Origin of the sequence: Methylobacterium brachiatum (assembly GCF_900113845.1) — a bacterium.
In the GTDB taxonomy this organism is placed as follows: domain Bacteria; phylum Pseudomonadota; class Alphaproteobacteria; order Rhizobiales; family Beijerinckiaceae; genus Methylobacterium; species Methylobacterium brachiatum.
Window position 1 is genome coordinate 1 of sequence record NZ_FOQW01000026.1, and the last position, 52034, is coordinate 52034.

Annotated in this window: 74 protein-coding genes (1 of these 74 running past the window's edge); 10 read left to right on the forward strand and 64 right to left on the reverse strand. The window is 67.9% G+C overall.

Features of this window, described 5'->3' with window-relative positions; translation table 11 throughout:
- Positions 1 to 215: 215 nt before the first annotated feature.
- Positions 216 to 677 (reverse strand): hypothetical protein, encoded by a 462-nt coding sequence (locus BMZ47_RS25350; protein ID WP_167369105.1) that lies wholly within the window; start codon positions 675 to 677, stop codon positions 216 to 218.
- 197 nt (positions 678 to 874) lie between these two features.
- Here BMZ47_RS25350 and BMZ47_RS25355 point away from each other — a divergent pair, with 197 nt between their 5' ends.
- The 3 genes from BMZ47_RS25355 (at position 875) to BMZ47_RS25365 (ending at position 1894) form a co-directional block, all read left to right on the forward strand.
- On the forward strand, positions 875 to 1132 hold the full coding sequence (locus tag BMZ47_RS25355) for a hypothetical protein (protein WP_091864886.1): 258 nt from the start codon (positions 875 to 877) through the stop codon (positions 1130 to 1132).
- Positions 1129 to 1317, forward strand: a complete 189-nt coding sequence (locus BMZ47_RS25360) for a hypothetical protein (RefSeq protein ID WP_244536939.1) — start codon at positions 1129 to 1131, stop codon at positions 1315 to 1317. The genes BMZ47_RS25355 and BMZ47_RS25360 overlap by 4 nt, the downstream gene beginning before the upstream one ends.
- A gap of 262 nt (positions 1318 to 1579) precedes the next feature.
- The gene (locus BMZ47_RS25365) at positions 1580 to 1894 is read left to right on the forward strand and encodes a hypothetical protein (RefSeq protein WP_091864888.1); all 315 of its coding nucleotides are present in this window, start codon (positions 1580 to 1582) and stop codon (positions 1892 to 1894) included.
- A gap of 408 nt (positions 1895 to 2302) precedes the next feature.
- Here BMZ47_RS25365 and BMZ47_RS25370 read toward each other — a convergent pair whose 3' ends face one another.
- The 63 genes from BMZ47_RS25370 to BMZ47_RS25660 form a co-directional block, all read right to left on the reverse strand.
- The gene (locus BMZ47_RS25370) at positions 2303 to 3697 is read right to left on the reverse strand and encodes a class I SAM-dependent methyltransferase (protein WP_091864890.1); all 1395 of its coding nucleotides are present in this window, start codon (positions 3695 to 3697) and stop codon (positions 2303 to 2305) included.
- A gap of 360 nt (positions 3698 to 4057) precedes the next feature.
- A complete protein-coding gene (locus BMZ47_RS25375) occupies positions 4058 to 4585 on the reverse strand; it encodes a hypothetical protein (RefSeq protein ID WP_139221062.1) in 528 nt (175 codons plus the stop codon).
- A gap of 44 nt (positions 4586 to 4629) precedes the next feature.
- On the reverse strand, positions 4630 to 4977 hold the full coding sequence (locus BMZ47_RS25380) for a hypothetical protein (RefSeq protein ID WP_050732329.1): 348 nt from the start codon (positions 4975 to 4977) through the stop codon (positions 4630 to 4632).
- Between the two features lie 17 nt (positions 4978 to 4994).
- Complete coding sequence (locus BMZ47_RS25385) at positions 4995 to 5537, reverse strand: 3TM-type holin (RefSeq protein WP_091864894.1); 543 nt, start codon at positions 5535 to 5537, stop codon at positions 4995 to 4997.
- A 3-nt stretch (positions 5538 to 5540) separates the two neighbouring features.
- Positions 5541 to 6407, reverse strand: coding sequence for an N-acetylmuramidase family protein (locus BMZ47_RS25390; protein WP_091864896.1), 867 nt, complete (start codon positions 6405 to 6407; stop codon positions 5541 to 5543).
- Between the two features lie 39 nt (positions 6408 to 6446).
- On the reverse strand, positions 6447 to 6602 hold the full coding sequence (locus tag BMZ47_RS28725) for a hypothetical protein (RefSeq protein WP_167369107.1): 156 nt from the start codon (positions 6600 to 6602) through the stop codon (positions 6447 to 6449).
- 22 nt (positions 6603 to 6624) lie between these two features.
- Entirely contained in the window at positions 6625 to 7140 is a 516-nt protein-coding gene (locus BMZ47_RS25395) for a hypothetical protein (RefSeq protein ID WP_091864898.1), read from the reverse strand.
- 7 nt (positions 7141 to 7147) lie between these two features.
- Positions 7148 to 8209 (reverse strand): hypothetical protein, encoded by a 1062-nt coding sequence (locus BMZ47_RS25400; RefSeq protein ID WP_091864900.1) that lies wholly within the window; start codon positions 8207 to 8209, stop codon positions 7148 to 7150.
- A gap of 4 nt (positions 8210 to 8213) precedes the next feature.
- On the reverse strand, positions 8214 to 8453 hold the full coding sequence (locus BMZ47_RS25405; RefSeq protein ID WP_091864902.1) for a hypothetical protein: 240 nt from the start codon (positions 8451 to 8453) through the stop codon (positions 8214 to 8216).
- Between the two features lie 6 nt (positions 8454 to 8459).
- Positions 8460 to 8969 (reverse strand): hypothetical protein, encoded by a 510-nt coding sequence (locus BMZ47_RS25410; RefSeq protein WP_091864904.1) that lies wholly within the window; start codon positions 8967 to 8969, stop codon positions 8460 to 8462.
- A 10-nt stretch (positions 8970 to 8979) separates the two neighbouring features.
- Positions 8980 to 9453: a hypothetical protein gene (locus BMZ47_RS25415; RefSeq protein ID WP_091864906.1), complete on the reverse strand. Its 474-nt coding sequence runs from the start codon at positions 9451 to 9453 to the stop codon at positions 8980 to 8982.
- The gene (locus BMZ47_RS25420; RefSeq protein ID WP_091864908.1) at positions 9450 to 9833 is read right to left on the reverse strand and encodes a hypothetical protein; all 384 of its coding nucleotides are present in this window, start codon (positions 9831 to 9833) and stop codon (positions 9450 to 9452) included. The genes BMZ47_RS25415 and BMZ47_RS25420 overlap by 4 nt, the downstream gene beginning before the upstream one ends.
- A gap of 36 nt (positions 9834 to 9869) precedes the next feature.
- Positions 9870 to 11534 (reverse strand): hypothetical protein, encoded by a 1665-nt coding sequence (locus tag BMZ47_RS25425; protein ID WP_091864910.1) that lies wholly within the window; start codon positions 11532 to 11534, stop codon positions 9870 to 9872.
- Entirely contained in the window at positions 11531 to 11926 is a 396-nt protein-coding gene (locus BMZ47_RS28255) for a hypothetical protein (RefSeq protein ID WP_139221063.1), read from the reverse strand. Before BMZ47_RS28255 ends, BMZ47_RS25425 begins: the two co-directional genes overlap by 4 nt.
- A gap of 9 nt (positions 11927 to 11935) precedes the next feature.
- Entirely contained in the window at positions 11936 to 12349 is a 414-nt protein-coding gene (locus tag BMZ47_RS25430; protein WP_091864912.1) for a hypothetical protein, read from the reverse strand.
- A gap of 9 nt (positions 12350 to 12358) precedes the next feature.
- Positions 12359 to 13330: a hypothetical protein gene (locus BMZ47_RS28260; protein ID WP_139221064.1), complete on the reverse strand. Its 972-nt coding sequence runs from the start codon at positions 13328 to 13330 to the stop codon at positions 12359 to 12361.
- The gene (locus tag BMZ47_RS25440) at positions 13323 to 14105 is read right to left on the reverse strand and encodes a YmfQ family protein (RefSeq protein ID WP_091864916.1); all 783 of its coding nucleotides are present in this window, start codon (positions 14103 to 14105) and stop codon (positions 13323 to 13325) included. Before BMZ47_RS25440 ends, BMZ47_RS28260 begins: the two co-directional genes overlap by 8 nt.
- A complete protein-coding gene (locus tag BMZ47_RS25445; protein WP_091864918.1) occupies positions 14105 to 15199 on the reverse strand; it encodes a baseplate J/gp47 family protein in 1095 nt (364 codons plus the stop codon). The genes BMZ47_RS25440 and BMZ47_RS25445 overlap by 1 nt, the downstream gene beginning before the upstream one ends.
- Positions 15200 to 15202: 3 nt before the next feature.
- A complete protein-coding gene (locus BMZ47_RS25450) occupies positions 15203 to 15691 on the reverse strand; it encodes a phage GP46 family protein (RefSeq protein ID WP_208601113.1) in 489 nt (162 codons plus the stop codon).
- 8 nt (positions 15692 to 15699) lie between these two features.
- Positions 15700 to 16899, reverse strand: coding sequence for a phage baseplate assembly protein domain-containing protein (locus tag BMZ47_RS25455; RefSeq protein WP_091864920.1), 1200 nt, complete (start codon positions 16897 to 16899; stop codon positions 15700 to 15702).
- Positions 16896 to 17996, reverse strand: a complete 1101-nt coding sequence (locus tag BMZ47_RS25460; protein WP_091864922.1) for a phage baseplate assembly protein — start codon at positions 17994 to 17996, stop codon at positions 16896 to 16898. Before BMZ47_RS25460 ends, BMZ47_RS25455 begins: the two co-directional genes overlap by 4 nt.
- 9 nt (positions 17997 to 18005) lie before the next feature.
- Positions 18006 to 18680 carry a hypothetical protein gene (locus BMZ47_RS25465; protein ID WP_091864924.1) on the reverse strand — a complete coding sequence of 225 codons (675 nt, stop codon included), beginning with the start codon at positions 18678 to 18680 and terminating at the stop codon, positions 18006 to 18008.
- Entirely contained in the window at positions 18681 to 19199 is a 519-nt protein-coding gene (locus tag BMZ47_RS25470) for a DNA circularization N-terminal domain-containing protein (RefSeq protein ID WP_091864926.1), read from the reverse strand.
- A gap of 343 nt (positions 19200 to 19542) precedes the next feature.
- On the reverse strand, positions 19543 to 22257 hold the full coding sequence (locus BMZ47_RS25480; RefSeq protein WP_091864930.1) for a phage tail tip lysozyme: 2715 nt from the start codon (positions 22255 to 22257) through the stop codon (positions 19543 to 19545).
- The gene (locus BMZ47_RS28265) at positions 22247 to 22438 is read right to left on the reverse strand and encodes a hypothetical protein (RefSeq protein ID WP_139221065.1); all 192 of its coding nucleotides are present in this window, start codon (positions 22436 to 22438) and stop codon (positions 22247 to 22249) included. The genes BMZ47_RS25480 and BMZ47_RS28265 overlap by 11 nt, the downstream gene beginning before the upstream one ends.
- Positions 22393 to 22800, reverse strand: coding sequence for a phage tail assembly protein (locus tag BMZ47_RS25485; RefSeq protein WP_091864932.1), 408 nt, complete (start codon positions 22798 to 22800; stop codon positions 22393 to 22395). Before BMZ47_RS25485 ends, BMZ47_RS28265 begins: the two co-directional genes overlap by 46 nt.
- Positions 22800 to 23159, reverse strand: a complete 360-nt coding sequence (locus BMZ47_RS25490) for a phage tail tube protein (RefSeq protein ID WP_091864934.1) — start codon at positions 23157 to 23159, stop codon at positions 22800 to 22802. Before BMZ47_RS25490 ends, BMZ47_RS25485 begins: the two co-directional genes overlap by 1 nt.
- 55 nt (positions 23160 to 23214) lie before the next feature.
- The gene (locus BMZ47_RS25495; RefSeq protein WP_091864936.1) at positions 23215 to 24729 is read right to left on the reverse strand and encodes a phage tail sheath C-terminal domain-containing protein; all 1515 of its coding nucleotides are present in this window, start codon (positions 24727 to 24729) and stop codon (positions 23215 to 23217) included.
- Positions 24730 to 24732: 3 nt separating this feature from the next.
- A complete protein-coding gene (locus BMZ47_RS25500; protein ID WP_091864938.1) occupies positions 24733 to 24981 on the reverse strand; it encodes a hypothetical protein in 249 nt (82 codons plus the stop codon).
- Positions 24978 to 25541 carry a hypothetical protein gene (locus tag BMZ47_RS25505; protein WP_091864940.1) on the reverse strand — a complete coding sequence of 188 codons (564 nt, stop codon included), beginning with the start codon at positions 25539 to 25541 and terminating at the stop codon, positions 24978 to 24980. The genes BMZ47_RS25500 and BMZ47_RS25505 overlap by 4 nt, the downstream gene beginning before the upstream one ends.
- On the reverse strand, positions 25538 to 25912 hold the full coding sequence (locus tag BMZ47_RS25510) for a head-tail joining protein (RefSeq protein ID WP_091864942.1): 375 nt from the start codon (positions 25910 to 25912) through the stop codon (positions 25538 to 25540). The genes BMZ47_RS25505 and BMZ47_RS25510 overlap by 4 nt, the downstream gene beginning before the upstream one ends.
- Positions 25913 to 25916: 4 nt before the next feature.
- Positions 25917 to 26243, reverse strand: coding sequence for a DUF2190 family protein (locus BMZ47_RS25515; RefSeq protein ID WP_091864944.1), 327 nt, complete (start codon positions 26241 to 26243; stop codon positions 25917 to 25919).
- Positions 26244 to 26337: 94 nt separating this feature from the next.
- A complete protein-coding gene (locus BMZ47_RS25520) occupies positions 26338 to 28509 on the reverse strand; it encodes a ClpP-like prohead protease/major capsid protein fusion protein (RefSeq protein ID WP_091864946.1) in 2172 nt (723 codons plus the stop codon).
- 14 nt (positions 28510 to 28523) lie between these two features.
- On the reverse strand, positions 28524 to 30062 hold the full coding sequence (locus tag BMZ47_RS25525; RefSeq protein WP_091864948.1) for a phage portal protein: 1539 nt from the start codon (positions 30060 to 30062) through the stop codon (positions 28524 to 28526).
- Positions 30063 to 30066: 4 nt separating this feature from the next.
- Positions 30067 to 30285 carry a phage head-tail joining protein gene (locus BMZ47_RS25530; RefSeq protein ID WP_091864950.1) on the reverse strand — a complete coding sequence of 73 codons (219 nt, stop codon included), beginning with the start codon at positions 30283 to 30285 and terminating at the stop codon, positions 30067 to 30069.
- 22 nt (positions 30286 to 30307) lie between these two features.
- Positions 30308 to 30811 carry a hypothetical protein gene (locus BMZ47_RS25535; protein WP_091864952.1) on the reverse strand — a complete coding sequence of 168 codons (504 nt, stop codon included), beginning with the start codon at positions 30809 to 30811 and terminating at the stop codon, positions 30308 to 30310.
- A gap of 2 nt (positions 30812 to 30813) precedes the next feature.
- Complete coding sequence (locus tag BMZ47_RS25540) at positions 30814 to 32952, reverse strand: phage terminase large subunit family protein (RefSeq protein WP_091864954.1); 2139 nt, start codon at positions 32950 to 32952, stop codon at positions 30814 to 30816.
- Complete coding sequence (locus tag BMZ47_RS25545; protein WP_091864956.1) at positions 32843 to 33376, reverse strand: DUF885 domain-containing protein; 534 nt, start codon at positions 33374 to 33376, stop codon at positions 32843 to 32845. Before BMZ47_RS25545 ends, BMZ47_RS25540 begins: the two co-directional genes overlap by 110 nt.
- Positions 33377 to 33531: 155 nt before the next feature.
- The gene (locus tag BMZ47_RS25550; RefSeq protein ID WP_091864958.1) at positions 33532 to 34137 is read right to left on the reverse strand and encodes a hypothetical protein; all 606 of its coding nucleotides are present in this window, start codon (positions 34135 to 34137) and stop codon (positions 33532 to 33534) included.
- 109 nt (positions 34138 to 34246) lie between these two features.
- Entirely contained in the window at positions 34247 to 34882 is a 636-nt protein-coding gene (gene nusG / locus BMZ47_RS25555; protein ID WP_091864960.1) for a transcription termination/antitermination protein NusG, read from the reverse strand.
- A gap of 69 nt (positions 34883 to 34951) precedes the next feature.
- Positions 34952 to 35983, reverse strand: a complete 1032-nt coding sequence (locus BMZ47_RS25560) for a DNA-methyltransferase (protein ID WP_091864962.1) — start codon at positions 35981 to 35983, stop codon at positions 34952 to 34954.
- Between the two features lie 368 nt (positions 35984 to 36351).
- The gene (locus tag BMZ47_RS25565) at positions 36352 to 38463 is read right to left on the reverse strand and encodes a bifunctional DNA primase/polymerase (protein WP_167369109.1); all 2112 of its coding nucleotides are present in this window, start codon (positions 38461 to 38463) and stop codon (positions 36352 to 36354) included.
- Between the two features lie 25 nt (positions 38464 to 38488).
- Entirely contained in the window at positions 38489 to 39517 is a 1029-nt protein-coding gene (locus BMZ47_RS25570) for a DNA polymerase (RefSeq protein ID WP_091864966.1), read from the reverse strand.
- A complete protein-coding gene (locus tag BMZ47_RS25575; RefSeq protein ID WP_091864968.1) occupies positions 39514 to 40062 on the reverse strand; it encodes a hypothetical protein in 549 nt (182 codons plus the stop codon). The genes BMZ47_RS25570 and BMZ47_RS25575 overlap by 4 nt, the downstream gene beginning before the upstream one ends.
- Positions 40055 to 40432, reverse strand: coding sequence for a hypothetical protein (locus BMZ47_RS25580; protein WP_091864971.1), 378 nt, complete (start codon positions 40430 to 40432; stop codon positions 40055 to 40057). Before BMZ47_RS25580 ends, BMZ47_RS25575 begins: the two co-directional genes overlap by 8 nt.
- A complete protein-coding gene (locus BMZ47_RS25585; protein ID WP_091864973.1) occupies positions 40432 to 41634 on the reverse strand; it encodes a hypothetical protein in 1203 nt (400 codons plus the stop codon). Before BMZ47_RS25585 ends, BMZ47_RS25580 begins: the two co-directional genes overlap by 1 nt.
- A complete protein-coding gene (locus BMZ47_RS28270; protein ID WP_139221066.1) occupies positions 41631 to 41870 on the reverse strand; it encodes a hypothetical protein in 240 nt (79 codons plus the stop codon). The genes BMZ47_RS25585 and BMZ47_RS28270 overlap by 4 nt, the downstream gene beginning before the upstream one ends.
- A 3-nt stretch (positions 41871 to 41873) precedes the next feature.
- Positions 41874 to 42137 carry a hypothetical protein gene (locus tag BMZ47_RS25590; RefSeq protein WP_091864975.1) on the reverse strand — a complete coding sequence of 88 codons (264 nt, stop codon included), beginning with the start codon at positions 42135 to 42137 and terminating at the stop codon, positions 41874 to 41876.
- Positions 42138 to 42139: 2 nt separating this feature from the next.
- The gene (locus tag BMZ47_RS25595) at positions 42140 to 42430 is read right to left on the reverse strand and encodes a hypothetical protein (protein WP_091864977.1); all 291 of its coding nucleotides are present in this window, start codon (positions 42428 to 42430) and stop codon (positions 42140 to 42142) included.
- Positions 42423 to 43613 (reverse strand): DUF5131 family protein, encoded by a 1191-nt coding sequence (locus BMZ47_RS25600; protein ID WP_091864979.1) that lies wholly within the window; start codon positions 43611 to 43613, stop codon positions 42423 to 42425. The genes BMZ47_RS25595 and BMZ47_RS25600 overlap by 8 nt, the downstream gene beginning before the upstream one ends.
- The gene (locus tag BMZ47_RS25605) at positions 43606 to 44010 is read right to left on the reverse strand and encodes a hypothetical protein (RefSeq protein ID WP_091864981.1); all 405 of its coding nucleotides are present in this window, start codon (positions 44008 to 44010) and stop codon (positions 43606 to 43608) included. Before BMZ47_RS25605 ends, BMZ47_RS25600 begins: the two co-directional genes overlap by 8 nt.
- The gene (locus BMZ47_RS25610; RefSeq protein WP_091864983.1) at positions 44007 to 44291 is read right to left on the reverse strand and encodes a hypothetical protein; all 285 of its coding nucleotides are present in this window, start codon (positions 44289 to 44291) and stop codon (positions 44007 to 44009) included. The genes BMZ47_RS25605 and BMZ47_RS25610 overlap by 4 nt, the downstream gene beginning before the upstream one ends.
- Positions 44292 to 44846, reverse strand: a complete 555-nt coding sequence (locus tag BMZ47_RS25615) for a 3'-5' exonuclease family protein (RefSeq protein ID WP_091864985.1) — start codon at positions 44844 to 44846, stop codon at positions 44292 to 44294. It abuts the gene before it with no gap.
- 4 nt (positions 44847 to 44850) lie between these two features.
- Positions 44851 to 45066, reverse strand: coding sequence for a hypothetical protein (locus BMZ47_RS25620; RefSeq protein ID WP_139221067.1), 216 nt, complete (start codon positions 45064 to 45066; stop codon positions 44851 to 44853).
- Positions 45063 to 45824: an N-6 DNA methylase gene (locus BMZ47_RS25625; RefSeq protein WP_091864989.1), complete on the reverse strand. Its 762-nt coding sequence runs from the start codon at positions 45822 to 45824 to the stop codon at positions 45063 to 45065. The genes BMZ47_RS25620 and BMZ47_RS25625 overlap by 4 nt, the downstream gene beginning before the upstream one ends.
- Before the next feature lie 3 nt (positions 45825 to 45827).
- Positions 45828 to 46211 (reverse strand): hypothetical protein, encoded by a 384-nt coding sequence (locus tag BMZ47_RS25630; RefSeq protein ID WP_139221068.1) that lies wholly within the window; start codon positions 46209 to 46211, stop codon positions 45828 to 45830.
- Positions 46208 to 46969 (reverse strand): adenine nucleotide alpha hydrolase family protein, encoded by a 762-nt coding sequence (locus BMZ47_RS25635; protein ID WP_091864993.1) that lies wholly within the window; start codon positions 46967 to 46969, stop codon positions 46208 to 46210. Before BMZ47_RS25635 ends, BMZ47_RS25630 begins: the two co-directional genes overlap by 4 nt.
- Positions 46966 to 47340 (reverse strand): hypothetical protein, encoded by a 375-nt coding sequence (locus BMZ47_RS25640; RefSeq protein WP_091864995.1) that lies wholly within the window; start codon positions 47338 to 47340, stop codon positions 46966 to 46968. The genes BMZ47_RS25635 and BMZ47_RS25640 overlap by 4 nt, the downstream gene beginning before the upstream one ends.
- Positions 47340 to 47921, reverse strand: coding sequence for an Nmad5 family putative nucleotide modification protein (locus tag BMZ47_RS25645; RefSeq protein WP_091864997.1), 582 nt, complete (start codon positions 47919 to 47921; stop codon positions 47340 to 47342). Before BMZ47_RS25645 ends, BMZ47_RS25640 begins: the two co-directional genes overlap by 1 nt.
- Positions 47918 to 48112, reverse strand: a complete 195-nt coding sequence (locus BMZ47_RS28275) for a hypothetical protein (RefSeq protein WP_139221069.1) — start codon at positions 48110 to 48112, stop codon at positions 47918 to 47920. The genes BMZ47_RS25645 and BMZ47_RS28275 overlap by 4 nt, the downstream gene beginning before the upstream one ends.
- The gene (locus BMZ47_RS25650) at positions 48078 to 49181 is read right to left on the reverse strand and encodes a hypothetical protein (protein ID WP_091864999.1); all 1104 of its coding nucleotides are present in this window, start codon (positions 49179 to 49181) and stop codon (positions 48078 to 48080) included. Before BMZ47_RS25650 ends, BMZ47_RS28275 begins: the two co-directional genes overlap by 35 nt.
- Positions 49178 to 49366 carry a helix-turn-helix domain-containing protein gene (locus BMZ47_RS25655; protein ID WP_091865001.1) on the reverse strand — a complete coding sequence of 63 codons (189 nt, stop codon included), beginning with the start codon at positions 49364 to 49366 and terminating at the stop codon, positions 49178 to 49180. Before BMZ47_RS25655 ends, BMZ47_RS25650 begins: the two co-directional genes overlap by 4 nt.
- Positions 49367 to 49434: 68 nt before the next feature.
- The gene (locus tag BMZ47_RS25660) at positions 49435 to 50016 is read right to left on the reverse strand and encodes a helix-turn-helix domain-containing protein (RefSeq protein ID WP_091865003.1); all 582 of its coding nucleotides are present in this window, start codon (positions 50014 to 50016) and stop codon (positions 49435 to 49437) included.
- Between the two features lie 112 nt (positions 50017 to 50128).
- On the opposite strand from BMZ47_RS25660, the gene BMZ47_RS28280 reads away from it, so the two are divergent.
- The 7 genes from BMZ47_RS28280 to BMZ47_RS25690 all read left to right on the forward strand — a co-directional run.
- Positions 50129 to 50344, forward strand: a complete 216-nt coding sequence (locus BMZ47_RS28280; RefSeq protein WP_139221070.1) for a carph-isopro domain-containing protein — start codon at positions 50129 to 50131, stop codon at positions 50342 to 50344.
- A 41-nt stretch (positions 50345 to 50385) separates the two neighbouring features.
- Complete coding sequence (locus tag BMZ47_RS25670) at positions 50386 to 50814, forward strand: RusA family crossover junction endodeoxyribonuclease (RefSeq protein ID WP_091865006.1); 429 nt, start codon at positions 50386 to 50388, stop codon at positions 50812 to 50814.
- Between the two features lie 9 nt (positions 50815 to 50823).
- Positions 50824 to 51081 carry a hypothetical protein gene (locus BMZ47_RS25675; RefSeq protein ID WP_091865008.1) on the forward strand — a complete coding sequence of 86 codons (258 nt, stop codon included), beginning with the start codon at positions 50824 to 50826 and terminating at the stop codon, positions 51079 to 51081.
- Positions 51078 to 51224: a hypothetical protein gene (locus BMZ47_RS28730; RefSeq protein ID WP_167369110.1), complete on the forward strand. Its 147-nt coding sequence runs from the start codon at positions 51078 to 51080 to the stop codon at positions 51222 to 51224. Before BMZ47_RS25675 ends, BMZ47_RS28730 begins: the two co-directional genes overlap by 4 nt.
- Positions 51225 to 51315: 91 nt before the next feature.
- Complete coding sequence (locus BMZ47_RS25680; protein ID WP_091865010.1) at positions 51316 to 51609, forward strand: hypothetical protein; 294 nt, start codon at positions 51316 to 51318, stop codon at positions 51607 to 51609.
- A 38-nt stretch (positions 51610 to 51647) separates the two neighbouring features.
- On the forward strand, positions 51648 to 51941 hold the full coding sequence (locus BMZ47_RS25685; protein WP_091865012.1) for a hypothetical protein: 294 nt from the start codon (positions 51648 to 51650) through the stop codon (positions 51939 to 51941).
- A gap of 40 nt (positions 51942 to 51981) precedes the next feature.
- A protein-coding gene (locus tag BMZ47_RS25690) for a DEAD/DEAH box helicase (protein WP_091865014.1) crosses the window boundary here: on the forward strand, positions 51982 to 52034 show its 5' portion. It continues 1264 nt past the right edge of the window; only the first 53 of its 1317 coding nucleotides appear in the window; its start codon is at positions 51982 to 51984; its stop codon lies beyond the right edge, outside the window.

Genomic DNA, 52034 nt, shown 5'->3' on the forward strand with positions numbered 1-52034 from the left:
TCGCCGCTCGCGCGAACAAAGGGTGACTTGTAAAACGCTGTAAAACATTCGGCCGAAAAGCCAATGGTTTCAGGGTGGGAGACGAAATCGCACAGTTTGGCTAAACGACGGAAAGCCGAGTGATCGCAACGACATGCGTTTACAATACGTCGGTGAACGTGACGGGAACGAGCGCGGAACGTCGTGTGATCTTGTAAAACACCTTCCGGACGTTCTCACCCGGGTTGGCCAGGCGTCACGGGCTCCTGTTTTCGCACGATCCGGCAGCGATCTCGGAGCGTCACTTCCCGGGTCGGCCATTGCCCGCAAGCGAGCTCGAACGCCGCCAGCGCCATGTCGAGTGGGTAGATCACCGCCAGCTGCGCCTCGATGGCCCCGCGCTCGCCCCACACCTCGATCGTGTACGGGCGCCCCGGGGGCACCGGGGTTTCGGGCCGAATCGGCTGCGGCAGAGTGATCGCCGCAAGGCATAGGTGCTCGTACTTCCGGGCCGGCGGGGAGCCGGGCAGGCGCTGATATTGACACGACGCGGTCAGGGTCCGCAGCAAATCGATCGACGAGATGTTGGGTCCGTAGCGCTCGAGCAGAGTTGCGACGCTGTAGCGCCCCGACCGCTTGCAAGAAGCACAATCGACCCAAACCCGGCCGGGCTGAACGTCGCCAAGGCGACACACCATGTCTGCTCTCCGATGAGAACGAAAACAGAACAAACGCGATGCCCGAGCTAGGTTCAACCTCCGCGGGTAGGAATATGGGTACTGCCTGTGGAGGACTGTGGACGGATGTTGAGAAGGCGTGCGGTGGCAGAGACTTCGGTCGAACCTGGCCAGGGGGCGGCCTGGACGCGCATATCGAGCTGCGATAGCCCGCAGGGATGGCCTTGAACCCGACTGTCTCAGAGCTCCGGAAAACGTCCGACGTCACGGACGACGAGATCACCGCCGCGGTCGACGCGGTGCTGGCCGACCTCGTGACGGAGGCCTACCCGCTGGCCAAGGGCTGGACCCTCGACCTGGTCTCGGCCATCGCCGCGCACAAAGCCTCCCAAGACGCGTTGCTCACCGACCGAGAGCCCTACAAGCGCAACATGGTCCGCACCGCGATTCTGCTCGCTCATCCGGTGAAGACGTGATCCTCGATGAGGCCGACCCGATCGTGGAGGCGGTCGCCGTCCTCACGTCCCGCGGCCACACGGTCGAGCCCGACGACGATTTCGAGAACTGGCGCGTCGATGGGGGCGCATGGCTCACCGCCGGCGACCTGCTGGCGCTCGCCATATGCCTGGGCCTGAACGCCGGAAACGGCAGGCTGCATTAGCGGTGCCGGCTGAACGGACCGGCGCGCGACCGCGCAAGGACACCCGCGGTCGCGTGCTGGCGGCCCTGACTGCCGAACCGGCGACGGCGACACAGATCGCTGAGCGCGCCGGGATCCCGGGCCGGGAGCGAGGGCGGGAGGCGGCCCTGGTGCTGGCGCGCCTTGAGGCTGGCGGATTGGCGATCAGGGAGGCAGGATGGCGGCGGGTCCCGCGCTGGCGGGCGCCGCCTGCCGCGTGCCCGGATCAAGTCGAGGCCGATCCGTGAACCGCTATCCGCCCGGTGCCTATACGAAGGGCGTCGGCGACCCGGTCCCGCGCTGGAGGCGCAACCCCCGCCGCGGCTACGATGCCGAAGGCCGCGAGACCATTCCGGCCACCATCGCCAACAGCATCGCCAACGGCGCCTACGCGATCCGGGCCACATGCGATTGCGGACACGAGGCCGAGGTGCCGATCGACCAGTTCCCGCCGGAGATGTTCGTCCCGGATTGTGGGCTGCGCATGGTATGCCGACGCTGCGGGCTCAAGGGGCCGAGGACCGTGCCGGCTTGGCGACGGGTGAGCGACCGGCCGTAGAAACGGCGAAGCCCGCCGCGGCGCTGGGCCGAGCGGGCTGGATTGCGATCAGGACGACCATCAGGGCAATCAGCGCCGCCACCTTTAACCAGTGAGCGATGACCAAAGCGCACCTAGACCCTAGGGTTGATGGCGGCTTATAACGGCGACATCAACGGCTTCAGATCAACGGGTTGACCGATTATGCGCGACATCGACGATAAGACGGTCCCCCTAAGGATAAGTGCGCTAGACGAAGCAAAAGCGGTGTCTCTCCATGGAATTACATCAAGCCCTGGAGAGCTTTCAACGCCCGTTGGCGAAATTAAGGCGGAACAAGGGTCCTTTGTTCCGTTTAAAGCTCGGGGCGCACTCGCTATCGATGCAACAAACATCGCGCTAAAACAGCGTAAATCTTCAAGCTGACCGCTATTCCGGCAAGGGCCTTGCTTGATTTGCGGTCTTAGCTCGCGGTTGTGGCGTATAATGGTACGGGTAGTGAACTAGCTTTGCCTCACCCCATCCCGGACAAGTGTAATCACGCGCAATCCTGACATCTTCGTTCCCGATAAGAGAAAATATCTCCGGCAGGCATTGTATCAGGATAGTCATGTCGTTGACATCCTCCTTAAGAGCACCATCAACAAACGGGGCCGAGGCATATTTCTGGAACGTGCTTAGGATCAAATCGTAGTCCTTACCCGCGAAAAGCCCCATTGCGCCCGCTCCGGACAGCAGCTTTGGGCCCTCTGCGTCCCTTGCCATCTGCTTGGCATCTTTTGGCGTGAACCCGTAGTTCACGACGTCGAAATCGGCGAAGGGATGGCCGGCCGTAGCGTATGCGAGCCACCGCATGTAGCAGGCCCTGGTATATTCCCACCCATTTCGAGAGGCGGCGAAAGCCGAATTCTCGTCGTCAAAGAATGAATAAAGGGGGTGTTGCTTCGCATCCCGCTCATCAAGAGCAACAACCTCCCAGCCGTTTTGCTCAAACGACTTAACATGCATAGCAATAAGATCGGGAACGTCGTCGCTATACGCCAGTCCCTCAATGCGCTGAAAGTAATATGAAATCTTGGGACGGCCAGAGGCGCTTTCAAGCTGCTCGATGAGCGACGGCGTTGCAAGATTTGACTTTTGGCTAGGCCTCGACGACAGTATTTGAGAGATAATTGCTTCTAGCGGCGCGATGTTAAACAAGTTCTTATGAAGAACGGCGTCTATATAAGACTTATTAGATATATCTGATATTAGCGCTGAACTTAGTTCGCTTGATGCGCGCGGATGACGCCACATTACGAGCTGCCCGTGCGTTTCCGCGACAGTGCAGTAGCTCCAATTCAGCATGTAAGCATTGATGAAAAAGGCGAGTTTATAAACGTCGCCCATCCAGTGCGTACTCGTATCACCCACAGACTGCCTAAAGTAATAGCATTCTTGCTCAGAACGGAGGGATGCCGGGTAAGAGTCTGGGATAATATCATCAAGTATGATGATGCCGTTTTCATTCAGGAGGTCGACGGAATGCAGAAGATCTGTGAGAGTTTGTTCAAAAGTGTGCAATCCGTCCAGGAAAATTACATCGAATTTGTCGCTCCGATTTGACGCATCTACAAAATATTCATTACTTGTAACTTGATAATACTTGTTGTTAGGCTCGTCTGAGCTTCGTTGATTATGATCGAAATCGAATTTTGGATCTACTGCTACCTTTGTGCGCGCCTTTACTTGATTGAAGGTCCCGCCCTGCCAAACGCCGACTTCGAGGTATTTGGGGTCCTCGAACAGTTCAGAGATCCGGTTGATGATCTCGTCGCGCAGCATGGACTGTCCTGTTCAGCTTCAGATAGCGAACCTTGACGCTCGGTCGCAGCTTGCATCCATATCGGCGGCCTTAGTGGGCGGCAAGTCTGAGGCGGGCGCGAGTATCGGCCCCGCAATTGCAGAAAGCCCCGCGTGGCGGTGCCAGCGAGGATCAATCAATCCGTGGGAGGAAATTGGGGCATCGCAAGCTGCGGGGCATTGGGCACGAAAAAAACCGCCGCAGCTGGAGCCGGGCGGTTGGGCGGAACGACAGAGATGTGATGGAGAGCTAGCGCTTCGTCAGGTTGCCGATGATCAGGCCGACCAGGAGCGCGATCAGGGCCCAAATATGGCTCAAGTCCTGACCAGGCGGCGCGCAGTTCACGGCGCCGCAGCCCGCGGCAGGATCTCGAACTCCAGCGGCGGCAGGATCGTCGTGATCGACCAGCCCAGCGCGCGCTGCAGCGGGTTGCAGTCGTAGGCCACCACGCCGAGCAACCGGCCGCGGCCGGGCATGGCGTCGAGCGGGATGAACGGGCCGATTACCTCCTCCTCGCGCCCGAGCGGCCCGTAGGCGTCGAACCGCTCGGCCTCGTAGTCCAGGCGCCGGCCGGCGCCGTCCACCAGCCACCAGCGGCGCGTGATCTCGCACGAGCGCGACCGCTCCCGCACACCGCGGATCAGCAGCCGCTCACCGGGCCGGACCAGCTTGCCCGGGTTGACGACCTCGCGCGAGACCTGACGGACCGGGGGATCGCGGTCGATCGCCATGGAAAAGATCCAGCCGACCACGAACAGGAGCGTGCTGTAGTAGAGCCCGTTGAGCACGAGCTGCAGGCGAGCTTGCCGTTTGGAGGGGCCGTAGGCGAGTTCGATGGCGCGGGCATAGATTTCGTCGGTACGGTCCACCTCGGGGAGCATCGTGACCTGCATGGGTTCCGGTTTGGGGGGCATCAGTGCGGCACCCCGCCCTTCGAAAGGACGAGCCCGACGATCGCGAGCACGATCGCGCCGAGCACGGATTTCACGAGCCAGCCGACGTGATCCTTCAGCTTGGACACGTCATCGACCACGTCCTTGAGTTCGGTCTTGGTGGCGTAGACGTTGCGGAGATCCTCCCGGATTCCGCGCACGTCGGACTGGACCGCATCGAGCTTCGTCGCCGAGACCGCGACGTCGACCTGCATCTTGGTCCAGGCGGCCTCGTCCTGGCTCTTCTGGCCTTCCGGCATCATGGCCTCTTGATCCTGGAACCGTAGGAAGGCGGGTGGCTGCGTGACGGCTTCGAGAGCGGCGGCCATGGCGCGCGCATCCCGGCTCAGCGTCGGATCGGCTGGGGAGCGGGCACGGCCCCCGGAACGCCCGTGGTCCGCTCGTAGGTGCGCATGGCGCCCAGCCCGAGCATGCCGATTAGGACCGGCATGAAGTCGGAGACGACGATGGTGGGCGGCGCTGGGAAGGCGATGCCGAGCGCGACGCCGAGGATCGCTCCGAGCCACGTCACCAGGGGCGCGGCCAGGAACTGGTAGACGAAGGCCGCCACGCATGCCCAGCCGAGCGCCGGCCGCCACCGCGAGGAGAAGCGGTCGTTGCCCTGCGCCTCTGCAAGATTGATCGCGTTCTGCTGCTCGTTCTGCGCCTGGAGGGCCGCCGTCAGGACCGTCTCGCGGGCGGTGAGCGCTTGCTCGATCTCGGCCTGGGCCTCCGCCTTCTTCTGCGGGTCCGGGATGGTGCGATCCACGATCACCCGCGCGATTTCGGCGATGCTCGGGATCGCCGCGCCGATTCCCGCGCCGAGCGCCGGGCCCGCACCGCCCGTCAGGACGCCGCCGAGAATGGATCCGATGATGCCGCCAGCCATGGGTCAGCCCTCCTTCTTGGGGTAGGCGGTGCGCAGCCGCGAGAGCGCCGAGGCCCAAAAACCGGGCTTGGCCGGCGCGGGCGCGGGGGCAGGAGCCGGCAACGCGGGCGAGCCGCTGTTTCGCGGCGCCGGCGCGAACACTGGCGGCACGGGCGGCGGGAGCGGGGCGATCTCGACGGGCGGGACCGGCACCGGCTTGCCGACCGCATCCTGCGGCGGCGACCAGGGCGTGTCCTTGATCTTCGACCACTTCGCGAAGGCCGCCGCGAGCTTGGTGTGGTAGCCGTGCTGCGCGTAGCTGGCACCGTTGTAGCCCCGGGCGAAGGCCGCCCAGTTGTGCGCACGCAGCTCGTCGTCGAGGTGGTTGGCCTTGATGAACCGGACCATCGCCTGCAGCTGCTCGGATTCGCCGCCCTCGATGAAGGCGACCACCATCTGCTGCGGGCTATCGTAGCCCGCGGCGACGAAATTCTCGCCGAGGATCTGCCCGAGCCCCCAGGATGCGGCTTTCAGCGCGGCCGTCTCGTTGATGTTGAGCGCGGAGGTCAGGCGCGGGTAGCTGTCGGCCGGGTAGCCGCCTGCTTTCCACCTCTCATAGGCGATGCCGATCTGCACGGCGTAGGCGCGGTCCGACCCGACGAGGTTCCGGTAGAAGACGTGCGGCTCAAACAGCATCTTCGGCCGGCTCTGCTTGTCGAAGCCGCCGCCGGCCGTCTCGACCTCCAGCACCGCATGGAGTTCGTCCTCGCCGACGCCGATCAGATGCCCCGCCGCCGGCAGGTCGAGGTCTGCCAGACGGACGGCCCGGCCTTTGAAGTCGGAGGCGCGCGCGCGCGCGAACGCTGCCGCCGTGGCTGCGGGTGTCGGCATGGTGGTGCTCCAGGTGGTGATGGGGCGGGTGAGGCGTGATCAGCGCGCGCGGGGCCGGGCGCCGCAGATCCAGACAGTGCCGGCGCCGTCGATGAAGACGGGCGTGCAGGAACCGCGGCGGCGGGGCCGGGCATCGGCTGCGGTCGAGAGCAGGAGCGCGCAGGCGAGCGCCAGCACCGCAAGGAAGCGGGTCATGGGCGGCTCCGATGGTGGAGGATCAGGCCGTGGGCGGCGAGATGTTCGCCTGCCAGCCCTGACAGGTGATCGAGCACCCGGCCTGGCCCCATTGCGCTGAGGAGGTCAGGTCCAGGGCCTGCGTCAGGTCCGGGGCTGCGACGGGCGGCCCGCCGAACAGGCGGATCTGGTTGTCGGCGATGAACAGGATCCCGGAGGCGGCGACCATCGATCCCAGCACCATCAGGTCGGCGACCGAGTACCAGGGCGCGTCGGTGTCGCCGAGCAGGCCGGCAATCGATCGGGCCGGCAGAACCGATACGCCGCCCAGCCGGACGCGCGGGATGATCGTTGGCACCAGACCGACCGAAGTGTAGATCCCGAATTGCAGCAACCGGATCCGGGTGCCCGAGATCAGCGTGTTGCCCTGGATCGTCAGCTTCTGGCTGAACGCCTTCTCGGCGGTCCCGGTCACCGTCAGGCCCGGGACCATCTGCGGGTTGGCGACCCGGAGGCCGCCTTCCGTCATGACCTCGACACCACCCAGGCGAAGCGTCATGGCAACCTCACGCTCCGCAGAAGGCGGCGAGTAGCGAGAAGGCGTTCGCCCCTGTGGGGGCGTTGCCGTTGGTGAACACTGCTCGGCAGAACGGTGCTCGGACCTTCACTTCCAGGTCCAGAGGAATCCCAGCTGTCACCGTCTGCGGTGAGGAGGCGGGAATCCAATTCGTGCCATCCGTCGAGTCCTGGATCTGGAGCGCCCCCGACTGATCCGAATTCACCCTTGCGCCGAAGCGGCTGTAATATGGGTTGGGTTGGCCGTTCGCTTGCCGGGTGCCGCCGGTGACGACGGCGCCGGCCGAGAGCACGCCTCCCGTCAAGGAGCCGGTCGTGATTGCAGCGCCCGACTGAAGGGTGCCGCGGACCACCTCGGGGAAGAGGCTGGTCTGCCGGACGTAGCCGACCGATCCGCCGCTATCGAAGTTGGCGACCAGGCTGCCGCCGTTGGCGATGAAGAGCCGGGGCGGCGCCGGGACGGTCTTGAGGAGGATGTTGATCGCCGGGCTGCCGGCGGCGATCGAGGTCACGTTGAAGCGGATCAGGCGGTACGGCGTGACATCGCACTGCCGCATGTTGAACGGCTTGCCCTCGTTGAAATTCGTGTCGCCGGTGTTGCTGTCGAGGTTCGGCAGCTGGCCCTTGATCGCCTTCCACTGCGTGTTGTCGACCGTGCCCTCCAGGTTGCCCGAGCAGCCGGTCGTGGACTGAATATCGACCATCGCCGACATGAAGCTCTTGACCGCCATCACGGCCAGGGGCCCGGTCGTGGTCGGCGAGAACGTGAAGAGCTGATCGTCGCGTTCGAGGCTGTTGTAGATGACCACCAGGCGATCGGCGGCCGACATCGCCGTGGTGTCGTAGGCCAGGGTGACGGTGCTGCCCGAGGCCGTGCCGCCGAGCGCGCCGCTGCTGTCCTGCGGGTCGAAGATGACCTTGCCCGAGGCGGCGTTCACCACCAGGACCAGGCCGTCGAGCGTGAACCCGGGCACGCCCGCGAAGGTGATCTGCTTCTGCGCCGGCGCGAAGCTGTACTGCGCCGGCGCGAGCCGGGCTTGAGACTGGGGCAACGACCTACCTCACAGCGTAAAGGATGGCGGCGCGCCGCGCGATCGCGCTGGCCTGCGCCTCGGTGAGGCCGCCGCCGCCCGGGCCGGCAGGATCGGCCCAGGCGGCGGCGTAGGCGGCGGACCCCGTCTTGGTCAGGACCTGCCCCGCGGCGCCGCCGCCCGGGAGCATGCCGGGGGTCGTGTCGCTGGCGGGCAGCTCCTTGACGGTGCCATCAACGACGACGAGCGGGTTGCGCGCGACCACGGTCCGTTACGCCAGGACGATCGGCGGCTGGGACTGGAAGTTCAGCTCCGTGGCCGCGACTGCGAACCCGACCCGCTGGACGACCTGGCCCGATCCGGACGGCGCCGTGGAGGTGGCGGCGCCGGGCGTGGCGGCAGACAGGAAGATGGGGCCCGGGGTGAGCCCGGATACCTGGGTGTCCGCGCCCTCGAAGTAGACGGTCGCGTTCGCGCCGTTCGCGACCGAGGCGAGCACGAAGCCGTGGGCCTCCTTGCCGGCCACAGAGGCGTCGGCCTTCCGAACCTTCGCGCCCGACGAGTTCCAGATGTTCACGAGGTCGCCGGCCGCGAGCGCCTCCGAGGCCGCGATCGTCTTGGTGTCGGCGCCGATGCCGCTCGGCATCATCGTGGTGTCGAACCGGCCGGTCGCGTCGAGCGCCGGGATCTTGCCGGCGTCGGCCGCGCCCGCGCTGGCCTGCACGGAGGTCTTCTCCGTCACCGTGCCTGCGTTGTTGTAGAGGTACTTATCGCCGGGCATCGTGTGCTCCTCAGAGGGTTCGGATCGGCGGGCCGAGGGACACGATCAGGCGCGTCGGACCCACCGCGACACCGATCTGCTGGACGAAGGCCCCGACCAGCGGGATCTGCGTGAGGTTGCCGTCGAAGCCGAGCCACACCGGGCCGGGCGCCCAGGCCCAGGACGGCTCGTCGATCGCTCCGGACGAGACGACCGCCACGTCGGCACCGGCCGCGGCCGCACCGGTCGTGACACCGATGACCGTGCCGAGGTCGGCGAGGATGGCAGCCGAGGCGTAGACCGCGCCGTCGGCAGTCCCGCGCACGACCCTGTGCCCGCTGAGAGCCACGGCAGCCTGGACGGCGGTCTCGGAGCGGTTGCCCTGAGCCGACGCGCCCGGCGGGCCGTCGCCGCCCATCGGCCCCGGCACGACCACGCGCACGATGCCCGGCTCAGCCGGCACCACCACGCGCACCCGGAACGGCCCGTCGCAGCAGGCGCTCATGGCAGGAAGCTCCGGACGGTGACCGGGCCGCCGGCCCAATCCCGGGTCTTGCCGCCGATCACCCGGCGCAGGACGTAGCGCGGGCCCTGGCCACGCGGGATCAGGTCGGATTCCGCGATGGTGTAGGGCCAGATCACCCGGCCCGCGGCGCCCTCGACCACCAGCGCGCCGTCGCCGTTGACCGCGTCCGAACTGTGCGTGATCTCGCCTTCGGGCAGCGCGCCGCCGGCCGCCGAGTACGGCACGGCCTGCCACGCCACGACGAGCTCGAACACCGAGCCCGCGAGGTTGGCCGGGGTCCCGTCAGCGTTCGCGAACTCCCAGATCACGGCAGGGTCGTCGTTGCCCCGCCGGATCTCGATCGGCACGTCACGCGTCATGGCAATCCTGGCGAGCGAAGATCGGCGAGGGGCCGGTCAGTTCTTGGTGATGTCGGCCTGGCCGAGCACGCCGGAGACACGCACCTTCGCGGTTGAGGCGGTGTTGTCGATGACGGCGCCGCTGGCATTCCCGGTGGCGCGGCCACCATTGATGCCGATACCCGTGGCGCCGCTCTGCAGGATGTAACCGTAGCCGCTGGGCGAGGGAGCGGTGCCGACGCAACTGACGCCGCTGGCCGTGAAGCCGTTGACCCCGGCCCCGACCTGGATCCCGTAGGGAGTCACGCCGTCCGCGCCGATCGTGCCGCCCACGACCGAGATGTCGGTGCCGGCGGCGAACTGCAGGCCGCCGCCCAAGCATTTCTTGACCTGGCTGATGAAGAACGTGACCGTCTTCGTGGCGGACGAGGTGAAGCTCAGCCCGACTCCGGAGAACCCCTGGATGCCGAGGACGAAGCTGCCCTCCGTCACCGCGGCCGTCGCCAGGAAACCGGCCTGAGACCCCGCGTTACCGACGCCAGCGGCGGACAACCGGGCCTGCATGTCGATGCGGTCCACAACACCGGTCCCGTCGATCCGGCAGGCGCTGCCGTTGGTGATGTCCAGCATCGTATTGGCGATGTGGATGTTCGAGAGCTGCACGCCCGCCGTGGTGGCGAAGTGCAGGTCGGACAGGGTGGTGCCCTGGACGTGCGTGTCCGAGATCCACAGTCCGTCGCCGCTCTCGATCCGGATGCCGTCGTCGATATGGCTGTTGATGCTCGTCAGAACGCCGTTCGTGTAGTTGAAGGTTGAGCCTTCGACGTTGAGCGCATTGATCGCGCTCTTCCCCGCCCCGCCGGGCGAGGGCGCGCCCGCGATCTGTGAGACGCCGAGGCGGAACGCATGCCGCCCGCTGGAGGGCCCGGCATCGAGCGTGATGTAGACGTCGCGGAGGTAGAACTCGACCGAGCCGAGCATCGAGATGCCGCCGCCCGCCGACCCGGAGTTGGGTCCGAGCCCGACGGACAGGTTCTCGATGCGGGTGTTCTTGTGGCTGTCGAAGATGATCGCGTAGGGCGAGTTGGCCTGCGTCATCGCCGGGCCAAGACCCGGGGCGCCACCGAAGTCGTAGAACGCGATGTTCTTGAGGCCCGTATTGTAGATATACGAGTTGTTGCTGAACTTGATCGTCGGCCCGAAGTCGCCGTGCCGGCGGATCTGCGTCGCGTCGCGGTGGCAGCCCTCCAGCAAGACGCCGTTCAGCGTCACCGCGATCGTGCGGTTGACCAGATAGTATCCGTCGGGGATCCAGACCGGGCGGCCCGAATTCACGGCGGTCTGGAAGGCGCACCAGTCGATCTCGTCGCTCAGCGCCAGCGCGCAGGCGTAGACCAGCTGCGCGGCGGCGAGTGTGGAGAATTTGCTGGACAGCGGATGGGTGGCCCCATCGCCGATCGCGCCGAAATCCTTGACGCTGACGGCATCGGCGAGCCGGGACGTGAAGGTTCGGGAAAGGGGGAAGAGGCCGGCCGCGGTCGCACCCGACGCATCTCCGGTCTTGTCGAGCTTGCCCGAGATGTCCTGGGCGGGCCCCGGAGGACCTATGGGGCCGGGGCCGCCGTCTTTGCCTGGTTGTCCCGCTGGCCCCGCCGGCAAAGCCACGCCTGGTGGCACATTCTGGGCGGCCGGGCGGCGGACGACGATCTCGCTGGTGATCATCGCACAACCCCTGCTTCGACGGTAACGGGGCCGCCGGCAATGGTGCGGGTCAGCCCTTCTCCCGAGGCCTGCACCTCGAAGACGTAATCGCCGGGCGAGAGCCGAGAGACCGTGGCCTTCGGAATTGCGAGCGCCACGACGTTCAGACCGGTCCCACCCGATGAGATCAAGCCGTTTTGCGGCAGTCCGTTTAGAGGACCGGATACGCTCGATGCGATGACCTGCGCGGTCGGATCGACAGCCCGAGCCCGAAGCATCATCGTCAGCGTCAAGCCAGCGAGCGAGATCGGGTTGCCGTCCTTATCGAGATAAGCCCACGCGTCGGTCCAGTCTTCATTGTTCGCGATCGTAGTCGCGAATGTAAGCCGCGGCAGGTTGAGAATTTGGGTCACGCCGCGCCCTCAGGTCGAGGCCGCCAGAAGCTCGACGGCGCGCTCGTCGCCGAAGAGGCCCACCGCCGCATCGTGCAGCAGCGACCACATCTCGTCGTCGGATCGGAAGGTGACCGCGCTCTCGAAGATGCGCCGGATCCGCGTCGGCTGCTTGGCCAGGGCGGCGTCGATCGCGTCAGCCTCGTCGTCGGTGCAGCGGCGGTAGAGGTCTGCGCGATACAGGATCACGACCTCCACGGGGTGCGGTGGGTCCGGAAGCGCCGCGATGACCGCGAGATCCTCGGCCGTTGGCTGCGGGCCGAGCAAGGCCTCGTTCCACCGGAACACGGTCCAGCCCTCTTCCGTCTCCAGAAAACCAGCGGCGTTGAAAACGGCGCTGGGGCTGAGCCCGGATTTGGTGGCGTAGTGCTCGGCGAGATTCATCACGGGGCCTCAGAAGATCTTGGTGAAGGAGAGCTGGTGGCCACTGGCGTTGGCGTTGCCGAAGAAGCTCGGGGGGCCGACGGACACGCCCGCGGTGGCCTTCACGATGTCGCCCACCGCCAGCTGCGCGATCACGCTGGCATAGGTGTTTTCGGTGAACGTACCCGAGGCTAGAGCCGTGTAAGGCGCCTTTCCGGCGGCAATCTGCTGGCCATTCAGCATGATCAGTTGGGATACGTCATTCGTAGATTGGCCGGTCACGTTGGTAAACGTGTATCCCTGAAGTGCAATACTATAGAGACCAGCGGTTTTGACTGCGAACCCGTTGACGCCGTTATTGGTGAAATCGGCAGTGCTCGCATCCGTAAAAATCAGGCTCGCGTAGGCGTTGTTGGTCAGCGGCGTCTGCTGCGCTGCACTGAACGTCGTCAGCTTCACATTGGCGAGCAGCGCCTGCGTGATGTTCGTGATGGAGGCGAGGCCGCCGCCAGAGATCATCACGTTGCCGGCGCCATCTGCTTCGTAACGGTAGCGACGGCCGGCTTTGATGTCTCCGATCCCCAGGCTCGATCCATCCTCCTTGAAAATCGGATAATCGACGTAACCACCTGCCGAGCCGAGGTTCATTACCCTCAGCTTCGGGTTTGTGACCGTGTTAGGGGCTGCCGCGACGCCGCCGATGCGCATGCCACGCAGGAATGCCGGGAGCACGGCATCCAAGGTGGCCACCGCGAGATCACCGGTTCCGGTCAGCTCATCGACCCAGACGCCACCGCGAGAGACGGCCTGCGTCCACTGGAACAGGTTGGCACTATCCGGAGTCAGCCCCGCCAGAAATTCAAGGTTGACGCCCTCGCGCTGCAGTTGGTTGAAAACCAGAGCGTTGACGATGGAACCCGGATTAGAATTCGCGGGGTCAGCGTTCTGAAAATCCGGGACCGGCAGCGCGCCAATCTTATCGAACGGAGGGAGCCTATCCATTGCCGATCGCCACCTGTGAATAATCGAAAAGGACTTGGGTGTGCGCTGGGGCCAATCGCCGGACGACGCACTCAAGATCGGTCGCGAGCCCGAACTCGCAGTGATGGTCGACGCCGCACTGAGCGATACCGCCGCGCTGCCAGCGCAGGGCGGTATTGAGGATCGAGACGCGCCAGATGAACCGGATGTTCGGCGCGCCGAGCCGCCACACCCAATCGTCTCCACCGCTGAGGTCTATCTTCAGGATGGGGTCGACGCCGCACCGGGCGACGCCGCACCGGGCGTAGGTGTAGACGAGGTGCCCAGTCGCACGCGTGTCGCCGCAGCGGGTTTCGCCGCAGACGACCGGCCGGTACTCGTAGATACGGATCTGGTAACCGAGGCTTGCAGCCAGATCGATGAAGAACTGCCGATCCTGGCGCCCAACCATCGTCAGCTTGCGGATCAGCGCTTCACGCCGGAGGGCCAAGTTCGGCGCCTCGGTGCTGCACGGATCGGGAAGGTCGAGAGCGCGCTCCCAGTCTGGGAGTAACTCGTAGGCCTGCCGGGGGTCCGTCTCGATAAACAGTAGGTCGGCCGCCCGGGCGTCGACCTTATCACCCCAGACTTTCGCGAGGCCCCGGGTCAGGTCGGACAACGCCTCGTCATCGCCGCGGGGAGTCGTGTCGCCCGGCGACGGCGCCGGGGATCGCGGCCAAGCCGGTCCGACCGGGTGCAGATCCTCAAAGCCCTCAGCGTAGTCGGCAGCTGACCGGCGAACGAACTGATCGGCCATCAGGTGAAGGCCACCGATCCCAGCGTCGCCATGCGGCCGCCGTTGGCCATAACAGCATCGGAAGCAGCGAGGGTGAAGTGATCCACGCCTTCAGCCGCCGAGATCGCCTCCGACTGCCATTCCCGGTAGATCGTCTGAGCCGGCACCAGAACCCCGTTGACGGCCCGGGCCGGCGCGGCTCGATCGTTCAGCATGGCACGCAAACTGGAAAGCGCCGCCGCGCGAGTAGAGGGCGTGTCGGGCGTGAGCGCGCCGATCGCGAGGTTCACCGGCTGCGGCACGGGCGCGACCACGTAGATGTCTGAGACGGTGACCGGCCGGACGGTTGCGATGTGGGCTGCCACGGCATCGCAGTCGGCTTGGAGCGGATAGCCGCCGAGCGAGGCTCGCAGGTCGTCCATCATGAACCGCACCGTGACCGTGCCAAGGGCGACCTCGTGCGGCGCCGCCCATGCGCGGGTCACGCCCGGCACCTCACGCGCCCAAGCCACGTAATCGTCCGCGTCACCGCCCATCGGCGGCTTGCGGATCCGGAACAGCACCCGGTCACGCAGGCTGTCGATGCTCTCCTGATCGACGCCGTAGCTCGTGATGCCGGTCACGGTCGCGGAGGCGGTAACGCCCGAGATCGCGACGATGAGCGAAAGCGCGGTGTCCATTTCGAGGTTGCCGACGGCACCGGCAGTGAGCGCGCGAACGCCTACCGAAGTGGCGACGCTGGTTCCGCCCAGGGTCACAGCGGCCGTGGATTGGAACAGCAGGCCACCCTGGCTGAATTGCGTGCCCTGCGGAACTACGGTGCCAGCCGGCCCCGACAAGGTCGCGGTGAGGACGCTATAGGTCGCCGCCTTCCGGCCGCCGGGCAGGAAGATGTCGGCCCAGCGTTGGAGCATCTGCTCGCCGGCCTCGTCGGGCAGGTACTCCTTGGCCTGGCGAGCGATGTACTGCAACACCAGAAAGGCGAGCGCGCCGTTGTCGTCGGTAAGGATGCCGGCCGGGCAGTTGCCGGGCAGCGCGCCTACGCGCAGCGCCTCGATGACAGCGTCGCGGCTGAGGGCCCGGGTCTCGGCGAGAGTGGGGATCGCGAGCGGCATGCGTCAGGCCCTGATCCCGTTCCACAACGTCGCGTAGCGAAGCTCGATCGCCGGCAGTTCTCCCCGGTAGAGCGTCGCCTTCACGTCGATGCCTTCGACCTTGAGCCGCTCGCCGACCACGCTGAGCCGAGACGCCACACCTTTCTGGACGAAGGGCTGGAGGCATTCCCGGGTGTAGTCCTCGGCCCGAGCGAGCGTGCTGCCCTGACGCGCCTCGGCGCCGGTGATCGTCACCCGCTGGAGCAGCCATAGGCGCGAGCCGATCGGCCAGCCGTCGCGGACGCCGGAAGCGTCGAGATCGCCCCACCAGCCCCGGCGGTCCGTATCGCCTGAGACCGGCAGCACGTCGTCGGCTCGGGCCAGCCGGTCCGTGCCCAACGCCACCACCACGCAATCGACGAGGTCGAGCGTCGGGTCGCGCTGATCCACGGGGGTCAGAAGCCACTCGCGCGTCACCGCGCGGCGGGAATGGACGACGATGTTCTCGGGCAAGCGCGTCCTCAGCTCTGGCTGAAGTGCATCGATCGGATCAGGCCTTGGACCAGCCGCTGCTGCGGGGCGAGGAAGTTGAGACCCGGGCCCGCCTGGTTCTTCAGGGTCGAGAGCAAGCCACGCAGCTGCGCCACCTGTCCGACCACGGGGTTCTCTCGACCCAGGTAGGCGACCTGCGCCTGCAGCACCGCAGTCGCAGCGCCCGCGATGTCAGGCGGTAGCGGCGCGTCGCCGAGCGCCTCGATCCTTGAGAGCAGGCCGTCCACCTGGGCAGCCACGGGGTTGGCCGCGATCAGGCTTGCGATCTGCGCCTCAGCGTTGGCGATGAGGCCCTCGACGTTACCGCTCAGGACGCTCGCGAGCCCGGCGAGGTTCGGACTCATGAACATCTGCAGGGCTTGCTGGATCTGCTGCTGCAGGTAAGCCTGCGCCTTACCCTCGATCGCACCCGCCATGGCCTGGAGCCCATCCGGGGCCTGATTCAGGATCGGCGCCAGGGCCGCCAGGCCCGGGATCATGGTCTGCGCGATTTCCCGAAGCTTCGAGGTCACGTCGAACAGGCCGTGCAGGTTCTTCTCGGCCTGCGCGACCCGGGCCGCGAGGCCCTTCAGCTGGTTGTTCAGCTCGGCGGCTCCCGCCGCATCCGGCTTTGTGCCGGCGGTGACCGTGACGTTCTTGCCGGTGACAGTGGTGGCCGCAGTCGAGGTCGTGGCGAGCGTGCCCGCCGCCTTGCCGGTGATCGTGGTCGACGGCTTCTTCTCGGCCGTGAGGTTGGCGCCCTGGTTCTTCGCCTTCCCTGCCCCCTGGTCCGCAGTCACCCGCAGGTCGAAGCGCTTTGGGCTGTCCAGCACCACGCTGACCTGACCCAGGTGGATCGTCTGCTTGTTGGCGTCGGCCACTGCCGTGTCGCCGGGCTTCATCCCGTTCGGACGATATCGGCGGTCGGCCGCCGGCAGCGCGATCGGATGGGAGTTGTTGCCCGTCAGCGTGGCGAGGATGATCTCGGCCGCGCCCTTCGCGTCCGGCGGCATCGGGTAGTGCGTGACGCCGGCCGAGTGCCAATGCTCGACGCCGGTCAGGTTCTGCTGGTCTCGGACCCGGACGCCGAGCTCCTGCATGAAAGGGGTGTCATTGATCTTCGTGATGATGGCCCGGGACAGGCTCGCCACCACGCGATCGCCGGACGTGCGCGTCGTCGTGCGGTTCATGCGGCACCATAGAGGCCGGGCGGGGTGCCGCCGGTCTGCACCTGATCGCCGCCGTTGTAGGCGCCCGGCAGGACCAGGGTCAGCTGCGAGAGCGTGCCGGCCGGCCCCTGGGTCGAGTTCACCGCCTGGATGGCGAGGTTGAGCCGATCGTTCGTGAACAGCATGGGCGAATAGACCGAAACCGGATCACCGACGTGCTCGAGCCAGAGGCTGCTCTCGTCCCGGAACCAGCCCTGCACGGTGATCTGCACCGTCAGCTGGTCCGCGAGGTTGTAGCCATTCTCGTGCTGCGCCCGCATGCGCATCTCAGCCTGGTCACCCGGCATCTCGGCCGCGAAGACCAGGGGGACGTGCTGCTTCACCGATGAGTTCTTGACGGTCGCGGACTGGTCGCGCGCTGCGTCTCCGAAGCGCTGATCGTTGCCAGGACGCTGGCCCTGCGTCTGGATCTCGCTGAGCGCGCCCTCGTAGTTGAAGTTCGCCGAGGCGGCGAGGATGTTGCGGCCCTCCTGAAGGTCCGCGATCGTCTTCACCGCGTTGTCGAGCCGGTAACCGACGAGGTCCCCGTTCTTGTCGCAGAGGATGTAGGCGTTCCGCATCCGGCAGAGGCGTTCGATGAACGCGAACACCGTCTCACCAAACTGGACCGCGACCTTCTCGAATGGCTTGTCCATGCCGGACGCGTCACCCTTGGTCGAGAACTTGGTCCCGTAGGGCTTCAGCGCGGCGTTCGCGATCTGCGAGAGCGTGTAGCCCTTGTACTCGCCCTTGTTGTGATCGACGGTCGCCCGGACCACGGTGGCCGAGTTGGTGGTGCCGACGATCTGCAGGCCGTGCTGCTGGGCGTCGTAGGCGGGCTGCCGGCCGGTGATCCTGCCCTTCGAGATGGCCTGCCGCCCGCCGAGGATCACCTCGCACTCGTCGCCGATGCCGAGCTTCATGCCCGCCCAATTCGGAGCGCTCTCGATCGGCGAGGCGGCCGTGAAGGCGAACTTCGGGAAGGGATCGACGCCGGAGCGGGACACGCTCACGGTCTCGAAGTTCGAGTACCGCTGGCCGTTGACCGCGATCTCGGCGACCTCCGTCGGCTTCGGCATCGCGAGTCCTCAGGCCGACAGCGCGCGCCCGGCGCGCGGGGCGAACAGGGGATGCACGATCTCGTTCTCGGCGATGATCTCGTCGGCCCGGCCGGCATCGCCGTAGAGGCGCTGCGCCAAGGTGAGCGACGAGCGCACACGCCCGAAGGAGTAGGTCACGAGCTTCGGCAGCGGCCGGGACCGATCCGTCAGGTCCCGCACCATGGCGGCGCGGAGCCCGACCAGCGCCCGGTAGCCTGCGGCGTCGCCGGCGTCCGCCGCGGCGCTCTGAGAGATATCGAAGGCGGCCGCCACGAGGCCGAGCACCCGGTCCACCTCGTTGCGGCTGGTGTAGGTGGTCGCCGCGGTGATCCGAGCTTCCTGGATGCAGCAAAACATCTGGCTGCGGGATTGAATCAGCGCGGATCTCGCGTCCGCCGCTGCCAGCCCCGCGATCGTCGCCCGCAGCCGCTCCATCGTGTCGACCGTCATGCCCGTCTGCTGGGCGAGGCTGAAGCAGCGCGCCAGCGGGGTGAACAGCGCGGCTTGCCGGAGCAGGCCTTGGGCATCCGAGCGCAGATCCCCGACGGCCGCGTCGAGGTCGGCGCCGGCTGCCGCGAGGCTCTCAGCGCCACTGAACGCCAAGATGGCATCGAGGACGGCGCCGATCAGATCAAGCGCGGGCTGGTCGCGGCGCAAGCTCATTCAGGCGCCCCCTCCGGTCAGCGGTCGATTGGGATCTCGCAACGCGTACAGTCCCTGATCGCCGCCGGCGGCAACCGCCTGCTCGGCACCGTCGGCGCTCATCTGGACCTGGTTCTGGGTCGCGTCCGAGACCGTGAAGGCCGCGTCCTCGCCCGCTTCGAAGAACGGGATCTCGATCTCGCAGTAGCCGCCGCGCTCGCGGCGCTCGACGAGGTTGAATACGCCGTTCTTGACCTCGAACTCGCCGTAGGTCGGATGCACCAGCGTGCCGACGCCCTCGGTCTCGAGTTCGAAAATCAGGTCGTCGCGCTGATCCTGGTAGTCCGGGCCGATGCAGTAGGCGGTGACGGCGAACGAGTGCCCCTTCCGGCCCATGTCCTCCGGATACGGCGTGTCACGCTTCGGGAACTCGTGCGGGGCGATCCGCCGGCCGCCGGAACGGGCGCCGACCTCGACGTAGAAGACGGCTCCGCGGAACGAGGCCGGGCGCAGACGATCGCGCCAGGGGCTATCGGCCATTCGCGCCTCTCGACAACCTGCGGGCGATAACTACCTTGGCGGCCATGCGCATGATCCTCGCCGCCCTCTCCTTCGTTGCCGCCGCTGGAAGCGCGGGCGCGGTTGAGCGCGCCCCCAGCGTTCCAGAGCTTCTGAAGGCCGAGGCGCTGGCGAACCGGGATTGTCGGGGATCAACGGATGAACTGACCCGCGAAGAAGCCTGCCCACTCCGGGATCGTCTGAGCGGTCGCCTGTCCCAGGCTGGCTGGTGTTGGGGGCGGAAGGGGCAAATCGAGGCCCAGAAGGAATGGCACCCCTGCGGGCCGAACTCGATCTACATGGATGATACAGCGGCTGTCCGCCGCTAGTCCGCTTTCCGCATTTGCGACCCGTTCTGGGTCCGCACTTCCTGGAAGAGGTTGCCGTTCACGCTGGTCTTGGCCTTCGCCTCCGGGCCGGCCTTCTCGATCACGGTCGTGACGCTGCCGTTCACCTGTGCGCCGACCACGCCGGCTTGAGCCGCGGCAGCGCCGACCCGGGCGCCATCGAGACGCATCCGCTCCCGCTGGGCCTCCTGCTTGGCGCGCGTGGCGCGTAGAGCGATGCCCAGGTCTCGAGCGGCCCGCCGATCATCCTCGTCAGAGTAAAACGGCTTCTCGCCTTGGCGGCGCTCATCGTTCGGGTCGGCCAACACCTCAGCGCGGCGTGTGAATACGCCTTTCAAGCCTTCGCGCCGTTGGTTCGCCTCATCCATCGTGAGGCCCGGCGCGTCCCGCATGCTGTTCGGCTTCAGAACCCGCGGCGCACCGTTTGGGAGCGTGTCGCCGTCCCCGCCACCCTCGGCCTTGGGAATCGGCGTTCCACCGCGGCGATACAGTTCGAGCTGTCGACGGGCATGGGCCTCTCGTTGAGCCTGGAGACCGCCCGCATACCCCTCAAAGAGTTTTCCAATCCGATTTCCGCGGTTCAGATCCCTTTCGGAATGCCAGTTGCGCTCTGCGCCCGACCGCCCCTTACGCTCCTGATCGAAGAAGTCGACTTGAGCATCGAAATCCGTCCACGGGACGCCGCGCGCCTCGGCGAACCGCTTCAGCTCACGGAAGCGACCACCGCGCCACTGAAACATGCCATGCGCGGCGTCGTCACCGGTCCCGAAGCGCTTGGTGTCGCCAAGGGGTCCGTCAGATCGAACTCCACTTTCTTCGACAGCTTGCCCCACGGCCGTAGCGGCAGCCTCAGGGGTCCAGCCCCTCGCGATGAGGCGAGCCATGGCACGCTGAGCACGGGCATCTGTCCCGCCCCGCACTGCACCCTGACCGGCGATGCGTGGCCCGTCGTCGAAGACCCCGCCGCGCGCGCGTCGCCCCCCGGCACCACCCGGGTCCATCCTTTGCGGGCGCGGCCCGCCGCCCAGCCCGTTGAAGCGCCCGCCGCCAAAGACGCGACCCGCACCAGGGCCGGCGGGTCCCCGCTCGCCAGCATAGCCCGGTCCAGAACCACCGCGCCGCTCGGCCTGCGGGCCGCCGTAGAACTGCGGCGCTCCATCGCTCGGCGGTAGACTCACACCGCCGCCGAACCGGCGGAACCCGCTGCCGCCGAACGCAGCCGACTGGATCGTGGCACCGCCGAATAGCCCGCCCTGCGTGTCCATGGATTGCTTCTGGACGGTCGCGCCGCTGCGGCTGGCCTTCATCTCGTCGGTCAGGGTGTCGATCGAGCGCCGCAGCTTGTCCGACGACTCGAAATCCTTCTGTCGCTGCTCGGGCGTGCGCCCCTGTAGCGCCTTTAGCCGAGCCTCGGCGTCCTCGAGGTTCTTGCCGGCCTGCTCCGGCGTGCCGATGAGGCCCAGGCGCTGCTGCGTCCGACCGATGAAGTGGCCCTGTGCTTCGCTTGCCAGATCCTTCAGCTTGCGCAGCCGGTCGACTTCCTCCTGGGCCGCGATCTCGTCGTCACCCACCCGAGGGGCGAATTTGCGCGCCAGAGGGCCCGAAGCGCCGTCGAGACCGCGCGCAGCCGCGACAGGGTTGCCATTACGGATCGCGTGGATGGCCTCGGCGACCTCGTGGAACGCCCGGGCCATGGAGCCGGCGAGCGCCGTGCTCTCCTTCAGGAATGCAACGGCATCATCACCGGCCTGCTTGAAGTTGATCTCGCCGAGTTCTTTCTTGACGCCCTCCAGCCCCTCGCGGAGCCCCTTCAACAAGTCGCCGCGCTGGTCCGAAACGAGCTCGTTGATCCAGGTCGTGAACTGTGTGGCGGGCCCGAGCAACTCGCGCGCGATCAGCAGGCCGAACCGAGACATGGACCCCTTCAGGTCCGAGATCGAGCGGTCGAACTTGTCGGCGTTCAGGATGTCGTCGGGGTTGAACACCCCGATCTTCTCCCGGGCCTTCTTGAACAGGTCCACGACCTTGCCGAGGTGGCCGTCCGCGAGGCGCCCAAGATCCTGGTTACCGAAGAACTGCTGGGCGAAGATACCCCGCTCCACCGGGTTGCGGATCGTCTCCATGAAGGCGAGCGCCTTCTTGAGCTTTTCGCCCTCGTCGGTGGTGCGCTGGAGGTCGGTGGCGAAATCCTGGAACGCCTTGCGGCCGGCCGCGTCCGTGCCCTGCCGGACAACCCACTGGAACGCCTCGCCGGTGCTGCGCGAGAACAGCCGCATCTGGGCGGCGAAGTTCCGGGCGCCGTTGGCGACCGCGTCCTGCTCGATGCCGAACCGGCCGGCGACCGCACCAAACTCCTGGAGGGTCTTGGCCGCTACACCGGTCTCGCGGCTGAGCTGCCCGAGGCCGGACAGGTTGCCCGTAAGCTTGTTCAGCGCGCTTGAGATGCCGGCGACCGCCGCGCCAGCGGTCAGGCCGGTCACGCCGAGCGCGGCGAAGGCCGGGTTGATCAGGCTCGACGCGGTGCGCGCCGTCGACTGCATGGCGCCTTCGACGCCCTTGAAGCCCTTCGCCAGCGTCTCGCTGTGATTGGCCCCGGTGCGGGTGACGTCGAGGAGCTGTGCGCGGAGAGCCTTCAGAGGACCGGTGAACTTGTCCTGGACCTCCGCCTGCATGCGCAGGGCTTCATCCGCCATAGAGCTTGGCCTCGATCATCTCCTCGAGCACGTCCGGCGTGTGCCGGTTGACGACCGCGAGGTATTCAGGAGAGCGGGACAGGAAGCAGGCCGGATCGCACCGGTAGATCATGGCCAGGCGCAGGCAGCTGGTGATCAGCTCCTCGGCTGCGCCGGCAGAAAAAAACCGGCGAGCTGCCAAGCGCAGTACGTCCAATCGGAGGGGGCCATCTTCCCGATGAACGGCGGCGGCGTGTTGGACAGCCGAGCGATCATGGCGCTCATCTGCCGCCCGTCGAACCGGATCGTGCTGGATGGGTCGTCGGCGAAGACGTCCATGTGCACCGGGTTGCCGCCGACCTCGATGATGTCCATCGCGGTGGGCTCGCGAAAAAACAGCTCGTCGATTCGACGCAGCACGTGGCCGTTGGCATCCGCGATCTCGATCGGCTTGGAGAGCGTGACCTTCACGGCCCACGGGTTGACACCGGCGGGTGCCTGGGCCGGCGCGGCGGCCGGCTGCGGGGCGGGCTGCTGCTGCGGAACGTCGGTGAAGCCGTCCATCAGAACTCGCTCCCGCTGATGCCCTCGAACCGGACCCGGGTCATGCCCTGCTCGGCGTTGAGCTCGAAAGCATCCTTCGTCCAGGCCCCGAACAGCGTGTAGGTCCGGCCGTTCGCGAGCCGGGCCACCACCGTCGCGTCGGTGATCGCCGAAAGCTGCGCGATGGTGGTGTCGTTGCCCAGCGAGACGTCGCACTCGATGAACGGCACGCGCGGCCGCTCCTCGTATCCATGCACCCGGTCGAGGCCGGCAATACCGGTGCGCTCGTAGGCCGAGATGCTGACGCTGAGATTTCCGCGGAGCGCCAGCTGCACGCCGTCCGCCGTGATGTACGCCGTGCCGGCGATGCGCTTGCCCATGGTCTAGGCCTCCGAATGTGAGATCGGCCGCGAGGGCCCGGTGAGAGCCCGCGCGTCAGGCGCGGCCGAACTGCAGGCGGAACTGGGCCAGGACGGCGAACGTGCGCAGGCCGTTGGCGATGTCCGGCGGGTAGACGACGTTGAGGCGGGTCGGGATGTTCTTGTCCCGCTCCACCGAGAGGTTGTTCTTGAAGTTCTCGAAGTTCTCGGCGAGCCCGTCGAAGACCGCCGAGTTATACTCCGACAGCAGCTCGGACTTGACGATCGACGGGGTGACGATCGCCAGGCCGTCCGCGAAGGCCGTGTCGTCGTTCGCCAGCTGGTGCCGGCCGAACTTCGAGGTGACCGACGACTTCATCCGCCGGAACAGGCGGGCGAGGGTGAACAGCGTGGTGACGAGCTCGTAGGCGTCGTCGGACTGGCCGTACTGGTTCACCTGGTAGGTCGTCTGCTCGCGCAGGATCATCATGTCGCCCGACGGCGCGACGCCCTGCATGGCGAGACCCGCGGTGGCCAGAGCCTGCCGCTGGTTGCCGTTGAACCGCCCCTGACGCTGCGCCGGCAGGATGCCGGTGAACTCCAGGGTATGGAGCGGCCGGGCCGGGGCGTTGAGCAGCGCGTCGGCGGCGGCCGCGGCGTAGGCCGCCGTGATCTCCCAGATCGGCGCCTGGGCCGTCGGCTCGACCGGCATGATCGAGACGTTCGGCGAATTCCGGGTCGGCCCGAAGGTCATCAGGTTCGCGTAGGTGTCGCGCCGCGCCGAGAAGATGCCGCCGTACAGCTGCCGGGCCCAGCCCCAGCGGCCGGACGGGGTGAAGCCGTACTCGATCTCCCAGAGGGCGAGCGAGACGGAGTCGGTGAAGGGCAGCGCGACGTAGTCGTACTCGTCGTCGCCGATGGCCGGGATCGCCGCGGTCATGTCGGGCGAGCCGGTGCCGCCGGACATCGCCGTGTAGGCGAGCACGAGGCCGGCCGGCAGCACCTCGCCGCCGATGGACCCGTAGAAGCAGTCCAGCAGCTGAATGTCGTTGCCGGTCAGCCCCTTCCAGTCGCAGGTGAGGTTGACCTTCGCCGGGTTGGTGCCGTCGACCGCCGCCGAGACCGGCAGCATCGAGACGGCGTTGATCGCGGCCGCGATCTTGGTCGCGAGCTGCCCGGCCGTGTCCGAGCCGTTGGCCAGGACGCTGACGACCTGCCCGGCGATGTAGAACGGGATCGTGCCGGCCGTGGTCGGCGCCGTGGTGACCGCGATCGCGCCGGTGGCGGCGACGCCTGCAGCCGGGTCGGCCAGCGCCATCATCCAGAGCTCGTGATACGGAGCGATCCGGAAGTGCACGATGGCCATGCGGTGCAGCATGGAGCCGTAGCCGAACAGCGCCGCCGCGTTCTCGGGCGAGCCGACGGCGATCGGGACGTTCTTGGCCGCGACGCCCTGGGGGAGCATCTGCCCGACCTGCAGCACGGGCTCGCGCTGGGTCGACAGGCCGGCCTGGCTGCCGTCGACGGTCAGCCAGAACAGCGGCTGCTTCCAGTTGGCCGGGATATCGGAGAGGGCGCCGTTCGTGGGCATGGATCAGGCCTCCTGGGCTTTGCCCGGGGCGGGCGCGGGGGTGGCGGGGGCAGCGCGGCGGCGCGCGGCGGTGTCCTGCGCGGCGGCGTCGGCATCGTCCTCGGCGGTCCGGCGGATCACGCCGTCGAGGATGAGGCGCAGGGTGTACTGGTCGGCGATCCAGTCGGCGCCGCCCTCGGCGGGCATCGGCCCCTCGATGGGATGCGGGGGCACCGGGGTTTTCTTGGAGACGGGCTCCACGTGGAACTTCATGGCGTCTCCTCCTGAGGGACGGGAATGATGAAATCGGGCTCGGGCGCGCCGGGGTGGCCCGGGCGCTTCAGCGTCACGGCCATGTCGAGGAAGGCGTCCGGCACGATCGGCGGGAAGTCGACGCGGACGCGGAAGGTCATCTCCAGCCGGAGCTCGGCGAAGTACGTCTCGCCGTCCTGCGGGTAGATCCGGCGCCGCGTGATGCCGGTCACGGCCTCGAACAGCGCGCACGGGCCCTTGGTGGTGAACGACGCATCGCAGAGCAGGCGCTCCTCGATCGCATCCACCGCGGCGTCGTTCTGGCCGTCGAGCACCAGGGTGCTGGCGAAACCCCGCATGTCCGAGATGCCGATGGAGATCTCGGACACGAAGCTGGGCGCGGAGGCGCCGGCATCACCCTCGGGGGTCAGCCGCTCGCCCATGATGAACACGGACAACTGCGGGAGCTTATCCGGCTGCTGCTGCGGCAGCGGCACCCGGCGCGGCCGGGTCTTGTAGCCCGGGAGGTCGGAGAGGCGCTCGACGATCGCCTCGCGGATATCGAACGCCGCGGTGGTCACGGGCCAACGACCTTCAGCGACAGCGACGTGCCGCCCTGGCCATCGTCGTCGGTGTCCTCGATCTCGCAGATGCCGATCCGCGGCAGGCTGCCGGCAGCCGGGATCTCGACCAGATCGCCAGGCTGAGGCTGGATCTCGAAGTCCCGCGCTTGGATGCCGAGCGTATGGGACTGGGACGACATGATGCCGTCCTCGGTCGCCACGTCGATCGGCCGACTCGCCCAGACGCCCCGGGAGGCGAAGGGCTGGCCGGCCGGGACGGTGACGCCGCCCTCACGCCGCGCGGGCTGTGACGCCTGCGGGGTGATGATGATCGGCCGCGCGAAGATGTCGATGCACGGCGCGAGCGTCAGGGCGGCGAAGTCGATCACGGCGTCAGGCGGCGCGCGGGATCAGGCGGACGCGGCCGACAGCCGAGGGATTGGCGGCCGCCTCGGCGGCGTAGCCCAGCAGCGTCCCCCCCGACGTGGAGGTAGCGGCCGTTCCGGTCCAGTAGATGGCCTGCCCGACCGTCCAGGCCTCGGCAGAGGTCTTCGGCAGCTCGAACACGCCGCGGGTTTTAACCGCGACGGGTGCGCCCTGCGGCTGGGTGGTGGTGGCGACGCCGACCATGAGGCCGATGATGACGAGGGCACCGCTCACGACGCCGCCGGCCGGGGCCGGGACGGTGAGGGTGTCGCCCTCCATGATGAAGTTCTTCATGACGCGCTCCTGCGCCGGCGGGACGCGCCCGCGCGGACCGAGAGTTCAGGGTGGGGTGGAGGTGCGGCCGGCTCGGGCGCCGGCCGCGCGGCGATCAGGCGCCGACGTTGCGGTAGAGGCCGCGCCAGTGGAGGGCCTTCACGCCCGCGTCGATCCGGACCTTCATCTCGGTCCCATCGACGGTCCAGCCGTCCTTCTGGTCGAGGAAGGGCTCCTCGACGCCGTCGAGGTAGGTCACCTCGATCGTGTCCTGCTGGTTCGGATCGGCGGCCATGTACCAGGCATTGCCGGACAGGCGGCTGTCCGCGATCGGGGTGAACATGTCCCGGATCGGGTTGGCCACCGAGGCGGGGTCGCCCGGGTAGTTCGCCGAGGTGATGGCGACCTTCGTCGGCATCCACAGGGCCGGCGGGGTGAGCACGTACTTCGGCATGACGCCGCCGCCAGTGCCGATTCCGCTGGTGTCGGTCTGCACCTGCATCGCCGCCATGGCGGCCGCGAGGGTGGTGACGCTCGGGGCACCCGCCACGGTGGCGAGGTTGCCGTGCGCCGCGTTGAACAGGGCGACGCCGTCCTGCATCACCGGGTTCACGTTCAGAGTCGCGTAGACGAGGTTGCCGATCGTGCGCTTGGCAGCGCGGCCCATCCGCTCCGGCACCCGCTGGAAGAACTGCAGGTCGTCGTTGATGATGGCCTGGCGGGTGATGGCGAACAGTCGCCCGTAGGTCGCGACCTGCACGACGGTGCCGGTGTCGCCCATGGTGGCGTAGGTGTACTCGGCGCCCTCCTCGACCTTCCCGAGCGACGGGAACAGGCCCATGTCGACGCGGGAGATCGGGCGGAAGTCCGAGGCCGTGCCCTTGCCGGTCCACAGCGGGAAGGTCTCGTCGACCTCTTGGTAGCCCTTCAGCACGGCGCGGTAGGCGACGTTCTGGAGGATGCTCGGGAAGTCCGAGGTCGAGTGGAAGCCCGGGCCGCTGTTGCGGACGGTGAAGGCCCGGCCGACCATGGCCATGCGGTTCTCGCCGCCGGACTTCATGTTGCGGACGGTCAGCGAGGAGCGGGCGAGCTCGGCCAGGGTCAGGCCCACGAACTCGTTGCCGCGGTCCTTGTCCTCGGCGCGGGCGAGGCCGGTGCGGATCATCAGGCCGCGCTCGGCACCCTCGGCCCAGCGGTCCACGGCGTCGGCCTGGACCTCGATGCCGGACGGGCGCTCGCCGCCGGGCGGGTTGTCCTGCCGGGCGTTCTGCGTCTCCGACCAGCGGTCGAGGATCGCGGTGCGGGCCGCCTGCAGGTCGATGCTGTTCTGGATGAGCCCGGTCACGAAGGCGTCGTTCGGGTCGAACTTCGCGGAACGCGCCGCGGCTAGGATGCCGGTGACGCGGCCGCGCTCGGCCTCGGTCGCCTCACGGCGCAGCGCGCCCTGATCGACGGCCGGCGCCGGGGCGGGAGCCGGGGTGTGCGCGGGAACGGCCGGAGCAGCGGAGCCGCCGGCGGGGGTGTATTCAGCCATCGCGGGCTTCTCCTCAGGGGGCGCGGCGGGGGCCGCAGGTTGGGGCTGAGCCGCAGGGGCGGCAGCCGTGACGGTCGAGCCGCGCGCGGCGCGGGCCGACACCGGGGCGTTGAGACGCCCCAGATCCTCTCGGGTGAGCCGCGCGCACGCGGCGATGGCCAAGCCCTGCTCGACCGAATCCGCGAAGCCGCGCTCGACCGCGTCATCCGCCGACATGAAGGTCTCGGCGGTCATCAACGCGTCGATCTCGACCGGGTCGAGCCCGGTGCGCTTGGCGTAGATGTCGACGACGATCGCCTTCAGCCGGTCGATCTCGTCGGCGCGCTGGCGCATGTCATCGGCATCGCCGATGGCCACGTCCCAGGGATTGTGGATCATGATCGTGCCGGTATCGGCGATCGTGATCGTGTCGCCGGCCATCGCGATCACCGAGGCGATCGAGGCGGCCATGGCGTCGATGTGGATGTCGATCGGCTTGCCCGCGTTGCGCAGGGCGTTGAAGATCGACAGGCCCTCCATGACGTTGCCGCCCGGGGAGTTGATGCGCACGCTCAACCGCGGCTGATCGGCGAGCTCGATGATCGAGCCCATGACGTCGAGCGAGCGCACCACTGCACCGATCGGGTCGTAGGGGTCGATGTAGCTGTCGACGACGCCGTAGAGCATCAGCTCGCCGTTCATCACGAGCGAGCGGGTGCCCTGCATGTCGGCGCGCGCGCCGGCGCCCTTCGCGGGCCTGCGTGGCTTGGTCATGCTGTGGTCCGTGTTCAGGGGGCGAGCGCGTCCGGCAGCTTCGCGTTGTCGGACTTCTGCTGGGCGCCGCGCAGGGTGGTGGTCCGCGGATCCGAGTCGAGGACGATGCCGTGGGCGTCGACCAGGGCGTTGTCGGCGATCATGCCGGCCAGCCAGTCGTCCGGATCGATGCCGTTCTTGCGCAGCTCCTCGCTGCGCCAGGTCAGGCCGTTACGAATGGCGGCGCTGGACGCCGCAACCTCGGCAGCCGGATCCAGCATTTCCCACCGCGGCGGGGTCCAGCCGAGGGTGAATGGCTCGCTCGACCCAGTGGCGACGGCGGCCGCCTCCAGGGTCCAGGAGGCGAGCGGGCCCATCATCTGCGGGATGAGCATGTTCCAGCGCCAGTCGTCGACCGACGTGTGAAACTCGATGCGGCCCAGGCGCCCGCTGATGAAGCTGACCTCGCTCAAGTCGACCGTGAGCGACTCGAACGGGATGTTCAGACCGGCCGCGATCTCGTGCAGCGTGGTCGAGTAGTACGGCTGGAAGTCCGCGGTGGTCGGCGGCTGGAAGGCCGTGACGCTCTCGCCCGGCCGCAGCCGCTCGATCATGCCCGGCTCGAAACTCTCGACCGGGTACGGGCTCGCTCCGTCGTTGGCGCTGATCGAGCCGTCCTCGCCGATGGCGGCGCCCGCGTCGAAGTCCTCCTCCGAGGTGATGAACGCCGCGAAGCAGGAGGCGATCTTCTGGCGCATCAGCTGCGCGTCGGTGTAGTCGGCGAAGTCGCGCATCCGCACCATGACGGGGGCGAACCACGAGACGCCGCGAACCTGGCCGGGCCGGTCGACCCGGTAGATGTGGGCGACGAAATCCGCGGAGACCCGACGCCCGCGCGGCAGGCTCACCGCGCCGCCAAACACCGCGCCCGGGTGCTGGTCGTAGAGGTAGTAGGCCACGCGCTTGCCGCGCTGGTCGAACTCGATCCCCTGGATGCAGGTGTTCCCGTTCGGGAGCTCCCCATCGAAATTCGTGTCGAGGAAGTCGGGCTCGAGCACCTGCAGCTGGAACGGCAGGGCGTAGCCATCGGTCGGCCGACGCACCCGCTTCCGGATCAGGCACTCGCCAGCCTCGACGACGGTGGCCATGACCATGGCCTGGATACCGTAGAGGTTGGTCCGCCCGTCCGCGTCGATGTCGGTGGTGTCGAAGTGCAGCTTCAGCAGCTCGGTGATCTGCTGCTTGCGCTCGGGCCGGGCCGCCTTGACCTGCGGCAGGATCCCGGCGCCGACCACGTTGTGCTTGATCGTCGACTTGGCCCGGAACGCGAAGGCGTTGTTGCGGACCATGTCGCGCGCCGCGTCGCGCAGCAGGCGCAGCGCGTAGCGGTTCTCGGAATTGGCGTCGGTCGAGATCCGGCGCCATCCGTTCGCACGGCGACCGAGCGTGGCGGCGTCGTAGAGGTTCCGGGTCGCCGCCATCCGCTGAATGCGCTGGCGGGCGGCGATCCGCTTCTCGGCGCGCTGCGGCGCCACGTAGCCGATGACCCTGTCGATCAGGTTCGTCTGCTGCACGGTGTCAGAACCCGGACCGGAAGCCGGCGACCGTGCGCCGGCCCCGGCTGCTCAGCCCGAGCTGCCGACGCAGATCGTCTCGCACCGAGCGCATCTCAGCGAGCGACCGGAACTCGGTCGACTTGCCCTCATACGATGCGCGCGTGACGCCCGACGCGATCGCAGTCTCGATCGAGGCGAGCCGGGCGTTCAGGATCTGCGTCTGAGCGGCGTCGAGCGCCATGACGTGCCCTCGGGCTCTGCCGTCAGCGGCCGCGGCGCGCGCCGGCGTCCTGGGTCTTCTCCTTGCCGAACGAGCCGGTCAGGCCGTCGGTGCGCGCCGGATCCTCGGCGGCCTGGCGGCCCTGGATCTCGGCACCCTCGCCGGTGAGCCCGGCGACGGTCTGGCGCTCGGCCAGCACCTGCGAGATCGGCAGGCGACCGGCGTCGTGCTCGGGCCGGGAGTTCGGCGGCAGCTCGGTGCCCATTTCGGCGGTGCCGGTGAGGCCCGCCGGGACGACGGTGACGCCTTCCTGGGCGATGCGCACGGCGCTGACGTGGCCGTAGGGATCGTTCACCGCGGCCACCAGCGTGCCGTCGCGCAGGCCTTCCTGAACATCCGCGTCGGAGACGTACTCCAGCGGCAGGCGCAGGTTGGTGCCCGACGAATCCACCGGCGCGCCCGGGTAGCTCCACACGCCGCTCACCTTGATCAGCGAGCCCGCGCCCTTGTCGGCGAGCGCCTGGAAGTCAGCCTTGGACGTGGTCATGGTCATCTCCTTGGTGACAGCCAGCCGGATCGCCGCGGCGCTTGGGCCGGGCGGCGGGTCTGCGGTTGCTCGGGTCGTGTCGGTTCGGGCGCCGCGCGGGCGGCTTCGACCACGTGCGCGGGCGGGACGTAGGCGGGGCGCGGTGCCACAGGTTCATCGGTCGGGGTGCCGACCCCGTATTCCAGGCCGCGCTCGATCCGCTGCGGCAGCGCCTTGCGGACCGCGAGGCAGCCGACGAAGGTGTCGAGTGCCTCGTTGCGCTTGCCCTTGGGGGTGATCCAGACGACCACCTGCTGGCCGAGCCGGCGACGCACCTCGCGGCGCTCCGCGGTCAGCTGCTCGAAGTAGTCGGGCCCGAAGCTGTCGTGCATCGGGAAGTGAATGAGGCCCGGGTGGGGCTTCGGTGCCGAGCCGTCCTCGGGATGAGCGAGCGGCTCGATCTTCAGCCGGGCGTAGATCGCGTCCTTCGCGGCATCCACGCCCATCAGCCAGATCTTGTCGTTGGCCTTAGAGCGCGACGAACGCATCGGCCAGATCGGATACTTCCCGCCCCGCCCGATCGTAGCGAACACGCGCTGGCCGCGGCGGCGGCGGCAGTAGGCGACCGCCTGAGCCGCGTGATTCAGGCCGCCGACGTCCACGCCGAACGCGGCGATGCGGATTTTTCTGCCCTCGGACGTCGTGAACACCCGGGCCCGGAGCGCATCGAGTTCGCGCCAAGCCTGCGGCTCGGCCGGGTCGAGGCTGATCACCTCGTAGAGGAAGGGCCAGGCCTCCTCGTCTTGCCCCCAGCCGACGAGTTGCACCTCGAGGCGATCGCCCTGAACGTCGCAGAAGCCGGTGATGACGCGCACGGCGTCGGGCAGGTCGTCGGGCCCGTAGGGCTCCGCCCGGTTGATCAGGTGCGAGCCATCCATGCCCTCACCGGCCTGGTGCTCCCAGGTTTCGGCGAGGCCGGTGTTCGTCCATTTCCGCAGCGCCTCGGGATCCTTCCGGGCGTTCACGAACTCGCGCACGACGTCGGCGAGGCGGTGACGGGCCGACAGTAGCTTCGAGACGTGGAAGCCGGCGTGCCCGTCGAAAGCCGAGCGCTCGCCACAGTGGCCGCAGCGGGACCGGCCCTCGTCGTCCCAAGTCTCCGGCGTCTGCTCCTCGCCGCAGCAGGTGAACCGCGCCGTCTGGCGCCAGCCGTAGTCTGACCGGTGCTCCAGCGCGCGCAGCGCCTCACGCCGCTCCGTCTCGGTCCAGGGCTCGCCGCACTCCCGGCAGGTGATCACCGCCGTCTCGGCCTTGTGGTAGACCACCTCGGCGTTCGGCGGCGGGTCGAAGGTCTCCGAGCCGTCGGCCAGGACCTTCACCCAGCGGACCTGCGCCCAGGCCAGCGTCTGCTCGTGCTCGCAGTGCGGGCAGGCGACGAAGCACTGGCGCCGATCGCTCTTCTCGTACTCGCCGGTGATCCGGCAGGCGTCCTTCACGGTGGGCGAGCAGACCCGGACGAACTTGTGCCGGCGCACGTCCTTGTAGGTCGAGGCCCGCTCTTCAGCGAGCAGGAGGGGGTCGCCCTCCTTCCCCGCGCTCGCCGGGTACTTGTTGATCTCGTCGCACAGGATCACGCGCTTCGGGCGGGACGCGAGATCGGTCGGCGATTCCGAGCCGACGAAGTCGAGCGAGCCGCCCGGGTAATCCTTGTGGGTGATCGTGTTCTCGGAGCCGCGCGCCTTCGGCGCCTTGATCAACTCCCGCAGCACCGGCGTTTCAGCGACCGTCGGCTGGAAGCGCTCTTTCGAGAAGCTCTCAGCAGCCTTCTGCGACGGCTGCACGAACAGGATCGGCGATGGGTCGAGGTGGATGAAATAGAAGGCCGTGTTCATCAGGAGCTCGGACTTGAGCACCTGCGTGGCGGCCACCACCGTCACGATGAACACGCTCGGATCGGTCACGGCCCGCATCGGGCCCAGCGCCGCCGGCTGCAGCGCAGTGCGCCACCGGCCGGGGGTTGCGGAATTCTTCGGTGAGACGCGCCGGTAGGTGTCAGCCCACTCGACCAGGTCGAGCCGGGGCGGCGGCCTCAAACTCGTCCTCGCCTTCCTCAGCCTCGCCGCCAGGCTGATGGATCCGCTCTGCGATGTCGCCTGGGTCATGCAACTCTTCCAGGGCGTCGCGGATCTCGGCCTCGATGCGCGCGACCTGCTCCGGCGTCAGGTCCGCACCGAGCTTGCCGGAGATGCCGAGCAGGCGCTCGCGCACCACGGCGTACTCGCGCTCGACCTGCTTCCCGATCTCCTCGATCGCCACGAGCTCGCCGCGCGTCACCGCGTTCTGGAGCGCGGTGCGATCCGCCAGTTCCTTGTCCTTGCGGGCCTTCTCGAACTCGCCGTCCAGCGCGCCGGGCTTCTTCTCGCGGCCGGATGCGGCGGCTCGGAGCTGCCGGATCACTTCCTCGCGGACGATCTCCAGGTCGTACTCGCCGGCCGGTTGCCGCTCGACGACGCCGCGGTCGAGCAGTTCGTAGAAATTGCGCTCTGCAAGGAACACATGGGCCGCCGCTTGGCCTACCGTCGCCATGCTGCTGACGCCCCCTTACGCTGTTTCATCGCTGGGAAAGGCCTCAGCCTCGCGCGTTACCTCCGGGCCCTACCCCCTCTGGAAGGACCCAGGGATTTGGTGGGGCTCGGGGTGAGCGGAGGGGCCCTAGGAGGTCCGTCGCCTCGTCACCCGTCCTACCGCCGCCTCGAAGCCATCGCGGCCTTGATGCGCCCCGGGAACGCACGCGCCACTTCGCGCCGCATGACCATGTCGAAGTCCGCATGGAACGGCACGACACCTTTGATCGGGGCGCTGGCCTTCAGCGTGTAGAGCAGCTTTAGCTTCCGGTTCTTCTTGCCACCCGTGACCTGGTAGATCACGTCGCCCTTGCGGAAGGTGTTGGGCGCGGTGCCGGGCCTCAGGCTCTTCGGGACGCCGCGGCCTGAGCGGCGGGCCAGCACCTTGCGATCGGGGATGGCGATCTTCGACTTGTTCGGCCGCTTGGTGCCGCCGGTCTCGTGCAGCTTCAGGTGCGCCCGGTTGCCGGCTCGCGTGCCCTCGTTGGTCACGGCGCCGGCGAGCTTGCCTTTACTGGCCCGCTCTACCCTCAGGGCGTTGCGAATGAAGTTACTGTCCCGGACCGTAACGTGGGCCGGCCACGTGTGGGTGATGAGGTGGTCACGGGCGGCGAACAGGCCGTCGTTCAAGGACTGGCTCAGCGCGAACGGGATCTGATCCTGTAGCGCGCCGATGCTGGACGCCGCCTGTTCGAAGCCGCTCATGTCGAACTGGACGGGCATTCAGGCACAAGCCTCCATCGCAGAGAATCGGGGGTCTCCCGTTCTCCGACCGGGGTTCAACCACATTGCCCTGAGGCCAGGTCGAACGCGGGTCAGGCGACGTCGGCTGTCAGGCCGCGTCCAGTTGCGTCCGGTCCAGCCGCATCGACGACTGGCGACCGAAGATCGAAACGTCCACCTCGACACGCCCCTTCGGTAAGAGCTTGCGGACGGTGGCGGTGAAGCTAGCGAAGGGGCCTTCACAGACCCGCGCCTGGTCGCCGACCTTCAGGCCGACGGACTCGGTGACGTTGGCGCGGCCGAGCATGGTGGCGAATGCGCCAACTTCCTCGGCCGCGACTTCGATGGGGCGGTGAACGACGCCGGGAATGTTGCCGGCGGCGCTGGCGTCGAAGGCCGGCGCGGACACCACCTCGGACACGCCGGGATAGGTGAGGACCTGCCCGAGCTGCGAGCGCTCGGGTAGCCCAACGAAGATGGTGCGCGGCAAGATGGGGGTGGAGCGGATGACGCGACGATTGCGCCTGATGACGATCTCGGAGTGACGAAAGCGGACTGTGGCGACGCCCATCTTCTTCATCGCTTCGCACGTCTGATCGCCCCAGCGGGGCATCGTGCGAACGATGTGCCATGTCCGACCCTCGCTGAAGAGCGGGTCCAGGGCGAGCACTTCGGACGCGGCATCGCGGACGGCCTTGGCGCGCCGCTTCTCCCGCTCCCGCTGCTTCCGACCTGGACGTGCCATCTACGCGTTCGTCACTCGACCTGCGAAGCCTCGAAATAACACCGTGGTTTGAAAATCGCAACACCCTGCTCACGCCCAATCCGGACGGGCAGCCTCACACAGCGCGGCGAGCCGGTTCTCAATGTCCCGCTGGTACGCGGCCTCGCGCTCGACTAGGACACAGCGCCTCCCCTCGAGGTAGGCCGCGGTGCCGGTGGTGCCCGAGCCCGCGAACGGGTCCAGCACGAGGCCGCCCGGCGGCGTCACGAGGCGCACCAGCCAGCGCATGAGGCTGACCGGCTTGACCGTCGGGTGTTCGGACCCGGCGCGGTCCCAGGCGCCGGCCTTGGCCGCGTAGAAAAACCGGCTCTCCCGGCCAGGGAACGCGGCCAGCACCTCGTCGGAGCCGTCGTGCAGAACGTTGGCGGGCCAGCGGGTCGCGGCTTGGGCACCCGTTCGATTCGAGCCGTTAAGCCCATCCCCGAATGTGTTCTTCGACTTCTCGTTCCGTTTGCGGAACATCGGCACGCCGTCGGGCGCCGCGATCCGACACGTCTCGACCGAGAGCCCGCCCGTGCCCCAGGTCAGCACGTTCCCGGCCACGGTGCCCTCGACCGCCTTGCGGGCCAACACGATCGGCTCCCAGGCGGGCTTGAGCGCGGTGCCGAGCCCCTCTCCGACGCGATGCGATTTCACGAAGCCCGAGCCGTAGAGCCATCCGAGCTGATCGCGGATCTCGAAGCCCGCGTCCTCGATGGCAACGGCGAGGCGGTGGTAGGTCCGGGTGCCGGCGAAGGCGACGACGTGGCCGCCGGGCTTCAGCACCCGCAGCACGTCCGCCCAGAACGCGGCAGCGAAGGCGGTCTCGCCGGTGTCCCAGGTCTGCCCCATGAACCCGCGGGCTGCCCGAGCATAGGCGCCGTCCGACCCGAAACCGGCCGGAGCGGCGCCCTCCTTCCCGAACCGCTTGGCGATCGACACCAGCGCATAGGGCGGATCGGTCACCACGCTGTCGACCGAGTTGTCCGGCATCGCCCGCAGCACCTTACGGCAGTCCCCCGGCTCCAGGCGGACGCGGTCGGCCACGTACCCGTGGAAGGTGAGATCGACGGCCTTGGGCATCAGACGCTCCGAGCCGCGGGGTGCACGTCCCGGACACGACGCCCGGGGCGGCGATGCTCGGGGCATCGGCGGACCATCATGACCGACGGCGACGACGAGGGGGTCTTAGTCGTGAAGGGTTCGCCGCAACGCGCGCAGCAGGACCGCCAAACGATCAGGTTCACCGTCGACCCATCCCAGCGGTCGTAGGGCTCGATCCCAATCCGCTCATATCGCTGCCCTTTAAAATTTAAGACCGACGCTTCGATTTTCACAACGCCCTCCGCTGCCGCAGTCAGCTTTTTGCCCTACTCATTCCCGCCCTAGCCGCAGCCGCAGTCGTTGTTTCTTTATACAACGACTGCGGCACTGCGGCAGCCGCAGTCGCCTCAGTCTGCCGCAGTCGCGACTGCGGCAACTGCGGCACCCTCTTCTGTTGAGATAATCGAAACAACTTCGACGTAAGCCTTGGGCATCCGCTTGCCGTCTTGGGCCGTGACGACCCGCAGAATCCCGCTCGCGAGCCAGGATTTCACCATCTCGATCAGCTGCGGCCGGTGCTCCGGATCGTCCGCATCGAGCTCCAGCACGTCGGCCACGGCCCGCCCGACCCAGTCGTCCGCGCGCGGATCCTTGCGCCAGCGCCCGGCGCGGATGCGCTCACAAATGGCCTCCAGATGCGCCTCGGGGACGGCGTCCGCCGGGCTGCTCCACCGCCACGCCGTGACCACGGCCACGGAATCCCCATCCGGATCGAGGGCTTCCTGCCCATTCCCGAGCGCGACCGCGTGCAGGAGGTGCCAGTCGGCCATCACGGACGGCGCCGCGAGATTGGCCTTGCCGTTGTCGACCCGAAAATAGGACCGCGGGTGGGTCACCCCGGCGCGCTTCGCCTCCTCGTCGGTCATCCGGTTCAGCACCCTGGCCGATCTCGTCGCAGAGATGAGGGCAGAGGCGCCGCGGGTGTCCTCGACGGTCACCTCCTCGCCACCGGTCTTCCGGGAATGGTGGACCAGATCGATCGCAGTGTGGGTCCGGTCGGCGATCCGGGCCCAGGTCTTCACCACGGCGTCGATCGCCATGTTGTCGTTCTCGCTGACCCGGTGCGACGACACGAAGGGGTCGATCATCACCACGTCGATCGCGTTGGCCGTGATGGTCCCCACGAGCGCCTCGGTGACCGGCGCGGCGACCTTGGTGCCGTCCCGGGTGGTCTGGGCGATCACGAGCTCCAGGTCGCGTCCGCTGTCCACGAACAGCCAGCCGTCGATCTCCTCCGCCGTGATCCCGTAGTGCAGGCAGGCCGCGGTGATCCGGCGTTCGAGCTCCTCGAGCGGGTCCTCGCCGTTCCACAGCCACACCCGGCAGCGCTTGGGCGGCGTGATACCGAGCAGCGGCCTGCCGGTCGCAAGGGCGAGCGCCTCGACGATGCCGAGCGACGACTTGCCGACGCCGCCGGGCGCCACGGTGGCCGAGACATACCGTCGGATGTAGTGCCGGCCGTAGACGAACTGCCGGACCGGGATCGCACTCACGTCGCGCAACCGGAACGGGGTCGCCCGGATGCTGATCGGTGGCGGCGTGCCCTCGATCGGAATCTCGGCCTCTTCCTCGGTGACCGGCTCGAAATCGACCGTCGGGTTGTCCGCGCCGACCGGCTTCTTCCCATACTGGTAGGCGTGCTGCACCGAGGCGGCGAGGTCCTCGAACTCCATGGGCGGCGAGCAATGGTCGTCGTTCCAGTGCTCACCCATCATGTCGAGGCAGGCGAGCTCCGAGATGCCCCAGTCCTTGAGCTGCGCGGCCACCCGGTAGGCGGTCGAGCCACGGCGGCCCTGCTCTGCCGTCGGCGCGGCGTTGCCCTGTAGCCACCGGGTTCCGCGGTCCAGGGCCGGTTGCATGTCGAGCAGGCAGACGACGTTGCCCTCGGTGCGGGTGCGCGGCGCTGGCCGGCCGATGGCGTCCACGAGCCACCGGGGCGCCTCGCGCATCGTGCCGCCGCGGGACCGATACGGCACGCCGTTGACCATCCCGCCCGGGGCGACGACGTAGCCGCCCTCCCCGCGGGTATCGAGCCCGGGTCCCAGCTTCGAGGCCGAGGTCGCCACGGGCTCCTCGGTGATGAAGTAGAAGTGCTCGCCGCCGGACGGAGTGTCGACCGCATAGGTGTCGAGCCACCCGGGCGTGCCGTGCATCATGTCCAGGTCCCACAGGCTTTCCTTGCCCCGGGCACCGGCCTTCACGTCCACGTCGCACACCACCAGCCAGCCCGTGTCGCCGAAGCGGCCGGTCCGGATTCCGACGTTCAGGTCCCGGACCCGCTCGCCGCCCAGCACCGGGTCGCTCTCGGTCCACCACGCGCGGATCTGCGCCGGGTCGCGGGTCGCGCGGTTCTGCCAGCCCTTGATGGCCGGGATCTTCCCGTCCGTCACGACGGGGAAGACGAAGAACCCCCGCGCGGCGAGCGCGAGGGCCTGATCGAGGAACGTGTGTTCCGACATGGGGGCTGCGCTCATAGCTGGGGTGTCACTTCCGGTATCGTTTTCCCCGCCAGCCCTCGGCGGTGATGGGGAATCCCGCGGCCCAGGCCGGCGCCTCGGCCACCAGGGCGTCGAACTCGGCAAGGTCGCCGTAGCCCTCCGGCACCTCGCTCACGACCTCGTCGTGCACGTGCATGATGATCGGGTAGCCCCCCGCCTCCAGGCGCACGATGGCGCCGGCGAGCAGATCGCGGCACACCGCCTGGGTGATGTTCTCGACCAGCGAGCCGCCGTAGGTCGGCCCCTCGGTCCAGGCCTTAGTCAGCCCGTCCACGTACTTGTAGTGGAGCGCCGGCTGCGGCTCGCCGTTCTGCTTCCACCCGCGGGACAGCCAGCGGCCGAGGTCGCGGTCCGGCACGCGGCGCTGCTCCACGAGCGGCTCGCCGCCGGCCGGGTCTTCCGTCGCTCGCCGGATCCAGATGTACGGCACCAGCTTTGGGTACGGGTAGGACAGCGCGCGGCCGCTCGGCAGCCGGCAGAACAGGAAGGAGCCGCGCACGAGGTACTTCACCTCGCGTCCCGGCGGCCCGGCCGTGAAGACCTGGCCCTTGTTGGTGACGGCGCTGATCGCCGCCTCCTCGGCCTCATACCAGTAGCTGACGATCGCCGGGTTCGCGGCGCGCCAGGCGCTGACGATCTCCTTGACCTTGGCGTCGGGCACCTTGACCCCGTAGCCCCGGGCCATGGCCTGGAAGGCGCCGACGCTGCCCTGGTAGCCGCAGGCGAGCACGACGACCTTGCCGATCTGGCGCTCGTCCGGGTCCTTCTTCTTCGAGATCGGCCGGCCGTACACGTCGCTCGCGGCGTGGCAGTAGATGTCTGCCCCGGTGCGGAACACGTCCAGGACGCGCTCCTCGCCCGCGAGCCACGCGATGCCGCGCGCCTCAATGGCCGAGAAGTCGGCCACCAGCAGGTCATGCTCGGGGGCGGCCACGATGCAGCCGCGCAGGCAGTTGCTGATCACGTCGAGCGGGGGCCCGTACAGCAGGTCGATGGTGTCGACGAGGGCGGTCACCGGGCAGCTCCCTTTGCGGTCCCGCCCGCGTCCTTGGGATCGGGTGTGAGGGCGCGGATCGCTGCGGGGAGATCCCGGATGCCTGGGCCGTCGTATCGCGTCATGTTCGGGCCAGCGCGAACCCAGCCATCCTCAATCAGACGAGCACAGGCTTCCCGCATCGCGTCCCGCTCTCCCCGTGCCTTGCGGAGGTCGGCGGCGAGCCGATCCTTCTCCGCCTCGGCCTTCAGCGCCCGCTCCCGCCAGCCCTCGACGGCCCCGGCCATCTCGGATGCCCGAAGCCGGCCTTCAGCCTCGCCCTTGGCCTGGGCGAGGTCGCTGATCTGGACGACAGCCGCAGCAAGGCTGGCGGCGTAGCTGTCGCGCTCGGCGCGGAGGGTGCGCGCCTCCTCCCAGAGGTCGCCAGCCATGACAGTGACAGCGCGGCCGGCGGCCGGCTCTCCGGACAAGATCTTCACGCCAGTCGAGTCGCCTTCGTAGACGACCGTGTAGCGCTCCCGCGCCGCGTCTTCCTGCTCGGCCTGCGTGGTGGGGGCGTCAGACATCGGAGGCCTCCGAAACGTCACCGAGGGCGCTGTTCAGAGCATGCTCAAGGGACACGCACCGCGTCACGTCCGCGTGGTTCACGAAGCTGAACTCGTCGCAGCCGACCGCGTAGACTGGGGTCCCGACTGCAAGAGCCGCCCCGACCTCAACGAAGGCCCCTTTCAGGACCTCGCCCGGCTCGCGATAGACGATGACGCAATCGGCGCCGGCAGCCTCGTCCACGCAGCGTCGCCACAGGTCCTTCAGGCATTGGCTCTCGCCCGCGCCAGCTTCGTCGATCCAGGTGGAAATGATCGGCAGCCCGTCCGCCCGCATTTGCCGCCAGCGGGGCGCGTGGGCTGTTTTGCTGGCCATATAGATGCCGCGCATCACCGCACCTCCCCGTCCTGGTCCGTGGCGCTTAGGGTGGCGAGGGCGGCTTCGATGCGGTCGGCTTCGACCGGTCTACCGAGGTCTCTGAGCGCTCGCGCGAACTCCTCAGCAGTGGCCCAACGGGGGATCCCCTCCAGTACCGCGAGAGCTTCTTTGCGAGGATCGGGGGTGGGCGCCTGCTGTTGCGCCGGATGCTTGCCGGCGAGGCAGAGGTCGTTCAGATAGCCTCCAACGAACATCTCGGGTTGGTCCGCCCCCGTCCCGTCATCTCGGGCCGTGGCGAGCGACCGCAATTCAGCGTCCACGATACGCTGCACGTCGGCGTAGCGATCATCCATCGCATCTGCCGTATCGGCACACGCCCATGTGAGCGCGCCAACCTTCGCAGCGACCGACGAAGCGAAGTCGTAGACGCCATTTCCCCAAGGAGATGCAGTCTTCGGTGCCGTCTCGCCCTGGCTGAGCGGCAAGGCGACCTGAAAGCCGCTTTCGTAGGTGACATGGACGCCGCCTAGGCTGCCGGGCTCCCAGGGGATCAGCCGGACGCTGGCGATGTGGTCTCGGGTGCCCTCCCTGAGCGGGGACGAGGACCCTTGCTGGGCGGGAGGGGGCGTCCGCTGCGCCCCGCAGATGTCGCACGTCTCTCCGGGCTGGATACGGCACTCGCCGCACGGCTCCTTGCCGGGCTTCCGAGTGATTTCGACGAGCGGGTCACGTATGCCGGGCCCGCCATACGGCTGGGCGGGAGGCGGCGGAGCGGATAGAAGGCTGCGAGCCAACGCTCCGGCGGCATGGGCCTCCTCATAAGCGCCATCCCACTGTGACTTCTGATATCCGTTGAAGCCGTCGTGGAAGCCTGCTCGGCGGGTCTCGTTGTGCATCGCACACACGGCGCCATCTAAAGCTGTTCGCCAGCCCTCTCCCGCTCCCCCGGCGGCATCTGCGCGGGCCATGTCCCGGGCGATGGCATCCGCCTTGGCGATGGCCGCCTTCATCGCGTTGAAGGCGTGCACCTCGTGATCGGGGTCGGTCGGATCGTAGCCCGCCATGGCTTCGTCGTAGACGGCTTGGGCGGCGGATATGCGCTCGGAAGCGGCGAGTTCGCGGGCTTCGTCGGCGCGCACGCCAGCATGAAGCTGTTCGATCTCGGATCGGAAGGGATGCTGGTCGGCAGCACCCTGATACGGCACGTGCGTCATGACCGGTTCTCCAAGGCTGCGTCGATGATCGGGAGGACGGCGCGCGCGTCGTTGCGCAGCGGCTCGTGATGGATCGGCCAGCGGGCGAAGATCCCGCGCCAGCCGGTCGTGTGTTCCAGGGCCATGTTGCCGAGGATCGACCGCGCCCATTCCAGAGACGCCCGTAGCCGCTCGCACTCCTCGCGCTTGGCCTCTAAGCGGGCGGCTAGGTCCGTGGTGGGTGGGGTGATGGACATGGCTCAGACCTCCGAAGGCGGGTTGCCGACCGTGAGCGCCACGGCCGGGTGGGAGGTGCCGAGCACCACGAGGTAGATCGGGGCGCCTGCCGCGATGAGGGCGATGTCCTCCGGCGTCGGCAGCCAAGCCGAGACCATCTGGTTCACGCCCGGGCTGTGTGGCTCGTCGCGGATCGGCAGGCCGCCGCAGATGCCGTCCTTGGCCGGATCCCAGCCCTTTGGCGCGCCGAGGTTGCGGGTCGCGCCCGTCACACGTCCGATGTGCATGGTCAGGCTCCCCGCTTCCCGCCCCAGTATTCCGTCGGCTTCTCCAGCCGCCGGTCGATCGCGCGCTTCAGGGCGTCGGCTGCGAGCTCGTCGCCGTAGTTCGCCCGCCACAGATCCACGGCGGTCACGACCATCACGTGGGCGGCGATGTCGGCCTGCATGCCCTCGTCGAAGGGCTTCTCCAGCAGGTCCATGATCCCTCGGGCGAGCTCGGTGACGTGCCGGCCCGAGACGTTCGCCATGCCTTCCGGCGGGACGTGGCCGGCGGCTTCGCGGCGCTTCTGCTCACCCATGACGCACCTCCGGAAAGCCGTTGTGCTCGACGCCGTCGAGGAGGCGGCCGGCGGCCTTCTTGCCGACGAGCGCCATCATCTCGGGAGCGCGGCCCTGCCAGCCGCTCTCGCGATCCTCGGCCTTGCAGGCGGGCATCGTGACGTCGGTCAGCGTCCGCCCGTCGTTGAAGACGACCCGGTCGAGGGAGGGAGCTCGACCCATCGTCGAGCCGTGCTGGTAGGCGCCCCACTGCTTGAAGAGGTACGCCACCCCCGCGGCCGCGCAGGCGTCGCGGATCTGGCGCGCCCAGTCCGGATGCATCGGCCGGGCGCCGGGGCCGCTCTCGCCGCCCGCTATGATCCAGTCGAGGCGAGCGCCGACGCCGTGGCTGTCGACGTGGAAGATGGTCGGGCTCGGGTAGTGCCCAGCGCGCCCCGTGAGGCTGTTGATCCGCTTCGGGTGCACGGTGGTGCGCCCCTCCGCGTCCGTCTCCTTCGCCGCCTCGATCCGGGTGAAGTCGATCGGCCCGAGCAGCGGCTCGGCCGACACGAACCGAACCGCGGCCGGCGTCGCCAGCAGGTCCGGCACGCGCTCGTCGGCCCGGCGCTGATCCTCGGCCGAGACGCCCAACCAGACGTTCTTCAGCGGCCAGAGCGGCCACGAGCTGCGCTCGTTCCCCAGCTTCAGGTTCTCGGCCGCCGCGTAGCAGTTCCAGCCGGCACCGCCCCGCGGGTCCCGGCTGTTCCTGCCGGGCCCGATCTCCTGAGACAGCAGCTCCAGCGCGGTGATGATCCGCGCCACCAGGTCGGGCGCCGACAGGTACGCCCGCATTCGGCCGGAGCGCTTCGTCAGCACCTGAAAGGTGTGCTGGGACGAAGCCGCCATGACAGCGAAGATCCGATCCAGCACCTCATCCGGTACGCCCGGGTGGAACAGGTCGCCATGGGCGGCCACGAAGATGTTGCGCCCGCGGGCCCACAGCAGCGGCTGGAGAAGCCACTGCTCATTGAACCGGACCTCGCCCGTCCAGACCGGGCCGGCCTTCGTCTCTCGCGTGAGGCCCACGCGGGACGGGTGATTCCGCAGGCGGGTCCCGGCGAGCTTCATCGCATAGCAGTTCGTGCAACCCGGGGTGTCGATGGTGCACCCGGTCACGATCTGCCAAGTCGCGTCGGTCCATTCGATGGATGAGGTCTCAGCCATGATCGGCCTCCGGCTCCTGCATCATCTCCTCGACGATCCAGAGCATTGCGCCGGTGACGCTGCGGAAGGTCAGGGGCTCGCCGCCCCGCTCGCGGTGCGGGTTCCAGCGCTCGTCGTAGATGACGACCTGGCCGGGCTCGCCGCGGATGCGGAAGGCGCGGGACAGATCGCCATCCATCGCGGAGGTGCGCCCACCCGGGTTCGCGGCCTCCCAGGCACTGACGCGGCCTGGGCATTCCCGCGCGATCACGTCCCAGTGCCCAGGGTTGCGGTAGCTGACCGAAAAGCCGAGCGGAAAGAACGGCTGGGCCGCGTCGTAGAAATGCTTCTCGGCAGCGATCTCGCGTGCGCGCCGTTCGGCACCGGACACCTTCTCTTCGAGGTTCAGGTCCGTCATCGGGCGGCTCCCGTGGTGAGGGCTGCACGGGCGCCGGCAAGCCGGCCGAGGGCGGCGACGCGCCCCTGCTCAACGGCGGCCCAGGCATCGACGGCAGCCTTGCTGAGCGTACCAACATGAATGCGCCGGTTGTCGCCCAGTGGAGGCACGGTGGTGTAGACGTCGTGTAGGTGGCCGGGCGTCTCGCCGGGCTCGGCGTGGAAGCCGGGAGAGAGCGGGATGCGCTTCTTTTCTCGATCAGCCCCGGACGCTGCGTCGGTCGTGGTGGTCTGGGTGGACATTCAGGCCTCCGTCGCGGTGGTGGCGGGATCGGCGGAGAGGGGCTTGAAGCCGGGGCCGGTGAGTGATGTCAGGATCCCGGCGCCGCCGAAGGTGCTGTCGTGCAGCCAAGTCCATGCGTCTCGGGTCCACAAAGCGTCTTCCAGCGCATCGTGGGTGCCGTGCGTCTGCTCAGGAGGCTTGCCCCGCCCGGAAAGCATGATGGCTTGCTGAAGATCCCGGACGAACATCGGGAAGCCATCCGGGAGGTCAATCATCCGGCCGTAAAGTTGGCAGAGCGCGACCCAGTCGTAGGACGCGTAGTAAGCCCAAAATTCGGGTTTCGGCCCGGCGAAGATCTGGATGTGCGCCGCCATCTGATCGCGGCTGAAGATGTGCGGTCCACCCCTCAGGTTGGGGAGGACATTCGCCTTCAGCCACGGGTCGCTGCCGGCGAGGTACTCGGCCTCAGGCGCTTCCATGTAGAGGCGCTCTCCGTCCTCACGCACCATGCCGATGCTGATGAGCTTGATGGTCTTGCCATCCTCAAGGAATTCGGTGTCGAACCAGATCTTCATATCTTCACGCTCCTGCGCTGGAGGTTTCGGGGGTCGGGTGGGCGAACAGATCCGGCGTCAGGCTCACAGGGCGCCGAGGCTGCCGTGGAGCGAGGTCATCGATCAGGCTTCCGATCGCGGCCTGCGCCTCCTTCAGATGCCGCTGGATCTGCGCGGCAATCAGCGCGGGGTCGTCCGGCAAGCCATCGGTCGGGGCAGCGGCCCGGCGGCGGCGCATCACGCTTCGCCCTCAGGCATGTTGAGCGACACGAGACAGGTCGAGACGTTCGTCCCAGAGGCCTTGAAGCTGTCCGCCGGGAGTTGTGCGATGGTCCCGCCGAGATCCATGATCCGCTGGCGGAACGCGGCCTGCTTGCCGGCGCGGTAAAGGATCCCGCCCGACATGATTGCTACGAGCCGGCCGCCCGGCTTCAGGAACCGCATCGCGTGCTCGACGTGGGCGATGTCCTGACCCTTCGTGAAGGGCGGGTTCATCACGACGCGGTCGTGCACAGCGCCCGGCTCGCAGGCGAGGAAATCGGCGTGGAGGACGTCGATGATGTCGCCCACGTCGAGGGCCAACCCATCAGCGCGCTTCGCGTCCAACTCGATGCAGTGGACGTTGCCGCCGGCGGCTACTGCGGCCCGGACCAGGGCGCCGAGGCCGGCGCTGGGCTCCAGCACGGACATGTCGGGCGAGATCCGCGCCTCGGCGACAACCCGGGCCGCGAGATCCGGCGGCGTATCGAACTGCTGCAGTTCCTGCCGGACGGAGACGATCTCACCCGTCAGGATGATCGGCTCGATGGCCTCGGCCGCATCGCCCTCGAACAGATGCGCTTGGGCCTTGCGGTTCCACTTCCCGCCAGCAGCTTCAAGTGCCTTGTTGATGTCGGCGTAGAGCTTCCGATCCAGCTTCCCGAGGGCGACGAGCGAGAGCGCATTGCCCTCACAACTAGCGCGGTCGAGGACAGCAAGAACGTCTTGAGATACGCGCATGGCTCACAGGTCTCCCTTGATCGGTTCGGGCGCGGGGATTGGGTGGGGAGGGGAAGGACTGGGCGCATCGGCTCCGCGCGTGCTGTTCCAGATCGTCTCGTCGGGGGCGACGATCAGCCAGGAGTGCTGGCAGCAGTCCTTCCGCAGTCGATCGGCGAGCCGGTAGGCGGTCTGCAGGATCTTGGCGGGCTCGGCCGGGAACCGCGGATAGTTCAGCAGGCCGATACGGAAGCCCTCTTCGACGCCGCCCGTGTAGACGAAGGTGCTGGCCTCAACGGTGACGCAGAGCCCTTCCATGCAAAAACGGCGACACGTCTCCATTGCCGTGCGAAGACAGCCGGCCATGTGGATCGTGACGACGTAGGTTGGCTCGGTGCGTTGGGTCATTGCTCGCACCACATGCTGTCGCAGACAGGTGCGGGCTCGTCCGGCGGCTCGTACTTGCCGCGCAGGCTATTGGCCCACCGGATTACCTCGCGAATGCCGCTCGCGCCCATGTGCCGGTGGGGCCGATACATCGTCTTGCCGACTTCGGCCTCTAGTTGCTCAATCGCGACGATGTCCTGTTCGCCGAAAAGCTTCAGATCTGCCCGGTTCGAGTTGATGCACCTGCACTCGCGCGAACGATGCGGCAGAACCTCAATGCCAGCGCGGCGCAGGAAAGCGTTGCGGGCGTCCTCGTCGAAGGTCGCGAACGGCGCGATCATGCAGCGGTCGCCGTGATTGCCGCTCTTGGCGAGAAACCCGGGGAAGCTGGCGCGATCGTCTGTGGCGTTCTTAGCTTCTGCTCGGCGCACGCCGACGAGGCACACGGCGCGTCGCTCCGGATCATGCTCCTTAAGCCAGCGCATGCCCGGCTCAATCTTCAGACGGAAGGAGCACCACTGGAACTGCTGGGTCGGGAAGCCCTTTTTCTCGCGCGCGAGATCTGGGAACCCGATCGATGCGGTCCGGTAGGTCGCGAAGCCCAGGCTCTCGGCCCAGATCTCCATCCAGAGCACGCGTTCGGCCCAGTCCGCCGTCGCCCAGCCGGTCTCGGAGTAGACGACCGCCACGCCCTCTAGCCGCCACTCGTGCGCCCACTGGATCAGCGCGCAGCTGTCGTTGCCGTAGCTCGAGAAGATCACGAACCGAGGGGCTGTCACGGGCGGCCCTCCGGGCGCAGCACATCCGCGAGGCTGGCGCCGTCCGCGTGCCGGCCCGGCGCGCCGCTGACCTCGAGCAGGTGGTCCCGGCACCACGAGGTCGGCCTGCCGCCCTTCCAAGCGACCGGCTCGCCGCAGAACCGGTGCGCGTCGCGGGCGGCGCCGTGCGACGTGCAGGCGAACCGGCACTGGCCGTCCCGCAACTCGGCGATCCGGTAGGTACCGGGCTCCGGGGTGGGGGCCGTTGCGACCTCGCGGGCCGTGTGCTGGGCCGCCTGGGCGGCGAGAGCCGCGGTCGCCTCGCGGCGCTGGCGCTCGTACAGGAGCGCGGCGCCGGACTTCTTGGCGGGGCGTGTCGCGGGGCGGCCCATTAGACGGCCTCGGGGGCTGGAAGGCCGAGCATGGCGTTCAGCTCGGCGATCTGCGGCGCCGGCAGGCCAGGGGCACCCGTCTTGCTCGCGAGGCCCCGGAAGAAGGGCTCGCCCTCGGGCCATAGGTCGCGCAGGGCCCTGAGCGTGGTGACGCTGTAGAGGAGCGCCTTGAGGGACTGCTGCGCCTTCTCCCGCTCGGCTTTCAGGCCGTCACGGGCCTGTAGGAACGCCTGGACCTCCGCGATCAGCGACTCGTCTGCCACGTTGCCGAGACGTTCGCAGTTCCACTGCTGCGAGGGCACGCGCAGGCCCTCGCCCGCGACGTCGAGGCGGATGTTCATGCCCCCGACGTTGAACCGAAGGCAGGTGTCCGCGCGCAGCCAGCCCGCGGGTATCACCGCGACCGCCTTGCGCACCTTCTCCGAGAACACCGCGTCGTAGCAGCGGCGCGCGAGTCGATCCTCCTCGACCTTCAGCGCGCGGTGCCGGTCGGTGAAGCTTGCCTGGATTGCAGCTTTCACGACGTTATCGCGATCCTGGTTGGTGAGCCGGACGGACGGGATCTTGTCGGTTTTGGTCATCGGGTGCAGAGCTCCAGCCACCACGTTGCGATAATCACATCACTGTCGCCAACATTCAGCACGTCGCCGTCGATGCAGACGCACCGGGGGATCCAGGTCTGAAGGCCGTTGGCGTCGTTCTCGAACAGGACCGACTTGGCGGTTACCCGGACGACCTCACCCGAAAGGGTCTGGAAGATCTTCTTCGTCACGCGCCTCGCCTTTGCTGAGCAGGTCCAGGACGGCGTCGATATCGTCCTGATCCATGGTTGGTCGGGGAAGGTTGTGCGTCTGCACGCGGCGCCCGGCCCAGCGGCCGGTGTTGGCGCCATGAAACTGCAGCGTCCCGCGGATCCGCCCGTCGTCGCTCGCGGCGGCGCGCATCGCTTTCAGCTTCGCGGTGCTGCTCTTGGCGGCATCCCGGCGCAGCTCGAGCGCCCGACGGACGTCGGCAGGCAGATCGGGCCGGGCGAGTAGATCGACGACGTCGGCCTTGGCCACGCCCTCGGTCTTCACGCCGCGCATCGCGATCCAGTCGCCGAGCTCTTTCACCTTCGAGCAGCCTGAGACCCAGCCGCCGGTGGTGATCGCCATCTGCTGTTCGAGGCGCTGCTTCGTCTCCTCGACGACCAGGATGGCGCTCTCGATCGCCGCGAGGTCCACGCGGATCCCGCGGTCGTTGATGCGCTGGTCGATGGTCCAGAGCTCCTGCTCGGCCAGCGAGAGCGGCAGCAGGCGGGATTGCAGCGCGCGCTCCGCCTCGACGTCCTGGGCGCAGTAGCGATACAGCCGCTCCAGCTTGCCAGGCTCCTCCCACCACACCGGCCGGCCGTCCGGCTCGATGCGGCGCGGGCGGGCGAGCTGCATCATCACCTTGCGGCCGTCCATGTCCTTCTGATCGACGAGCCCGACCGCGGCGGCCGCGTTCTCCAAGCTGCCGGGCAGGCCGAGCGCGTAGGCCATGGTCATCGTGCACCGGGTCTGCTCGACCGGCAGCCGCGGCCAGCCGAAGCGCGGCGCCATCATCCGATTCCAGATCGCCAGCTCGAACGCCGCGTTGTGCGCGACGAAGGTGGCGCCGCTCTGGATCGCCCGGAACAGGAACTTGCGGGTCTCGGCCGAGCCGCAGTCGTCCCGGGTCAGTACCTTCACCGGCTCGGCGTCGACCGCGTAGGCCAGACACAGCACGTCGGTGGTCGGGTGCTCGGCGTAGACGTGGACGCCGGCCTTCCTCAGGTCGCAAGCGCTGCGCGTCTCGAAGTCGACGTGCACCGTCCTCACGCGCGCTGCTCCGGCTGCACGCGGTTGGCCCGCTCCCAAGCGACCACGTCGGCCAGCCGGTACCGGACCAGCTTGCCGAGCTTCACGAACGGCACGCCCCGACGCCGGTGGCGGTGCAGCCGCAAGGTCTGCTGCGTGGTCCGCCAGCGGGAGGCGAGTTCACGGGTCGTCAGGTAGGTCGTCACGGCATCTCGCTCTCAACATCGCGGTGGGATAATCGCATCACTTGAAACGCAGGTCAACGCTCCGCAACCTACGTGCGGATCCAGCGGACCGGGGCGGCGCTGACGAGGCGGACGTCTTCGACCGCGGCGCCGGATAGGGGCGTGACCGTGTAGGTGCCCTCGTCGAAGCCGCGGGCGAGGAAGCCTGTCATGATCCGGCCATCGGCGAGGCTGACCACGCTGAGCCGCCCCACCGCGTCGGGCTGCACGTCGCGCGCGGGATAGTAGAACAGCACCCAGCCGTGGTGCGGGGCGCCCGGGCTGTTGACGCGGATCGCGGTGGCGCCCTCGCGCATGTCCTGCGGGGCGGCGACGTTCTTGGTCGAATCGCTCTGATTCAGCGTGCCGCCCGCGGCCACCACGCCCCGGACCGGGATCGACCGCTCGCCGGCCTGGACGGTGACGCCGGCGCGGGCGAGCACCTCGCCGACGGGGACGCCCAAGAACTGCGCCAGCGTCCCGGCCTCGCCGACGGACATCTTTCGCTTGCCGTTTAGCATCAGGCTCAGGGCCGCGTGGTCTATGTCAATCAGCTTGGCAAGGCCTCTCTGGGAGAAGCCTTTGTCCTTGATCAGGCCCTGGAACCAGCCGGTATCGATCGTCGTGCTCATGGGCCAGATATTTCTAAAATCGAAACACGGTGTCAAGTGCGCCAGCGCATAAAATCACCGCTTGACTTATATGATGCGATAATCGAAACATATGCGGGCTGAAGGAGCGCCGATGCCAACCCCCGCAGAGAAGATCATCGCCAAGTTCGACGGGGCTCGGTCCCTGGCGCACGCGATCGGTGTGAAGCCCTCGGCGGTCTACCGCTGGACCTACCCGCGCGAGCGGGGCGGCACCGGCGGCTACGTCCCGACGGCACACATCCCGAAGATCAAGGACGCGGCCGATCTGCTCGGCGTGGTCCTGACCGCAGAGGACTGGGAGGCGTGACCGCCTCGTCGTCCCCCGCTTGGTGCGATATTCGCACCGTGATGCCGCCGACCATCACCCTGGTGCTGGCCGGCGTCCCCAAGGGCAAAGGCCGGCCGCGCTTCTCAAAGGCGACCGGACATGTCTTCACCCCCGAGCCGACCCGCTCCTACGAGGGCGCGCTGAAATACGCCGCCCAGGAAGAGATGGGCTCTCGGCTGCCGCTGCAGGGGCCGATCGAGGTGGTGGTCGAGGCCCGGATGCCGGTGCCGAAATCCTGGTCGAAGACCAAGCAGGCCGCCGCGCTCGCCGGGCGGATCCGACCGACGGGTAAGCCCGACGTCGACAACATTTTCAAGATGCTCGACGCCCTCAACTTTGTCGTTTGGCAAGATGACAGCCAGATCGTCGAGGGTGTCGCAAGCAAATTCTACCACGAGCAGCCGTCCTTGACGATCAAGGTCTGGCAGCGCGCCGATTTCATGGAGTGAGAGGACGCGATGGACACGCAGGAACTGTTGGCAGAACGTGGGAAGACGCACGGTGACTACAGCGACCACGCCCGATACACACAGGCGATCAAGGGCGTGATCGAGAGCAGCCCGAATTGGGCGAAGCTCCAAGACCACGAGCGCGAGACGCTGCACATGCTCGCGCACAAGATCGGCCGCATCCTCGCGGGCGATCCCCACTTCGCCGACCACTGGGACGACCTCGCCGGATACGCGAAGCTCAGCGCCGATCGGAACCGGACATGAGCGCCGCCGAGCAGATGACCGTCGGGTTCTGCATGCTGGCCGGCATCATGGTCGCATGCTCCCCGCTGATGGTGGTCGAGATCATCCGCCAACGCAGAATCGCCGCCGAGATCCGGCAGCTCAATGGAGGGTTCACACGATGAGTGGGTATATCGTTGCCGCGATCGCCGGCGCCGCCGGGGGCTGCTCCCTCGGCATCCTGATGATGGCCATGTTCATCGCCCGGAGCCGCTCATGATCCGGCCGCCCGAAGAGCCGGTCACGGAGACGGCCTCGACTCCCGCGGCGACCCCGGCCGCCGATGTGCAGCGCCTGAAGTTCCTGCTGCGCTCTGGCAACGCTTTCATGGTCGACGGCGTGCTGGATTGGGGAATGAAGCATCTGCGCGGGCGTGTGATTGGGCTGATGCTGAAGCAGGCGACCGACGCGAAATACGCCCGGGTCGTCGTCGACAGCATCGACCTCAGCCAGATCGAGGCGGTGGTGCTCCTGCCGGCCGCCGGGCCCGGGAAGCGCGCGAACGAGTAGGCGGAGGGGAAAGCATTCGAACTCGCGGGAGGAGCGCCTTGAGCTACAGCGTGAAGAACCTATTCCAGAAGCGCCCGGACACCATTGCTCGCGGAGACGTAGAAGACGGCGTGATCGTCGTCCGCATTCGTCCGCGGATGGGAGAGGAAGGCACGGGATCCGAAGTTACGCGCCTGCACTGGAAGCACCACTTATACAGGCCGGAGCATCCGCTACACGATGGCATTCTCAAGATGATCGCCGAGCGGATGGCCGACCTTGTGAACGAGGCCCACGAACAAGGCTATAGCCAAGCGCAGCAGGATATACGCCGCTCGCTCGGGCTCGGCTGAATAGGGCGGAGGGGGCATCCGCCCCGAGGACCAGGAAACGATGCAGCTCAAGCCCTGGCAGGAGACGGGCGCCCGCTGGCTCGCCGCCCGCGA

Bases quoted from the DNA above. Each gene is read 5' to 3' on its own strand.
- BMZ47_RS25615 (WP_091864985.1), bottom strand. From the start codon at position 44,846: ATGAAGATCTGGTTCGACACCGAATTCCTTGAGGATGGCAAGACCATC.
- BMZ47_RS25425 (WP_091864910.1), bottom strand. From the start codon at position 11,534: ATGATCACCAGCGAGATCGTCGTCCGCCGCCCGGCCGCCCAGAATGTG.
- BMZ47_RS25545 (WP_091864956.1), bottom strand. From the start codon at position 33,376: ATGGCGACGGTAGGCCAAGCGGCGGCCCATGTGTTCCTTGCAGAGCGC.
- BMZ47_RS25560 (WP_091864962.1), bottom strand. From the start codon at position 35,983: ATGCCCAAGGCCGTCGATCTCACCTTCCACGGGTACGTGGCCGACCGC.
- BMZ47_RS28725 (WP_167369107.1), bottom strand. From the start codon at position 6,602: ATGACCCGCTTCCTTGCGGTGCTGGCGCTCGCCTGCGCGCTCCTGCTC.
- BMZ47_RS25410 (WP_091864904.1), bottom strand. From the start codon at position 8,969: ATGCCCGGCGATAAGTACCTCTACAACAACGCAGGCACGGTGACGGAG.
- BMZ47_RS25465 (WP_091864924.1), bottom strand. From the start codon at position 18,680: ATGAGCTTGCGCCGCGACCAGCCCGCGCTTGATCTGATCGGCGCCGTC.
- BMZ47_RS25445 (WP_091864918.1), bottom strand. From the start codon at position 15,199: ATGCCGCTCGCGATCCCCACTCTCGCCGAGACCCGGGCCCTCAGCCGC.
- BMZ47_RS25535 (WP_091864952.1), bottom strand. From the start codon at position 30,811: ATGACCACGTCCAAGGCTGACTTCCAGGCGCTCGCCGACAAGGGCGCG.
- BMZ47_RS25520 (WP_091864946.1), bottom strand. From the start codon at position 28,509: ATGACCAAGCCACGCAGGCCCGCGAAGGGCGCCGGCGCGCGCGCCGAC.
- BMZ47_RS25640 (WP_091864995.1), bottom strand. From the start codon at position 47,340: ATGGGCCGCCCCGCGACACGCCCCGCCAAGAAGTCCGGCGCCGCGCTC.
- BMZ47_RS25355 (WP_091864886.1), top strand. From the start codon at position 875: ATGGCCTTGAACCCGACTGTCTCAGAGCTCCGGAAAACGTCCGACGTC.
- BMZ47_RS28730 (WP_167369110.1), top strand. From the start codon at position 51,078: ATGAGCGCCGCCGAGCAGATGACCGTCGGGTTCTGCATGCTGGCCGGC.
- BMZ47_RS25630 (WP_139221068.1), bottom strand. From the start codon at position 46,211: ATGACCCAACGCACCGAGCCAACCTACGTCGTCACGATCCACATGGCC.
- BMZ47_RS25610 (WP_091864983.1), bottom strand. From the start codon at position 44,291: ATGTCCACCCAGACCACCACGACCGACGCAGCGTCCGGGGCTGATCGA.
- BMZ47_RS25645 (WP_091864997.1), bottom strand. From the start codon at position 47,921: ATGACCAAAACCGACAAGATCCCGTCCGTCCGGCTCACCAACCAGGAT.
- BMZ47_RS25585 (WP_091864973.1), bottom strand. From the start codon at position 41,634: ATGACGCACGTGCCGTATCAGGGTGCTGCCGACCAGCATCCCTTCCGA.
- BMZ47_RS25625 (WP_091864989.1), bottom strand. From the start codon at position 45,824: ATGCGCGTATCTCAAGACGTTCTTGCTGTCCTCGACCGCGCTAGTTGT.
- BMZ47_RS25580 (WP_091864971.1), bottom strand. From the start codon at position 40,432: ATGCGCGGCATCTATATGGCCAGCAAAACAGCCCACGCGCCCCGCTGG.
- BMZ47_RS25675 (WP_091865008.1), top strand. From the start codon at position 50,824: ATGGACACGCAGGAACTGTTGGCAGAACGTGGGAAGACGCACGGTGAC.
- BMZ47_RS28270 (WP_139221066.1), bottom strand. From the start codon at position 41,870: ATGTCCATCACCCCACCCACCACGGACCTAGCCGCCCGCTTAGAGGCC.
- BMZ47_RS25495 (WP_091864936.1), bottom strand. From the start codon at position 24,729: ATGCCCACGAACGGCGCCCTCTCCGATATCCCGGCCAACTGGAAGCAG.
- BMZ47_RS25440 (WP_091864916.1), bottom strand. From the start codon at position 14,105: ATGGCCGATCAGTTCGTTCGCCGGTCAGCTGCCGACTACGCTGAGGGC.
- BMZ47_RS25600 (WP_091864979.1), bottom strand. From the start codon at position 43,613: ATGGCTGAGACCTCATCCATCGAATGGACCGACGCGACTTGGCAGATC.
- BMZ47_RS25490 (WP_091864934.1), bottom strand. From the start codon at position 23,159: ATGGGCAAGCGCATCGCCGGCACGGCGTACATCACGGCGGACGGCGTG.
- BMZ47_RS25605 (WP_091864981.1), bottom strand. From the start codon at position 44,010: ATGACGGACCTGAACCTCGAAGAGAAGGTGTCCGGTGCCGAACGGCGC.
- BMZ47_RS25530 (WP_091864950.1), bottom strand. From the start codon at position 30,285: ATGGCGCTCGACGCCGCTCAGACGCAGATCCTGAACGCCCGGCTCGCC.
- BMZ47_RS25415 (WP_091864906.1), bottom strand. From the start codon at position 9,453: ATGAGCGCCTGCTGCGACGGGCCGTTCCGGGTGCGCGTGGTGGTGCCG.
- BMZ47_RS25485 (WP_091864932.1), bottom strand. From the start codon at position 22,800: ATGGACGGCTTCACCGACGTTCCGCAGCAGCAGCCCGCCCCGCAGCCG.
- BMZ47_RS28280 (WP_139221070.1), top strand. From the start codon at position 50,129: ATGCCAACCCCCGCAGAGAAGATCATCGCCAAGTTCGACGGGGCTCGG.
- BMZ47_RS25670 (WP_091865006.1), top strand. From the start codon at position 50,386: ATGCCGCCGACCATCACCCTGGTGCTGGCCGGCGTCCCCAAGGGCAAA.
- BMZ47_RS25595 (WP_091864977.1), bottom strand. From the start codon at position 42,430: ATGGGTGAGCAGAAGCGCCGCGAAGCCGCCGGCCACGTCCCGCCGGAA.
- BMZ47_RS25515 (WP_091864944.1), bottom strand. From the start codon at position 26,243: ATGAAGAACTTCATCATGGAGGGCGACACCCTCACCGTCCCGGCCCCG.
- BMZ47_RS25455 (WP_091864920.1), bottom strand. From the start codon at position 16,899: ATGAACCGCACGACGACGCGCACGTCCGGCGATCGCGTGGTGGCGAGC.
- BMZ47_RS25680 (WP_091865010.1), top strand. From the start codon at position 51,316: ATGATCCGGCCGCCCGAAGAGCCGGTCACGGAGACGGCCTCGACTCCC.
- BMZ47_RS25380 (WP_050732329.1), bottom strand. From the start codon at position 4,977: ATGGCCGCCGCTCTCGAAGCCGTCACGCAGCCACCCGCCTTCCTACGG.
- BMZ47_RS25385 (WP_091864894.1), bottom strand. From the start codon at position 5,537: ATGGCTGGCGGCATCATCGGATCCATTCTCGGCGGCGTCCTGACGGGC.
- BMZ47_RS25550 (WP_091864958.1), bottom strand. From the start codon at position 34,137: ATGCCCGTCCAGTTCGACATGAGCGGCTTCGAACAGGCGGCGTCCAGC.
- BMZ47_RS25660 (WP_091865003.1), bottom strand. From the start codon at position 50,016: ATGAGCACGACGATCGATACCGGCTGGTTCCAGGGCCTGATCAAGGAC.
- nusG (WP_091864960.1), bottom strand. From the start codon at position 34,882: ATGGCACGTCCAGGTCGGAAGCAGCGGGAGCGGGAGAAGCGGCGCGCC.
- BMZ47_RS25500 (WP_091864938.1), bottom strand. From the start codon at position 24,981: ATGAAGTTCCACGTGGAGCCCGTCTCCAAGAAAACCCCGGTGCCCCCG.
- BMZ47_RS25430 (WP_091864912.1), bottom strand. From the start codon at position 12,349: ATGAATCTCGCCGAGCACTACGCCACCAAATCCGGGCTCAGCCCCAGC.
- BMZ47_RS25390 (WP_091864896.1), bottom strand. From the start codon at position 6,407: ATGCCGACACCCGCAGCCACGGCGGCAGCGTTCGCGCGCGCGCGCGCC.
- BMZ47_RS25395 (WP_091864898.1), bottom strand. From the start codon at position 7,140: ATGACGCTTCGCCTGGGTGGTGTCGAGGTCATGACGGAAGGCGGCCTC.
- BMZ47_RS28260 (WP_139221064.1), bottom strand. From the start codon at position 13,330: ATGGATAGGCTCCCTCCGTTCGATAAGATTGGCGCGCTGCCGGTCCCG.
- BMZ47_RS25540 (WP_091864954.1), bottom strand. From the start codon at position 32,952: ATGACCCAGGCGACATCGCAGAGCGGATCCATCAGCCTGGCGGCGAGG.
- BMZ47_RS25420 (WP_091864908.1), bottom strand. From the start codon at position 9,833: ATGACGCGTGACGTGCCGATCGAGATCCGGCGGGGCAACGACGACCCT.
- BMZ47_RS25590 (WP_091864975.1), bottom strand. From the start codon at position 42,137: ATGCACATCGGACGTGTGACGGGCGCGACCCGCAACCTCGGCGCGCCA.
- BMZ47_RS25480 (WP_091864930.1), bottom strand. From the start codon at position 22,257: ATGGCGGATGAAGCCCTGCGCATGCAGGCGGAGGTCCAGGACAAGTTC.
- BMZ47_RS25370 (WP_091864890.1), bottom strand. From the start codon at position 3,697: ATGCTGCGCGACGAGATCATCAACCGGATCTCTGAACTGTTCGAGGAC.
- BMZ47_RS25460 (WP_091864922.1), bottom strand. From the start codon at position 17,996: ATGCCGAAGCCGACGGAGGTCGCCGAGATCGCGGTCAACGGCCAGCGG.
- BMZ47_RS25350 (WP_167369105.1), bottom strand. From the start codon at position 677: ATGGTGTGTCGCCTTGGCGACGTTCAGCCCGGCCGGGTTTGGGTCGAT.
- BMZ47_RS25470 (WP_091864926.1), bottom strand. From the start codon at position 19,199: ATGGCCGATAGCCCCTGGCGCGATCGTCTGCGCCCGGCCTCGTTCCGC.
- BMZ47_RS25565 (WP_167369109.1), bottom strand. From the start codon at position 38,463: ATGTCGGAACACACGTTCCTCGATCAGGCCCTCGCGCTCGCCGCGCGG.
- BMZ47_RS25575 (WP_091864968.1), bottom strand. From the start codon at position 40,062: ATGTCTGACGCCCCCACCACGCAGGCCGAGCAGGAAGACGCGGCGCGG.